Origin of the sequence: Streptomyces sp. NPDC032472 (assembly GCF_040636955.1) — a bacterium.
Taxonomy (GTDB): domain Bacteria; phylum Actinomycetota; class Actinomycetes; order Streptomycetales; family Streptomycetaceae; genus Streptomyces.
The window spans coordinates 1-57671 of the sequence record NZ_JBEZVK010000006.1; the positions used below are offsets into that span (position 1 = coordinate 1).

44 protein-coding genes and 1 rRNA gene (1 of these 45 running past the window's edge) are annotated in these 57671 nt (G+C 73.4%); 22 read left to right on the forward strand and 23 right to left on the reverse strand.

The features are described 5' to 3' along the window. Positions 1–138 precede the first annotated feature (138 nt). The 3 genes from rrf (at position 139) to AB0F11_RS05185 (ending at position 993) form a co-directional block, all read left to right on the forward strand. A 5S ribosomal RNA gene (gene rrf / locus AB0F11_RS05175) occupies positions 139–255 on the forward strand. 91 nt (positions 256–346) lie between these two features. Then, complete coding sequence (locus AB0F11_RS05180; RefSeq protein ID WP_362168624.1) at positions 347–610, forward strand: hypothetical protein; 264 nt, start codon at positions 347–349, stop codon at positions 608–610. After that, the gene (locus AB0F11_RS05185) at positions 607–993 is read left to right on the forward strand and encodes a hypothetical protein (protein WP_362168626.1); all 387 of its coding nucleotides are present in this window, start codon (positions 607–609) and stop codon (positions 991–993) included. Before AB0F11_RS05180 ends, AB0F11_RS05185 begins: the two co-directional genes overlap by 4 nt. Before the next feature lie 15 nt (positions 994–1008). Here the strand turns inward: AB0F11_RS05185 and AB0F11_RS05190 are convergent, their stop codons facing one another. The 5 genes from AB0F11_RS05190 to AB0F11_RS05210 all read right to left on the reverse strand — a co-directional run bounded on the left by AB0F11_RS05190 (position 1009) and on the right by AB0F11_RS05210 (position 6634). Beyond that, positions 1009–2319: a DUF58 domain-containing protein gene (locus AB0F11_RS05190; RefSeq protein WP_362168628.1), complete on the reverse strand. Its 1311-nt coding sequence runs from the start codon at positions 2317–2319 to the stop codon at positions 1009–1011. Next, on the reverse strand, positions 2319–3281 hold the full coding sequence (locus AB0F11_RS05195; protein ID WP_362168629.1) for a MoxR family ATPase: 963 nt from the start codon (positions 3279–3281) through the stop codon (positions 2319–2321). The genes AB0F11_RS05190 and AB0F11_RS05195 overlap by 1 nt, the downstream gene beginning before the upstream one ends. Then, the gene (locus tag AB0F11_RS05200) at positions 3278–4441 is read right to left on the reverse strand and encodes a DUF4350 domain-containing protein (protein WP_362168897.1); all 1164 of its coding nucleotides are present in this window, start codon (positions 4439–4441) and stop codon (positions 3278–3280) included. Before AB0F11_RS05200 ends, AB0F11_RS05195 begins: the two co-directional genes overlap by 4 nt. 203 nt (positions 4442–4644) lie before the next feature. After that, positions 4645–5325 (reverse strand): DUF4129 domain-containing protein, encoded by a 681-nt coding sequence (locus tag AB0F11_RS05205; protein WP_362168631.1) that lies wholly within the window; start codon positions 5323–5325, stop codon positions 4645–4647. Positions 5326–5332: 7 nt separating this feature from the next. Continuing rightward, the gene (locus AB0F11_RS05210) at positions 5333–6634 is read right to left on the reverse strand and encodes a hypothetical protein (RefSeq protein WP_362168633.1); all 1302 of its coding nucleotides are present in this window, start codon (positions 6632–6634) and stop codon (positions 5333–5335) included. A 234-nt stretch (positions 6635–6868) separates the two neighbouring features. Here AB0F11_RS05210 and mtrA point away from each other — a divergent pair, with 234 nt between their 5' ends. From mtrA to AB0F11_RS05240, 6 genes are all read left to right on the forward strand, one after another. Beyond that, on the forward strand, positions 6869–7558 hold the full coding sequence (gene mtrA, locus AB0F11_RS05215; RefSeq protein ID WP_361918457.1) for a two-component system response regulator MtrA: 690 nt from the start codon (positions 6869–6871) through the stop codon (positions 7556–7558). A gap of 1 nt (position 7559) precedes the next feature. Next, positions 7560–9533 carry an MtrAB system histidine kinase MtrB gene (gene mtrB / locus AB0F11_RS05220; RefSeq protein ID WP_362168635.1) on the forward strand — a complete coding sequence of 658 codons (1974 nt, stop codon included), beginning with the start codon at positions 7560–7562 and terminating at the stop codon, positions 9531–9533. Further along, a complete protein-coding gene (locus tag AB0F11_RS05225) occupies positions 9523–11433 on the forward strand; it encodes an LpqB family beta-propeller domain-containing protein (protein WP_362168637.1) in 1911 nt (636 codons plus the stop codon). The genes mtrB and AB0F11_RS05225 overlap by 11 nt, the downstream gene beginning before the upstream one ends. Positions 11434–11508: 75 nt before the next feature. Further along, positions 11509–12252, forward strand: coding sequence for a phosphoribosyltransferase family protein (locus AB0F11_RS05230; protein ID WP_362168638.1), 744 nt, complete (start codon positions 11509–11511; stop codon positions 12250–12252). A 293-nt stretch (positions 12253–12545) separates the two neighbouring features. Next, a complete protein-coding gene (gene raiA, locus AB0F11_RS05235) occupies positions 12546–13301 on the forward strand; it encodes a ribosome-associated translation inhibitor RaiA (RefSeq protein WP_362168640.1) in 756 nt (251 codons plus the stop codon). A 200-nt stretch (positions 13302–13501) separates the two neighbouring features. Further along, the gene (locus tag AB0F11_RS05240; protein ID WP_361918442.1) at positions 13502–14203 is read left to right on the forward strand and encodes a response regulator transcription factor; all 702 of its coding nucleotides are present in this window, start codon (positions 13502–13504) and stop codon (positions 14201–14203) included. Positions 14204–14215: 12 nt separating this feature from the next. On the opposite strand, the gene AB0F11_RS05245 is transcribed toward AB0F11_RS05240, so the two are convergent. Both AB0F11_RS05245 and AB0F11_RS05250 read right to left on the reverse strand, forming a co-directional pair. Next, positions 14216–15388 carry a crosslink repair DNA glycosylase YcaQ family protein gene (locus AB0F11_RS05245; protein WP_362168643.1) on the reverse strand — a complete coding sequence of 391 codons (1173 nt, stop codon included), beginning with the start codon at positions 15386–15388 and terminating at the stop codon, positions 14216–14218. Between the two features lie 10 nt (positions 15389–15398). Continuing rightward, the gene (locus AB0F11_RS05250; protein ID WP_362168645.1) at positions 15399–16019 is read right to left on the reverse strand and encodes a GNAT family N-acetyltransferase; all 621 of its coding nucleotides are present in this window, start codon (positions 16017–16019) and stop codon (positions 15399–15401) included. Between the two features lie 227 nt (positions 16020–16246). Here AB0F11_RS05250 and secA point away from each other — a divergent pair, with 227 nt between their 5' ends. Continuing rightward, positions 16247–19039, forward strand: a complete 2793-nt coding sequence (secA, locus tag AB0F11_RS05255; RefSeq protein ID WP_362168646.1) for a preprotein translocase subunit SecA — start codon at positions 16247–16249, stop codon at positions 19037–19039. Positions 19040–19146: 107 nt separating this feature from the next. Here secA and AB0F11_RS05260 read toward each other — a convergent pair whose 3' ends face one another. Continuing rightward, positions 19147–19557 (reverse strand): Rv3235 family protein, encoded by a 411-nt coding sequence (locus AB0F11_RS05260; RefSeq protein ID WP_362168648.1) that lies wholly within the window; start codon positions 19555–19557, stop codon positions 19147–19149. A 473-nt stretch (positions 19558–20030) separates the two neighbouring features. Between AB0F11_RS05260 and AB0F11_RS05265 the strand changes: the two genes are divergently transcribed. The 4 genes from AB0F11_RS05265 to AB0F11_RS05280 all read left to right on the forward strand — a co-directional run bounded on the left by AB0F11_RS05265 (position 20031) and on the right by AB0F11_RS05280 (position 28573). Continuing rightward, on the forward strand, positions 20031–20531 hold the full coding sequence (locus tag AB0F11_RS05265) for a hypothetical protein (protein WP_362168650.1): 501 nt from the start codon (positions 20031–20033) through the stop codon (positions 20529–20531). Further along, positions 20528–21208 carry an HAD family hydrolase gene (locus tag AB0F11_RS05270; protein ID WP_362168652.1) on the forward strand — a complete coding sequence of 227 codons (681 nt, stop codon included), beginning with the start codon at positions 20528–20530 and terminating at the stop codon, positions 21206–21208. Before AB0F11_RS05265 ends, AB0F11_RS05270 begins: the two co-directional genes overlap by 4 nt. Before the next feature lie 359 nt (positions 21209–21567). Further along, complete coding sequence (locus tag AB0F11_RS05275) at positions 21568–26532, forward strand: NAD-glutamate dehydrogenase (RefSeq protein ID WP_362168654.1); 4965 nt, start codon at positions 21568–21570, stop codon at positions 26530–26532. Between the two features lie 187 nt (positions 26533–26719). Further along, positions 26720–28573: a protein kinase gene (locus tag AB0F11_RS05280; protein ID WP_362168656.1), complete on the forward strand. Its 1854-nt coding sequence runs from the start codon at positions 26720–26722 to the stop codon at positions 28571–28573. A gap of 94 nt (positions 28574–28667) precedes the next feature. Here AB0F11_RS05280 and AB0F11_RS05285 read toward each other — a convergent pair whose 3' ends face one another. Together AB0F11_RS05285 and AB0F11_RS05290 are read right to left on the reverse strand one after the other, a co-directional pair. Further along, entirely contained in the window at positions 28668–29450 is a 783-nt protein-coding gene (locus AB0F11_RS05285; protein ID WP_362168658.1) for an ABC transporter ATP-binding protein, read from the reverse strand. Continuing rightward, positions 29443–30351, reverse strand: coding sequence for an ABC transporter permease (locus AB0F11_RS05290; RefSeq protein WP_362168660.1), 909 nt, complete (start codon positions 30349–30351; stop codon positions 29443–29445). Before AB0F11_RS05290 ends, AB0F11_RS05285 begins: the two co-directional genes overlap by 8 nt. A gap of 145 nt (positions 30352–30496) precedes the next feature. Here AB0F11_RS05290 and AB0F11_RS05295 point away from each other — a divergent pair, with 145 nt between their 5' ends. Continuing rightward, on the forward strand, positions 30497–31150 hold the full coding sequence (locus tag AB0F11_RS05295) for a TetR/AcrR family transcriptional regulator (RefSeq protein WP_362168662.1): 654 nt from the start codon (positions 30497–30499) through the stop codon (positions 31148–31150). An 83-nt stretch (positions 31151–31233) separates the two neighbouring features. On the opposite strand, the gene AB0F11_RS05300 is transcribed toward AB0F11_RS05295, so the two are convergent. The 11 genes from AB0F11_RS05300 to AB0F11_RS05350 form a co-directional block, all read right to left on the reverse strand. Next, the gene (locus AB0F11_RS05300; RefSeq protein WP_362168664.1) at positions 31234–33078 is read right to left on the reverse strand and encodes an SUMF1/EgtB/PvdO family nonheme iron enzyme; all 1845 of its coding nucleotides are present in this window, start codon (positions 33076–33078) and stop codon (positions 31234–31236) included. Then, positions 33078–34058 (reverse strand): hypothetical protein, encoded by a 981-nt coding sequence (locus AB0F11_RS05305; RefSeq protein WP_362168666.1) that lies wholly within the window; start codon positions 34056–34058, stop codon positions 33078–33080. Before AB0F11_RS05305 ends, AB0F11_RS05300 begins: the two co-directional genes overlap by 1 nt. An 11-nt stretch (positions 34059–34069) precedes the next feature. Further along, positions 34070–34600, reverse strand: coding sequence for a hypothetical protein (locus AB0F11_RS05310; protein ID WP_362168668.1), 531 nt, complete (start codon positions 34598–34600; stop codon positions 34070–34072). Between the two features lie 60 nt (positions 34601–34660). Beyond that, entirely contained in the window at positions 34661–35815 is a 1155-nt protein-coding gene (locus AB0F11_RS05315; RefSeq protein ID WP_362168669.1) for an FAD-dependent oxidoreductase, read from the reverse strand. A gap of 2 nt (positions 35816–35817) precedes the next feature. Then, a complete protein-coding gene (locus AB0F11_RS05320; protein WP_362168671.1) occupies positions 35818–36795 on the reverse strand; it encodes a 2-hydroxyacid dehydrogenase in 978 nt (325 codons plus the stop codon). A 92-nt stretch (positions 36796–36887) separates the two neighbouring features. Continuing rightward, positions 36888–37655, reverse strand: coding sequence for an iron-containing redox enzyme family protein (locus AB0F11_RS05325; RefSeq protein ID WP_362168673.1), 768 nt, complete (start codon positions 37653–37655; stop codon positions 36888–36890). Between the two features lie 120 nt (positions 37656–37775). Next, positions 37776–40091, reverse strand: a complete 2316-nt coding sequence (locus tag AB0F11_RS05330; RefSeq protein ID WP_362168675.1) for a bifunctional glycosyltransferase family 2 protein/CDP-glycerol:glycerophosphate glycerophosphotransferase — start codon at positions 40089–40091, stop codon at positions 37776–37778. Positions 40092–40188: 97 nt separating this feature from the next. After that, a complete protein-coding gene (locus AB0F11_RS05335; protein ID WP_362168677.1) occupies positions 40189–41037 on the reverse strand; it encodes a carbohydrate ABC transporter permease in 849 nt (282 codons plus the stop codon). Then, positions 41034–42362, reverse strand: a complete 1329-nt coding sequence (locus AB0F11_RS05340; RefSeq protein ID WP_362168679.1) for a sugar ABC transporter permease — start codon at positions 42360–42362, stop codon at positions 41034–41036. Before AB0F11_RS05340 ends, AB0F11_RS05335 begins: the two co-directional genes overlap by 4 nt. A gap of 69 nt (positions 42363–42431) precedes the next feature. Then, positions 42432–43853 carry an ABC transporter substrate-binding protein gene (locus AB0F11_RS05345; RefSeq protein WP_362168681.1) on the reverse strand — a complete coding sequence of 474 codons (1422 nt, stop codon included), beginning with the start codon at positions 43851–43853 and terminating at the stop codon, positions 42432–42434. A gap of 135 nt (positions 43854–43988) precedes the next feature. Beyond that, the gene (locus tag AB0F11_RS05350; RefSeq protein ID WP_362168683.1) at positions 43989–47699 is read right to left on the reverse strand and encodes an FtsK/SpoIIIE domain-containing protein; all 3711 of its coding nucleotides are present in this window, start codon (positions 47697–47699) and stop codon (positions 43989–43991) included. A 497-nt stretch (positions 47700–48196) separates the two neighbouring features. On the opposite strand from AB0F11_RS05350, the gene AB0F11_RS05355 reads away from it, so the two are divergent. After that, the gene (locus tag AB0F11_RS05355) at positions 48197–49969 is read left to right on the forward strand and encodes a protein kinase (protein WP_362168685.1); all 1773 of its coding nucleotides are present in this window, start codon (positions 48197–48199) and stop codon (positions 49967–49969) included. Between the two features lie 151 nt (positions 49970–50120). Further along, positions 50121–51398 carry a serine/threonine-protein kinase gene (locus AB0F11_RS05360; protein ID WP_362168687.1) on the forward strand — a complete coding sequence of 426 codons (1278 nt, stop codon included), beginning with the start codon at positions 50121–50123 and terminating at the stop codon, positions 51396–51398. A gap of 255 nt (positions 51399–51653) precedes the next feature. Here AB0F11_RS05360 and AB0F11_RS05365 read toward each other — a convergent pair whose 3' ends face one another. After that, positions 51654–52655, reverse strand: a complete 1002-nt coding sequence (locus AB0F11_RS05365; protein ID WP_362168688.1) for a 2-oxoglutarate and iron-dependent oxygenase domain-containing protein — start codon at positions 52653–52655, stop codon at positions 51654–51656. Between the two features lie 315 nt (positions 52656–52970). Between AB0F11_RS05365 and prfB the strand changes: the two genes are divergently transcribed. Next, entirely contained in the window at positions 52971–54089 is a 1119-nt protein-coding gene (gene prfB / locus AB0F11_RS05370) for a peptide chain release factor 2 (RefSeq protein ID WP_362168690.1), read from the forward strand. A gap of 163 nt (positions 54090–54252) precedes the next feature. On the opposite strand, the gene AB0F11_RS05375 is transcribed toward prfB, so the two are convergent. Beyond that, entirely contained in the window at positions 54253–54444 is a 192-nt protein-coding gene (locus tag AB0F11_RS05375; RefSeq protein ID WP_361920040.1) for a hypothetical protein, read from the reverse strand. Between the two features lie 225 nt (positions 54445–54669). Here AB0F11_RS05375 and ftsE point away from each other — a divergent pair, with 225 nt between their 5' ends. The 4 genes from ftsE to smpB form a co-directional block, all read left to right on the forward strand. Then, positions 54670–55359 carry a cell division ATP-binding protein FtsE gene (gene ftsE / locus AB0F11_RS05380; RefSeq protein ID WP_361920038.1) on the forward strand — a complete coding sequence of 230 codons (690 nt, stop codon included), beginning with the start codon at positions 54670–54672 and terminating at the stop codon, positions 55357–55359. A gap of 18 nt (positions 55360–55377) precedes the next feature. After that, entirely contained in the window at positions 55378–56310 is a 933-nt protein-coding gene (gene ftsX / locus AB0F11_RS05385) for a permease-like cell division protein FtsX (protein ID WP_362168692.1), read from the forward strand. A 67-nt stretch (positions 56311–56377) separates the two neighbouring features. After that, the gene (locus AB0F11_RS05390) at positions 56378–57586 is read left to right on the forward strand and encodes a S41 family peptidase (RefSeq protein WP_362168694.1); all 1209 of its coding nucleotides are present in this window, start codon (positions 56378–56380) and stop codon (positions 57584–57586) included. 18 nt (positions 57587–57604) lie between these two features. Further along, positions 57605–57671, forward strand: the beginning of a protein-coding gene (smpB, locus tag AB0F11_RS05395; RefSeq protein WP_362168696.1) for an SsrA-binding protein SmpB. 419 nt of this gene lie beyond the right edge of the window; 67 of the gene's 486 nt are visible here — the first part of the coding sequence; the start codon lies at positions 57605–57607; its stop codon lies beyond the right edge, outside the window.

The window sequence follows — 57671 nt, forward strand, 5'->3', positions numbered from 1 at the left end:
AAGCCCGGTAACGGGTGGAGCTGACTGGTACTAATAGGCCGAGGGCTTGTCCTCAGTTGCTCGCGTCCACTGTGTTAGTTCTGAAGCAACGAACACGCCCCCCTACGGGTGGTGCGGCGGTTCGTAACTTCATAGTGTTTCGGTGGTCATAGCGTTAGGGAAACGCCCGGTTACATTCCGAACCCGGAAGCTAAGCCTTTCAGCGCCGATGGTACTGCAGGGGGGACCCTGTGGGAGAGTAGGACGCCGCCGAACAATCATTGTGGGAAAGCCCCGCACCAGCTCTGGTGCGGGGCTTTTCTGCGTTTACCGGACGGGCGTGTATACGCCGCTGTAGACTCAAAGCATGTCCGATGCCATGATCCGAGTGCCGGCTGAGGTGCGCGATCGCCTTGCGGTCATCGCCGAGTCCCGCGGCACGTCCATCCGAGCCCTGGTCCAAGAGTTTGCGGAGTCCACGCTGACCCCCGAGGAGCGGCGTGAGCGGGCCGAACGGGCGCGTGAGTACATGGCGCAGCACTTCGGGGTGCGCGTGACGGACGAGGAGAGCGAGGAGATGGGGCGCAAGATTCGCCAGGCCTTCGCCCGTCGGCAGGAGAATGCGGCGTGATCCAGCGCCACCTCGTCCTGGACAGCCCTTCCCTCCTCGCCTTATCGGGCAACCGGCAGATGTCCGCCCTCATCCACCGGGCTTTCCTCGACGGCGATACGCGTTTGTGGGCGCCTGTCCTGGCGATCCTTGAGGCGGATCGGGAGCACGCGGGAATCGCCGAGCACGTCGGCCAGCTTGATGTCATCCACGCCGTCGATCTTGACTATGCGGCGGTGTTGGCAGTGGCGCAGCTGTGCCGGAACGGTGTCCCTCCGGGGGTTGCCGCAGCGGTCCAAGCCGTACGAAATCTCCCGGACTGGGGTGCCGACGCACTGGTGGCGACAATTGAGCCCAAGATGTACGAGCACCTCGAGGTGGGCGTGCTTGACCTCAATCGTTGACTTGAACCGCCGGTCTTACAGGCGGCCGGCGGCTTTCAGGGCGAGGTAGGCGTCGGCCAGGGCGGGGGCCAGGGTGTCCGGGGTGGCGTCCACGACGTGGACTCCGTGGCGGGCCAACTGGTCTGCGGTGCGGCGGCGTTGGGCCTGGGACTGGGCGGCGGCTGCGGCCTCGTAGACCGCGTCCAGGGTGCCGCGGGACTTCGCCATCTCGGAGATGTACGGGTCGGCCACCGAGGCCAGCAGGACCGTGTGGCGCTGGGTCAGGCGGGGGAGGAGCGGGAGCAGGCCCTCTTCCACGGGGGCCGCGTCCAGGCTCGTCAGCAGGACCACCAGGGAGCGGCGCGGGGCGTTGCGCAGGACGGTCGAGACGAGGGTGCGGGCGTCGGTCTCGACGAGCTCGGGCTCCAGGGTGGCCATGGCGTTGACGAAGGCCGGGAGCGTGTCCGCGGCCGAGCGGCCCTGGACCTGGGCGCGGGGGCGGCGGTCGTGGGCCAGCAGGTCCACGCGGTCGCTGGCCCGGGTCGCCAGGGCGGCGAGGAGGAGGGCCGCGTCCATGGCGGCGTCCAGGCGGGGCGCGTCGCCGACGCGGCCGGCGGAGGTGCGGCCGGTGTCCAGGCAGATCAGGATGTGCCGGTCCCGCTCGGGGCGCCAGGTGCGTACGGCGACCTTGTCCTGGCGGGCGGTGGCCCGCCAGTCGATGGAGCGGGTGTCGTCGCCCGGGACGTAGTCGCGCAGGCTGTCGAACTCGGTGCCCTCACCGCGGGTCAGGAGACTGGTGCGGCCGTCGAGTTCGCGCAGGCGGGCCAGGCGGGACGGCAGGTGCTTGCGGCTGGTGAAGGGCGGCAGGACGCGGACGGTCCAGGGCACGGTGTGGGTGCCCTGGCGGGCGAGCAGGCCGAGGGGCCCGTAGGAGCGGATCGTCACGCGGTCGGCGTGGCGGTCGCCGCGGCGGGTCGGCAGCAGACGGGTGGTCAGGCGGCGGCGTTCCCCGGCCGGGATGTCGAGCGTGTGGCGGGAGGACTGCTGTTCGGTGCCGGGGAGCCAGCTGCTCGGCGGCCAGGCGTCGCGCAGGCGGGCGCGCAGCCGGCGGGGGCCGGGGTTGGTGACGGTGAGGTGGACCTCCGCCGGCTCGCCGAGGCGCACGGAGGTGTCGCCCGAGCGGGACAGGGTCAGCCGGCGGACCGGGGCCGCGAGGGCGTAGTCGACCGCGCAGGCCACGGCGAGCGGGCCGTTGACCGCGAGGAGCCCCGTCCAGCTGGGTTCGAGGATGCCGACGGGGAGGCTGCCGAGGGCCGCCAGCAGGGCGGCGCGTCCGGTGAAGGCCATCAGCGGGGGACGGGGACGTGGGACAGGATCGCGGTCAGGACGGCGTCGGCGGTGACCCCTTCCATCTCGGCCTCCGGGCGCAGCTGGATCCGGTGGCGGAGGGTGGGCAGGGCGAGGGCCTTGACGTCGTCGGGGGTGACGTAGTCGCGGCCGGTCAGCCAGGCCCAGGCGCGGGAGGTGGCCAGCAGGGCGGTCGCGCCGCGCGGGGAGACGCCGAGGGTGAGGGACGGCGACTCGCGGGTGGCGCGGCAGATGTCGACGACGTAGCCGGCGATCTCGGGGGAGACGGCCACTGCGGCGACCGCCTCGCGGGCCGCTTCGAGCTGGGCGGCGCCGGCGACCGGGCGGATGCCGGCGGCCTGCAGGTCGCGCGGGTTGAAGCCGGCGGCGTGCCGGGTCAGTACGCCGATCTCGTCCTCGCGGGAGGGCAGGGGCACGTTCAGCTTCAGCAGGAAACGGTCCAGCTGGGCCTCGGGGAGGGGGTAGGTGCCCTCGTACTCCAGGGGGTTCATGGTGGCCGCGACGAGGAAGGGGTCGGGCAGGCGGCGCGGGGTGCCGTCGACGGTGACCTGGCGCTCCTCCATGGCCTCCAGGAGGGAGGACTGGGTCTTGGGCGGGGTGCGGTTGATTTCGTCGGCGAGGAGGAGGTTGGTGAAGACCGGGCCGTTCTGGAAGGAGAACTCGGCGGTGCGGGCGTCGTAGACGAGGGAGCCGGTGACGTCGCTGGGCATCAGGTCGGGGGTGAACTGGACGCGCTTGGTGTCGAGGTCGAGGGAGGCGGCCAGAGCCCGTACGAGGAGGGTCTTGGCGACGCCGGGGACGCCTTCGAGGAGGACGTGGCCGCGGCACAGGAGGGCGACGACGAGACCGGTGACGGCCGAGTCCTGGCCGACGACGGCCTTGCCGATCTCGGTGCGGATCGCTTCCAGGGAGGAGCGGGCGCTGTCCGTGGTGGCCGTCATGAGGTGCGGACCTCTCTTTCGAGGGCGTCGAGGTGGTCGGCGAGCGCGACGAGTGCCGCGTCGTCGGCGGGCGGGGTGCCGAAGAGCAGGGCGGTGAGGTCCCGGCCGGGCGGGTCGGTGAGGCGGGCGGACACGGCGGGGAGCAGGACCGCGGGGTCGTGGGTGTGCGCGGACGGTACGCCGACCAGCGCGGCGAGGCGTTCGCGGGTGGCGGCGCGCAGCACGGTGGCGGCGCGGTCGCGGGCGTCGGCGCGGCGGTAGAGGCGGGCGCGGCCCTCGGTGGCCTCGGAGGCGCGGATGGCGACGGGGAGCCGCTCGGCGACGAGGGGGCCGAGGCGGCGGGCGCGCCACAGGGCGGCGAGGGCGGCAGCGAGGAACAGCTGCAGGAGGGCCCAGGACCAGCCGGCGGGGACGAGGTCGAGGAAGGACTTGTCGGCGGTGTCCGCGTCGGCGTCCTGCTGGTCGGCGGGGGACGGCAGGTACCAGACGAGGTCGGGGCGGGTGCCGAGGAGCTGGAGGGCGAGGGAGGCGTTGCCCTCGGTGGCGAGCGTCCTGTTGAGCAGGACGGTTTCCGAGCCGAGGACGACGGTGTCGCCGCCGGCGGTGGCCGAGGGCAGGACCAGGAGGGTGGGGCGGCCGCCGCTGGGGTAGCAGGACTGGGCGCCGTGGGCGGTGGTGGTGTAGCGGTGGCCGGAGCCGGTGTCGGCGCGGCCGGCGGTGGCTGCGGCGGGCAGGGTGCAGGCGGGGGCGAGGGCGGGCTCGTGGGCGTCGCCCGCGGTGTGCACGGCGGGGGCCAGGGAGTCCAGGGCGGTGCTGTCGGGGCCGAGGAGGACGGTGCGGCCGCCGGAGAGGTCGATGGCGGAGCGCAGGGCGCGCTGCTGAGCGGGGCCGAGCCGGTCGGGGTGGGCGACGAGCACGGTGGTGCGGGGGCCGGCGGCTTCGGCGGCCTCGCGGGCGGTGGTGACGACGCGGGTGTCGACGCCGCGGGCGCGCAGCAGCTCGGCGACGGCCCGGCTGCCCTCGGGGTCGGCGGAGCGGGGGTCGAGCCGGCCGTGGCGGCTGTCGGAGCCGAGCGCGGCCAGGGCGACGGCCGCCACGAGGAGGATGCCGAGCGCGGCGAGGAACCCGCGCGCCCGGCGCCACAGCAGGCCGGGCGTCATCCCGCTGCCCGCCGTGGCGGCGGCTGTGCCCGCGCCTGCGGCAGCGCCGGCCGCGCCCGCGGTGCCCGTGCCTCCGCCGGCAGGGGCACCGCCAGCGGCGACCGCAGCGGCGGCGGCCGCCGCAGCGGCGACCGCCGGCCCCGAGCCGGAGCCCGGGGCGGTGCTCGGAGCCGGGCTCGTGCCGGGGGGCGTGGCCGGGGGCGTCATGACGGGGCTCCCGTCAGGAGGGGCTTCGTGCGGGTCAGGGTGTGGTCGAGGGTGCGCAGGCGGGCGTAGGTGTCGGCATCGGCGGTGCGGCCGCCGTAGGTGACGTCGTCGAAGGCGCGGGCGGCTGCCCGTAGGTCGGCGGCGTGGCCGGGGAGGGCCGGCGCGGCTTCGGCGGCGGCCTCGTCGGCGGTGCGGCCGGGCCGCGGGTCGAGGAGGGTGCGCTCCTCCAGGGAGCGCACGAGGGCCCGCATGCGCTCCTGGACGGCTTCGTTCCAGCGGCCGGCGGCGGCGTGGGCCTCGGCGGCGGTGCGGTGGTCGTCGGCGCTGCGCGGGCCGTCCTCGAAGAGGGCGGCGGTGGTGGCGGCGGTGCGGCGGGGGGCGCCCAGCCGCCACCACAGGGCGGCCGCGGCGAGGGCCACCAGGACGGCTATGGCGACCAGGCCGAGCGTGCCGCCGGGGGTGGCGGTGCCGGCCCGGTCGAAGAGTTCGCCGACCCAGGCCCAGAACTTGTTCAGGGCGCGCTGGACGAGCCCCGGGTCGTTCTGGTGGTAGAGCGGTTTGGACAGCTCGCGCCGGGCCGCCTCGCGGGCGGGGTCGCGCGGTGTCGTCACCGGTGGTGTCTCCGCGGCCGGCAGGTGGGCCGCGGCCCGTGTGATGAGGCCCCCCGTACTCATCATCGGTGCATCAGCCTCCGGTGGGCGGGGCCGCCGGGTCCGCGCCGTAGTTCTCCAGGCCGGCGGCCCGGGCGAGCTCCAGGTCGAGGGCTTCGCGGCGGATGCGCTGGTCGACGTAGAGCAGGACGGTGACGCCGGACTGGATGGGCATGGTGATGGTCTGGGCGATGATCGCGCCGATCCCGGAGAGGATGAGCGCGCCCCAGGCGGTGGTGGCGGTGCCGTCCTCCAGGCCGCTGATGCCGCCGCCGAAGGCGATCAGGCCGACGATGGTCAGCGGCCAGACGATGATCGCCGAGACGAAGCCGGTGATGAGCCCGGTCAGCAGGGTGATGCCGAAGATCCGCCACCAGGAGCCCTGGACGAGCTTGGAGGAGCGGCGCAGCGAGGTGATGACGCCGGACCTCTCCAGCATCAGCGCGGGCGAGGCCAGGCTGAACTTGATCCCGAGCCAGACGGCGAGGACCAGGCCGGCCAGGCCGCCGAGGACGGCGAGGCCGATGCTGCCGGCGAGGGCGGCGGGGACGATCAGGACGGCGAAGAGCAGGGCGATGCCGGCGGCCACGAGCAGGGTCAGGCCGATCAGGCGCAGCAGGCTCGGGCGGGCCTCTCGCCAGGCCTCGCCGATGGAGGAGCTGCGGCCGAGGACGGCGCGGCTGAAGATCATCGTGAGCATGGCGGTGGCCGCGATGGTGGCGACGACCTGGACGAACGTGTCGATGCCCGTCACGAGGAGGCTGCTGCCGAGGTTCTTGAACGCCTCGGCCGGGTCGCTCTGCGGGTCCGCCGCGACCTGCAGGTCGGGGACGGTGTACTTCTGCACGAGGACGCCGAGGACCCCGATGACCGTGGAGACGACCAGGGTGATCGGCAGGACGGAGCGCCAGTGGCCGCGCATGGTGGCGACGGCGCCGTCGAGGATCTCGCCGAGGTCGAGGGGGCGCAGCGGGATGACTCCGGGCTTGGCGGCCGGGGGCTTGCCCCAGGGGCCGGCCTGGTGGCCGTACGGGGCCGGTCCGCCCGGCTGGCCGGGTCCGCCCGGGCCGCTGCCGTACGAGCCCCAGCCGCCCGGTGCGGGCTGCTGCGGGGCGGCGGACGGGGGGCCGGGCGGTGCGGGCTGTGCGGGCGGCTGGGCTGCGCCGGGGCTCTGCCACTGCGCGGGGGGCGGCTGCTCGGCGGACCACTTCTGCGTACCGGCGGGGCGGGCCGCGCCGGCGGTCCCGTCGGGGTTCTGGCCTTCGGACCCTGCGCTCGGCCGCTCGCCGTCGGACGGGGAGGGTCCGGGCGCCGGTCGGCCCGGAGAGTCGTTCATCGTCGCTCCTTCACGTGACACCTGATCGGCGGGGGCGCAGGTCGGCTGCCATCGTGCCACGCGGGAACGGTGAGCGGACCGGCCGTCCCCCCGATCCGCGGCCGTCCGCGCCTTCAATTGTCACCCGGATCCGGGGCAGACTGGTCGATGTGATCTCCAGGCAGGTCCGAGGGACGATTTCCAGCCTTTTTGGCTGTGGGACAGCTCACCGCCGGGTAACGATTGGCTAATGGGATGATGTCAACCATGAAGGGACGCGTCCTTGTCGTCGACGACGACACCGCACTGGCCGAGATGCTCGGCATCGTGTTGCGTGGAGAAGGTTTTGAGCCGTCGTTCGTAGCGGACGGCGACAAGGCACTGGCTGCCTTCCGGGAGGCGAAGCCGGATCTGGTGCTGCTCGACCTCATGCTGCCCGGACGGGACGGCATAGAGGTCTGCAGGCTGATCCGGGCCGAGTCCGGGGTGCCGATCGTGATGCTCACTGCGAAGAGCGACACGGTCGACGTCGTCGTGGGTCTGGAGTCCGGGGCGGACGACTACATCGTCAAGCCGTTCAAGCCGAAGGAGCTGGTGGCCCGCATCCGGGCCCGCCTGCGCCGCTCGGAGGAGCCCGCGCCGGAGCAGCTGGCCATCGGTGACCTGGTCATCGACGTGGCCGGGCACTCGGTCAAGCGCGACGGCAACTCCATCGCGCTGACCCCGCTGGAGTTCGACCTGCTGGTCGCCCTCGCCCGCAAGCCCTGGCAGGTCTTCACCCGCGAGGTGCTGCTGGAGCAGGTCTGGGGCTACCGGCACGCGGCGGACACCCGCCTGGTCAACGTGCACGTACAGCGCCTGCGCTCCAAGGTCGAGAAGGACCCGGAGCGCCCCGAGATCGTCGTGACGGTGCGCGGTGTCGGCTACAAGGCAGGACCGAGCTGACGTGAAGCCCGGCAGGCCGCGGGTCGGCTCCCGCTGGGGAGCCCTGCGGGCCGGCCGGCTGCTCCAGGACGGAGCGCCCGGCGGTCCTGTGCTGCGGTTGTTCGTACGACTGGTGCGGCGCCCGCTGCTTCCGGCTGTCCGGCTGTGGCGGCGCAACATCCAGTTGCGGGTGGTCGCCGCCACCATGCTGATGTCGCTGGCCGTGGTGCTGGCGCTCGGCTTCGTGGTCATCGCGCAGGTGAGCAAGGGCCTCCTCGACGCCAAGGAGGAGGCCGCGCAGAGCCAGGCCGCCGGCGGGTTCGCGGTGGCGCAGGAGAAGGCCAACACGCCCGCGACCGTTGACGGGCCCGACGCCACCGACAACAAACTCGGCCGCGACGCCAGCACCTGGATGAACTCGCTGGTCAAGCAGCTCGCCAGCGGCGGCCAGACCGCCTTCGAGGTGGTCGCCCTCGGTGCCGGGACCGGCACCGGCGGTGCGGCGGACGCCGCACCCGGCGGTGCGGGCGCCTCCGGCGTCAAGGGCGCCCGGGCCTCCGGCAACGTGGACCCCACCGCGAGCGTCCCGCCGAAGCTGCGCCGGGCCGTCAACCACGCCACCGGCACCTTCAAGACGTTCTCGCAGATCAAGTACACCGCCGGGGCCGGCGACAAGGCGCCCGAGCCGGCGCTCGTCGTCGGCAAGCGGCTCACCGACATCAACGGCGACCCGTACGACCTGTACTACCTCTTCCCGCTGACGCAGGAGGAGGAGTCGCTGAACCTGGTGAAGTCGACCATCGCGACGGCCGGGCTGTTCGTGGTCGCCCTGCTCAGCGCCATCGTCTGGCTCGTCGTACGGCAGATCGTGACCCCGGTGCGGATGGCCGCGGGCATCGCCGAGCGGCTGTCGGCCGGGCGGCTGCAGGAGCGGATGAAGGTCACCGGCGAGGACGACATCGCCCGCCTCGGCGAGGCCTTCAACAAGATGGCGCAGAACCTCCAGGTCAAGATCCAGCAGCTGGAGGACCTGTCGCGGATGCAGCGCCGGTTCGTCTCGGACGTCTCGCACGAGCTGCGCACGCCGCTGACGACCGTGCGGATGGCCGCCGACGTCATCCACGACGCCCGCGTCGACTTCGACCCGGTCACCGCGCGCTCCGCCGAGCTGCTCGCCGGGCAGCTCGACCGCTTCGAGTCGCTGCTGGCGGACCTGCTGGAGATCAGCCGGTTCGACGCGGGGGCCGCGGCGCTGGAGGCCGAGCCCATCGACCTGCGGGACGTGGTGCGCCGGGTGATCGACGGGGCCGAGCCGCTGGCCGAGCACAAGGGCACCCGGATCCGGGTGCTCGGCGACACCCAGCCGGTGATCGCCGAGGCCGACGCCCGGCGCGTGGAGCGCGTCCTGCGCAACCTCGTCGTCAACGCGGTGGAGCACGGTGAGGGCCGCGACGTGGTGGTCCGGCTCGCGTCCGCGGGCGGGGCCGTCGCCGTCGCCGTACGGGACTACGGCGTCGGGCTCAAGCCCGGCGAGGCCACCCGCGTCTTCAACCGCTTCTGGCGGGCCGACCCGGCGCGCGCCCGCACCACCGGCGGCACGGGCCTCGGTCTGTCCATCGCGGTCGAGGACGCCCGGCTGCACGGCGGCTGGCTCCAGGCCTGGGGCGAGCCGGGCGGCGGCTCGCAGTTCCGGCTGACCCTGCCGCGCACCGCGGACGAGCCGCTGCGGGGTTCCCCGATCCCGCTGGAGCCCGAGGACTCGCGGGGCAACCGGGCCCGGGCGGCGGCCGAGGCCGCGGGGTCCGGATCCGGGCCGAAGGGGCCGCGGGCCCAGGCCCCGGTCCGCCCCGAGCGCTCGGCGATACCGCCCCGGTCGGCGGTCGCCGGCGCGCTGCCGGTGCCCGCGGACCCGACGGCCCTGCCCGGCAACGGTGCCCGCGTCGTGGCCCGGCCGGCCGACCAGGCAGCACAGGAGGATGGAGCAGGTGGGCGCTGAGGTGGACGCCGGACCCGTGCAGCACGCAGACGACGACGGCCGCCGCGCACGGCGGCAGCCGGGCCGGCAGGAGCAGCAGGGGCAGCCGCGGCGGGCGGCCGCTCGCGCCTACGCGGCCGCCGCGGGCGCCGGGGCGCTGCTGCTGGCCGGCTGCGCCTCCATGCCCTCCAGCGGGGAGATCCGGGAGGTCCGGGCCTCGCAGGGGGTGGACTCGCAGGTCCGGGTCTTCGGCGTGCCGCCGGCCGACAAGGCGGGCCCCACCGATATCGTCGACGGCTTCCTCGAAGCCATGACCAGCGACGATCCGCAGCTGCAGACCGCCCGGAAGTACCTCACCGAGGAGGCCGCCAAGAGCTGGCGGCCCGGTTCGGTCACCGTGCTCTCCGGGGGCATCGACCGGTTCTCCGTCCAGGCCGAGAAGGAGCCCTCGGGCCCCAAGTTCAAGATGGCGGGCAAGAAGCTCGCGACGGTGGACGAGCGCAGCGCGTACCAGCCCGAGCCGCCGAACGAGCGCTACGAGGAGTTCCTCCAGCTCGTCCAGGAGAACAAGCAGTGGCGGATCTCGACGCCGCCGAAGAACCTGGTGCTCAGCGAGTCCGACTTCCAGCGCATCTACATGCCGGTGAACAAGTACTACTTCGCGGGCGGCACGCTCGTCGCCGACCCCGTGTACGTGCGCCAGCGCAGCGATCCGGACTCGCGGATGGACCCGACGACGCAGACGGTGCAGTCGCTGCTGGCCGGGCCCTCCAAGTGGCTGGGACCCGTGGTCACTTCGAGCTTCCCCACCGGAACGGAGCTGCGGGAGGGCACCAAGTCCCTCTCGTACGACGGGCAGAACACCCTGCGCGTGCCGCTGAACGACAAGGCGGACAACGTCGCGCAGCCGCAGTGCCAGAAGATGGCCACGCAACTGCTGTCGACGGTCAAGGATCTGACGGCGTCCCGGCTGGACCGGGTGGAGCTGCTGCGCGCCGACAAGTCCTCGCTGTGCTCGGTGACCGACGCGACCGCGGCGGCGATCGCGCACCGGGTCCCGTCCCCCGACTACCAGTACTACGTCGACGCCGAGGGCCGGCTCGTACGGATGAAGCTCGACGTCAACAGCGAGGACCAGCAGTACCGGCCCGAACCGGTGCCCGGACCGCTGTCCGCGCCGAACGCCCCGTTCAAGGTCTCCTCGGCGGCCGTCGCGTACGACGAGAAGCGCGCCGCGGTGGTCTCCGAGGACGGGCACAGCCTGTACCAGGTGAACCTGACGACCGCCGGGCCGATGCCGCAGCCGGTGCTCACCGCCAAGGGCGCCAAGCCGAACGGGCTGAGCGCGCCGAGCTTCGACGCGGCCGGGAACCTGTGGGTCGCGGACCAGGACCTGCAGAGCCCCGCTTTGTACTGGGTGCCGGCCGGCTCCGCGGCCCCGCAGAAGGTCGACGTGTCCGGGCTCGACGGCGGGCGGATCACCGCGCTGAAGGCCTCCCCGGACGGGGCCCGGCTCGCGCTGCTGGTGCAGAAGGACAACCACAAGCGCCTGTACATCGGGCGGATCGAGCGGCCCGACGGCGGCAAGGGCGACCGCTCGGTGGTCGCGGTGCGCGAGCTGCGCCAGGCGGCCCCGCAGATGGCGGACGTGACGGCGCTGAGCTGGGCGCCGCACGGGCGGCTGCTGGTGGTGGGCCGGGAGAGCGGCGGGGTCGTGCAGGCCCGGTACATGCTGGCGGACGGGTCGATGGTCGCGGCGAGCCTGCCCGGTGCGACGGGGCTGGTCGCGGTCGCGGCGACGGAGGACGAGAAGAAGCCGGTGGTGGCGTCCTCGGACGAGGACGGCATCGTGTGGCTGCCGCCGGGCGCGCAGTGGCGCACCGTGGCGGCGGGCGGCCGGGCGCCGGTGTACCCGGGCTGACGCGCCGCTGACCTGCGGATCCGACCGTCGTCCACAGGGGTGGCGGGCGGTCGCGCATCCCGGCACAGTGGTGGGGTGCGCGGGTGGTGGCAGGAGCTGGCCGGGCTGGTGCTGCCGGAGGACTGCGCGGGCTGCGGGGCGGCCCGCGTCGTGCTGTGCCCTGGCTGCGCGCGGGCGCTGGACGGGAGCCGGGCCGGGCCGGTGCGGCCCTCGCCCTGCCCGCCGGGGCTGCCGCCGGTGCGTGCGGCCGCCGTGTACGAGGGCGCCGTACGGGCCGTCGTCCTCGCGCACAAGGAGCGCGGGGGGCTCGCGCTGGCCGGCCCGCTCGGCGTGGCCTTGGCGGCGGCCGTCCGCGCGGGCGGGTCCGCCGGCGCGGCGGAGCCGCAGCGGGAACTGGTGCTGGTCCCGGTGCCCTCGGCGCGCCGGCAGGTGCGGGCGCGCGGGCACGATCCGGTGCGCAGGATCGCGCTGGCGGCCGCGGCGCGGTTGCGGCGGGCCGGTGTTCCTGCGCGGGTGGCGCCCGTACTGCACCAGGTGCGGCCGGTGGCCGACCAGGCGGGCCTGGCGGCCCGGGAGCGGCGGGCGAACCTGGACGGCGCGCTGGGGGTGCGCCGCGGCGGGCGGCGGCTGGCGGCCGGGGCGCGGATCGTGCTGGTCGACGACGTGGCCACCACCGGGGCGACCCTCGCGGAGGCGGCCCGGGCGGTGCGCGCAGAAGGCCTCGGACCGGTGGAGGGAGCGGCCGTTGTGGCTGCTCCGGACCGGTCTTTCGTACGAATCCGGTCTACTACCCGGACAGAGCAACCTTCCTGTGAATAGATTTGGAACTGGAGGGGAAGGCGCATCGTTGCAGGTAGTAAGAGGGAATGGCCACCTGAACGGAGGTACGTTCCGGTAGCGGGTGCCGACAACCGGCAGGGAGAGATATGTTCGGTTGTAAGGAACTGGCGACCCTGGACCCCGCGCATCGGATCGCACGTTTCGTCGTTGTCTGAATCTTCGTGTCAGAGGCTGTCTCTCGACTCCGAAGTCGGTGGGGTGTAGATCTTGCCGATGGGGGAGGAGGAGGTGAAAGTCGCCAAGTCCGTGGCTCCGGTGCTCACCGGAGCCTGGTGCGAAAGGGAGACGCTTCGCCCCAGGGGCGGAGCTATCCGGGAACGGAGTTCTGCGTGGACATCGTCGTCAAGGGCCGCAAGACCGAGGTGCCCGAGCGGTTCCGCAAGCACGTGGCCGAGAAGCTGAATCCGGAGCGGATCCAGAAGCTCGACGCCAAGGTGATCAGCTTGGACGTCGAGGTGTCCAAGGAGCACAACCCGCGCCAGGCCGACCGTTCCGACCGCGTGGAGATCACCCTGCGTTCGCGGGGCCCGGTGATCCGTGCCGAGGCCGCCGCCACCGACCCGTACGCGGCGCTCGACCTGGCACAGGAGAAGCTGGAGGCCCGGCTGCGCAAGCAGCACGACAAGCGTTTCACCCGTCGCGGCGCCGGGCGGCTCTCGGCGGCCGAGGTCGCCGATGTGGTCCCGGGCGTGGCGACCCTCAACGGCAACGGCCAGCCGTACACGGAGGACAAGGCGGACGCCGTCCCGACCACCCGGATCGGGTCGCTCGAGGTACAGGGCGAAGGCCCGCTCATCGTCCGCGAGAAGACGCACTCGGCCGCGCCCATGTCGCTCGACCAGGCTCTGTACGAGATGGAGCTGGTCGGCCACGACTTCTATCTGTTCGTCGACTCCGAGACCAAGATGCCGAGCGTCGTCTACCGGCGCCACGGCTACGACTACGGCGTGATCCACCTCAACGCCGACCAGGCCTCCAGCTCGGTCGAGCCCGGCGCGGGCGGCGCGGGCGGCGCGCTCGGCGGCTGACGCCGCGTCCGCATTCCGTACGGTGCCCCCGTGCGACGCCACGGCGTCGCACGGGGGCACCCGTGTGCGATGCGTATGCGCCAACGTGCGCGCCGCAGGACCGCGCCGGGCGGTCCGGGCATGGAATCATGGCGCTCAGTCAACGGGTGGGCACTTCCGCCCGGTTGGCCGGAATCTCGGCACCTGCAGGGGGAGGAACGATGGCGGACGGTTTCGGGCCGGTGCGCGGTGACGACGGCGGGGAGCCGATCCGGGTGCTCGTCGTCGACGACCACGCCCTGTTCCGGCGCGGGCTGGAGATCGTCCTCGCGCAGGAGGAGGACATCCAGGTCGTCGGCGAGGCCGGGGACGGCGCGGAGGCGGTGGACAAGGCGGCGGACCTGCTGCCGGACATCGTGCTGATGGACGTGCGGATGCCCAAGCGCGGCGGGATCGAGGCCTGCACTTCGATCAAGGAGGTGGCCCCCTCCGCGAAGATCATCATGCTGACGATCAGCGACGAGGAGGCGGACCTCTACGACGCGATCAAGGCGGGCGCCACCGGATACCTGCTGAAGGAGATCTCCACGGACGAGGTGGCCACGGCGATTCGCGCGGTGGCCGACGGGCAGTCGCAGATCAGCCCCTCGATGGCGTCGAAACTGCTGACCGAGTTCAAGTCGATGATCCAGCGGACGGACGAGCGGCGGCTCGTTCCCGCGCCACGGCTGACCGACCGCGAACTGGAAGTCCTCAAGCTGGTCGCGACCGGAATGAACAACCGGGACATCGCCAAGGAGTTGTTCATCTCCGAGAACACCGTGAAGAACCACGTCCGCAACATCCTGGAGAAACTGCAGCTGCACTCCAGGATGGAAGCGGTGGTGTACGCGATGCGGGAGAAGATCCTCGAGATCCGCTGACCGGGGCGGTGCTCAGAGCGCGGCCAGTTCCGCCGTGACGGCGGCGGCCTCCTCGGGGGAGCCGGCCCGCTCGATGCGGACGCTGTCGCAGCCGACCCACTCGGCCGCCTCGCGCAGGGCCTCGGCCATGGGGCGCGCTGCCTTCGGCGTGGTCAGCGACAGCTGCCGGGCGACCAGGGTGCGGCCCTCGCGGGCCGGGTCGACGCGGCCCTGGAGCCGGCCGCCCGCCAGCAGCGGCATCGCGAAGTAGCCGTGTATCCGCTGCGGCTTGGGCACGTACGCCTCCAGCCGGTGCGTGAAGCCGAAGATCCGCTCCGTGCGCGGCCGGTCCCACACCAGCGAGTCGAAGGGCGAGAGCAGCGTCGTGCGGTGGCGGCCGCGCGGGGCGACGGCCAGCGCCTGCGGATCGGCCCAGGCGGGCTTGGCCCAGCCCTCGACCTCGACGGGGACCAGCCCCGAGTCGGCGATCACCGCATCGACCTGCTCGCCCTTGAGGCGGTGGTAGTCGGCGATGTCGGCGCGGGTGCCGACCCCGAGGCTCTTGCCGGCCAGCGCCACCAGGCGGCGCAGGCACTCGCGGTCGTCGAGGTCGTCGTGGAGCAGTGCGTCCGGGACGGCCCGCTCGGCCAGGTCGTAGACGCGCTTCCAGCCGCGGCGCTCGGTGCAGACCACTTCGCCGGTGTCCAGCAGCCACTCCACCGCGATCTTGGTCTCGGACCACTCGAACCATTCGCCGCCGTTCTTGGCGCCGCCCAGCTCGCTCGAGGTCAGCGGGCCGTCCGCCGCGAGCCGGTCCAGGACCGCCTTCGTCGAGCGGTCCTTGTCCTGCAGGACGTGCCAGCGGTGGCCGCGGGCCCGGCGGGCGCGCCGGCGGAACGCGAAGTGCGGCCACTCCTCGATGGGCAGGATGCAGGCCGCGTGGGACCAGTACTCGAACGCGTGCTGCTCGCTCCAGTACGCCCGCTCCACCGCCTCCCGGCCGACCGCGCCGAGGCGTGCGTACGGGATGAGCTCGTGCGAGCGGGCCAGCACGGAGATGGTGTCGAGCTGCACCGCCCCCAGGTGGCGCAGTATCCCGCGCACGCCGCCCCGGCGGTCGGGCGCCCCGAGGAACCCCTGCGCGCGCAGGGCGAGGCGGCGCGCATCGTCGGCGGAGAGGGACACGGCGGCGGTGGCGGTGGTCATGCGCCGCAGCCTAGGCGCCACCACTGACAATGGGCACCCGGTCCGGCGCCGGCAGGTACGGCAGGCGGGAGGGCAGGCCGAGGTCGGAGGGGAGCAGGGCGCCGACCCAGCAGTCGCGCAGGGTCCCGCGGTGCTCCATGCCGGCCCGCTGCACGCCTTCGATGCGGAAGCCGGCCTTCTCGGCGACGGCCCGGGAGCCGGCGTTGCCGACGCCGGCCCGCCAGACCAGCCGTACGCAGCCGGCCTCGGTGAACGCCCAGCGGGCCGCGGCCAGCACCGCTTCCGTCATGAGGCCGCGGCCGCGGTGGCCGGGGGCGGCCCAGTAGCCGATCTCGTGGGCGTGCGGGCCGCGCGGGACCACGGCCACGCTCGCGACCAGCGGGCCCGGGCCGTCGGCGCCGTCGGGGTGCTCGGTGAGGCGGGCGGCGAAGTTGAACTCGGTCCCCTCGCGCCAGCCGCCGGGCACGGTGCCCAGCACGTACGCCTCGGCCTCGGCCCGCCCGTACGGCAGGGGGACGGGGATCCACCGCTGGATCTCCGGGTCCTGGCAGGCGGCCAGCACCTCCTCGACGTCCTCGGGGCGGTGTGGGCGCAGGGTCAGCCGTGCGGTGGCCAGGGCGGTCGGTTCCATGACCGAATTGTGCTGCGGGCCCGCACGCCCGGCGAACACTTTTCGGCGGGGGCGGCACCTTCCGTGCCCCCCGTACGTTCTCATTCCGGGCGCATGCCGTCCTGCGGCCATGGCGGACCTCCCGACGCGACCGTGTCCTCGCTTACGATGGCCGGTGCGGCGGGGCCCACCCTCCGTGCCCGCGTACGAACCAGTGCCAGGCCCGACCGGCGAGGAGACAAACCCCGGTGTCCGTCTTCAACAAGCTCATGCGTGCAGGCGAAGGCAAGATCCTGCGCAAACTGCACCGCATCGCGGACCAGGTCAACTCCATCGAAGAGGACTTCGTCAACCTCTCCGACGCCGAGTTGCGGGCGCTCACGGACGAGTACAAGCAGCGGTACCAGGACGGCGAGAGCCTCGACGACCTGCTGCCCGAGGCCTTCGCGACGGTCCGCGAGGCGGCCAAGCGCGTCCTGGGCCAGCGGCACTACGACGTGCAGATCATGGGCGGCGCGGCGCTGCACCTCGGGTACGTGGCCGAGATGAAGACGGGCGAGGGCAAGACCCTCGTCGGCACGCTGCCCGCGTACCTGAACGCGCTGTCCGGCAAGGGCGTGCACCTGATCACGGTCAACGACTACCTGGCCGAGCGCGACTCCGAGATGATGGGCCGCGTCCACAAGTTCCTCGGTCTGACCGTCGGCTGCATCCTGGCGAACATGTCGCCCGCGCAGCGCCGCGAGCAGTACGCCTGCGACATCACGTACGGCACGAACAACGAGTTCGGCTTCGACTACCTGCGCGACAACATGGCGTGGTCGCAGGACGAGCTGGTGCAGCGCGGCCACAACTTCGCCGTGGTCGACGAGGTCGACTCGATCCTCGTCGACGAGGCCCGCACGCCGCTGATCATCTCCGGCCCGGCCGACCAGGCCACGAAGTGGTACGCCGACTTCGCCAAGCTGGTCACCCGCCTGACCAAGGGCGAGCCCGGCAACCCGCTCAAGGGCATCGAGGAGACCGGCGACTACGAGGTCGACGAGAAGAAGCGCACCGTCGGCATCCACGAGGCCGGTGTCGCCAAGGTCGAGGACTGGCTCGGCATCGACAACCTCTACGAGTCGGTGAACACCCCGCTCGTCGGCTACCTGAACAACGCCATCAAGGCGAAGGAACTGTTCAAGAAGGACAAGGACTACGTCGTCATCGACGGCGAGGTCATGATCGTCGACGAGCACACCGGCCGTATCCTCGCCGGCCGCCGCTACAACGAGGGCATGCACCAGGCGATCGAGGCGAAGGAAGGGGTGGACATCAAGGACGAGAACCAGACCCTCGCCACGATCACCCTGCAGAACTTCTTCCGCCTCTACACCAAGCTGTCCGGCATGACCGGTACGGCCATGACCGAGGCCGCCGAGTTCCACCAGATCTACAAGCTCGGCGTCGTCCCGATCCCGACGAACCGGCCGATGCAGCGCGTGGACCAGGCCGACCTGATCTACCGCACCGAGGTCGCGAAGTTCGCCGCCGTCGTCGACGACATCGCGGAGAAGCACGAGAAGGGCCAGCCGATCCTGGTCGGCACCACCTCGGTCGAGAAGTCCGAGTACCTCTCGCGCCAGCTGTCCAAGCGCGGCATCCCGCACGAGGTCCTCAACGCCAAGCAGCACGAGCGCGAGGCCTCGATCGTCGCCCAGGCCGGCCGCCGCGGCGCCGTCACGGTCGCCACGAACATGGCCGGCCGCGGTACCGACATCAAGCTCGGCGGCAACCCGGACGACCTCGCCGAGGCCGAGCTGCGCCAGCAGGGCCTGGACCCGGAGGAGCACATCGAGGAGTGGGCGCACGCGCTGCCCGCCGCGCTCCAGCGGGCCGAGGCGGCCGTCAAGGCCGAGTTCGAAGAGGTCAAGTCCCTCGGCGGCCTGTACGTGCTGGGCACCGAGCGGCACGAGTCACGCCGTATCGACAACCAGCTGCGCGGCCGCTCCGGCCGCCAGGGCGACCCGGGCGAGTCCCGCTTCTACCTGTCGCTGGGCGACGACCTGATGCGCCTGTTCAAGGCGCAGATGGTCGAGCGCGTCATGGCGATGGCGAACGTGCCGGACGACGTGCCGATCGAGAACAAGATGGTGACGCGCGCGATCGCGTCCGCCCAGTCGCAGGTCGAGACCCAGAACTTCGAGACCCGCAAGAACGTCCTGAAGTACGACGAGGTCCTCAACAGCCAGCGCGAGGTCATCTACGGCGAGCGCCGCCGCGTCCTGGAGGGCGAGGACCTGCACGAGCAGGTGCGCTTCTTCATGGACGACACGATCGACGCGTACATCGCGGCGGAGACGGTCGAGGGCTTCGCCGAGGAGTGGGACCTGGACCGGCTGTGGGGCGCCTTCCGGCAGCTCTACCCGATCAAGGTGACGGTGGAGGAGCTGGAGGACGCCGCGGGCGACCGTGCCGGCATCACCGCCGAGTTCATCGCGGAGTCCGTCAAGGACGACATCCACGAGCAGTACGAGGCGCGCGAGAAGGCGCTCGGCTCCGACATCATGCGCGAGCTGGAGCGGCGCGTGGTGCTGTCGGTGCTGGACCGCAAGTGGCGCGAGCACCTCTACGAGATGGACTACCTCCAGGAGGGCATCGGCCTGCGCGCGATGGCCCAGAAGGACCCGCTGGTCGAGTACCAGCGCGAGGGCTTCGACATGTTCAACGCCATGATGGAGGGCATCAAGGAGGAGTCCGTCGGCTACCTGTTCAACCTGGAGGTCCAGGTCGAGCAGCAGGTCGAGGAGGTCCCGGTGCAGGACGCCGCGCCGTCGCTGGAGAAGGAGCCGGCGGGTGTGCGGCCGGAGATCCGCGCGAAGGGGCTGGACGCTCCGCAGCGGCGCGACCGGCTGCACTTCTCGGCGCCGACCGTTGACGGTGAGGGCGGAGTCATCGAGGGCGACTTCGACTCGGACGGTGCCGCGGGTGACGGCATGACGCGGGCCGAGCGCCGCAAGGCCCAGAAGGCCGCGGGCGGCCGCCGCCGCAAGAAGTAACCCCCCGCCCCGAGGGGCGGCCCCGCCGGGCCCGGCCACGCAGCTGCGACGCACTGCGTGACCGGGCCCGGCGGCGTTGGGGCGAGGGTGCGGGCAGGCGCAGCAGGTCACGGGCGGGGGCCCCGGATTTCGACGGCTGCGCAGCGCCAGCGCTGGTCGGGGCCCTGTTCCAGGCGGAAGGCCATCGCCGAGACGCGGTCTCCCGTCGCGATGCGGGCGAAGGCCTCGATCACCCCGGGGCCGGGGTGGAAGCGGCCGCAGTGGCGCAGTACGGGGCGTAAGCGGACCGGGAGGGGGCCCGTCGGGGCCAGGTCGACGAGCTGGTCGTAGGCCGGGCCGACCGTGAGGCCGAGCAGCGAGTGCACCGGGCGCTGGCCGCTGACCACCGCGAGGAGGCGCTCCGCGAACCAGTCGTGGGGGCCGCGGGGGCGGCGGGGCCGGAGCGGGCGGCGGCGGTCGTCGCGGCCCGGCGGGCGCGTGTGGCCGGTCGGCGTCCCGGGTCCCCTGGTTCCGGTCATGGCGATCCCCCGAAAGTCCGGGCCCGGCGCGGTACCGGGCGGTAACTTGGTTGAGGATCTTCTACGGCCGCCGCCCACCCTCCGCAACGGATCCGCGGCCCGGCCGGCCGCCGGGGCCCGGTTCACCTATCCGGGTGTCCGTGCCCCCGGTCACCTGCGGCGCGGCGGCATACCGGCAAACCCGGGCGGACGCCGGCCCCCCGGCTCCCGACACCCCAAAAGGGGACCCCGGCCGTCACCCCACGCAGTCCCGGACCGCCCCGTACGGGTGCCGGCGGGAGTGTCCGGCGGAGCCGGCTCTCTTGGGGCGCCGCCCCAGACCCCGCGCCTCAAGCGCCGGCGGGGCTGGAATGGTGCACCCCCCGCTGCGCAAAGGGGCAGGGCTGAACTTGCCGGAGTGGTGGTGGGGTGGGGCGTGACGGGGGGTCGGATCGTATGCTGGGTGGGTTTCCGACTACCGAAAGCAGCCGGCCATGCGCGTGTACGTCCCCCTGACCCTCCCCGGCCTCGCCGAGGCGCACAAGGCGGGTGAGCTGGGCGGCGCCCCGCTGCGGGCGTACGCCGTCACCCCCGCCCTGCGGGAGTGGTACGTGTCGGACGACATCGAGGAGCTGGAGTACGCCGCCCTCGGCCGGGCCGCGGCGGCCTCGCTGCGGCTGCTCGCCGAGGACGCCGGCGCCCCCCGCAAGCGCGTCGTCGTCGCGGTCGACGTCGCCGACAAGGCCGTCGGCGCCGTCCCGGGCCTCGACGAGTCCACCCTCGGGCAGGTCACCCTCGACGGGCCCGTACGCCTCACCACGGCCGCCGCCGTGCACGTCGACGCCGATGACGCCGTGGCGGACGTCCAGGCCGCCGCGGCCGCGCTGGCCGCCGCCGACGCCGGTGACGAGGACGCCGCGTTCACCGTCGACGGCGCCGAGGACCACGAACTGCTGTGGTTCGGCGTCCAGGAGATCCCGGGGCTGCTGGCATGACCACCGGCCGTCTTCCCCGCGCCGTCCACATAGTCTGGGACTGGAACGGCACCCTGCTCCACGACATCGACGCCGTCATCGCGGCGACGAACGCCTCCTTCGCCGAGTTCGGCTTCGCGCCGATCACCCTGGAGCGCTACCGCGAGCTCTACGTCGTACCCGTGCCCAGGTTCTACGAGCGGCTCATGGGCCGGCTGCCCACCGAGGCCGAGTGGGAGGTCATGGACGCCGCCTTCCACCGGCACTACTGGGAGGCCGCGGAGGACACCGGCCTCACCCCGGGGGCCAAGGAGCTGCTGCGCGACTGGGAGGCCGAGGGGCTCACCCAGTCCCTGCTGTCGCTGGCGCCCCACGACAGGCTCGTACCGCTCGTCCGGGAGCACCGCATCGACCGGTACTTCCTGCGCGTCGACGGCCGCACCGGCCCCTCGCACACCTCCAAGGCAGGCCACCTCGTCCGGCACATGGAGGCCCTGGCGCACTCCGGCGTGACCCCGGAGGCGACCGTCCTCATCGGGGACGCCGTCGACGACGCCCTCGCCGCGGCCCACGTGGGCGCGCGGGCCGTCCTCTACACGGGTGGTTCGCACAGCCGCACCAGTCTGGAATCGGCCGGTGTACCCGTCGTGGACACCCTGGCAGAGGCCGTCCGCACTGCTCGCGAGCTGGCCGAATAGCGACTGGCACGCCCGGCCCTTCGCGTCACTGCGCACATCGTCAAACTTCCGGACTTGCTTTTGTACAGATCCGGACCGTGACGCAATGGGGGTCGGGCGAGATAGCCTGGTACCCGTGATCAGCGCGATAGTCATCGGGGGCGCCGAAGCCCCCGGCCTGCGCCCGGCGCACAACCGTGCCCGGGCCTTCGCTGGTCCCCGCCTCCGGGACACCGCGCCGATCTTGGCCGAATCCCTCCCGGACGGCTCTCACGACGACATAGCGTCGGCTCCGGACGGACACCACCCCGCCTCGCGGCGCTACGTCATTCCTTCCTTCACCTACGTCACGCAATGGCGCGCGACAGGAGCCAGAGGACATGCAGACCAAGCTGGACGAAGCAAAGGCCGAGCTGCTCGCGCGGGCGGCCCGGGTAGCTGAGCACAGCCCGGCCGGGGGGGTACTTCCGACTGGGGCCGAGCAGGGAGAGCGGCCCGACCGGGACACGACTCTTTCCTATCTCCAGCGCTACTACCTGCACACCGCGCCCGAGGACCTCCTGGACCGGGACCCGGTCGACGTCTTCGGGGCGGCGCTCTCGCACTACCGGCTCGCCGAGAACCGCCCGCAGGGCACCGCGAACGTCCGCGTGCACACGCCGACCGTCGAGGAGAACGGCTGGACCTCCAGCCACTCCGTCGTCGAGGTGGTCACCGACGACATGCCGTTCCTCGTGGACTCCGTGACCAACGAGCTGTCCCGCCAGGGCCGCGGCATCCACGTCGTGATCCACCCGCAGGTCGTCGTCCGCCGCGACATCACCGGCAAGCTCATCGAGATCCTCGGCCCCGACTGCGACGCCCACGGCCCGCGGACCGCGCGCCCCCACGACTCCCTCGTCGAGTCCTGGATCCACGTCGAGATCGACCGCGAGACCGACCGCGCCGACCTCAAGCAGATCACCGGCGACCTCCAGCGCGTCCTGTCCGACGTCCGCGAGGCCGTCGAGGACTGGGAGAAGATGCGCGACGCCGCGCTGCGCATCGCCGACGAACTGCCGAACGAGCCCTGCGCGCCCGACCTGTACGAGTACGAGCTCGAAGAGGCCCGGGAGCTGCTGCGCTGGCTCTCCGACGACCACTTCACCTTCCTCGGCTACCGCGAGTACAACCTCGTCGACGGCGACGCCCTGGCCGCCGTGCCCGGCACCGGCCTCGGCATCCTGCGCTCCGACCCGGTCCACCACGGCCAGGAGGACGCCCACCCCGTCTCGCCGTCCTTCAACCGGCTCCCGGCCGACGCCCGCGCCAAGGCCCGCGAGCACCGCCTGCTGGTGCTGACCAAGGCCAACAGCCGCGCCACCGTGCACCGTCCCTCGTACCTCGACTACGTCGGCGTGAAGAAGTTCGACGCCGAGGGCAACGTCGTCGGCGAGCGCCGCTTCCTCGGCCTGTTCTCCTCCGCCGCGTACACCGAGTCCGTGCGCCGCGTCCCGGTCATCCGCCGCAAGGTCGCCGAGGTCCTGGAGGGCGCCGGCTTCTCGCCGTCCAGCCACGACGGCCGCGACCTGCTGCAGATCCTGGAGACCTACCCGCGCGACGAGCTGTTCCAGACCCCGGTCGACAAGCTGCGCGAGATCGCCACCTCCGTCCTGTACCTGCAGGAGCGCCGCCGGCTGCGGCTGTACCTGCGCCAGGACGAGTACGGCCGCTACTACTCGGCCCTCGTCTACCTGCCGCGCGACCGCTTCACCACCGGTGTCCGGCTGCGCCTGATGGACATCCTCAAGGAGGAGCTCGGCGGCACCAGCGTCGACTTCACCGCCTGGAACACCGAGTCGATCCTCTCCCGCATCCACTTCGTCGTCCGCGTCCCGCAGGGCACCCAGCTGCCCGCGCTGACCGACGCCGACGTCGAGCGCGTCGAGGCCCGCCTGGTCGAGGCCGCCCGCTCCTGGGCCGACGGCTTCGGCGAGGCCCTGACCGCCGAACTCGGCGAGGAGCGCGCCGCCGAGCTGCTGCGCAAGTACGGCGGCTCCTTCCCCGAGGGCTACAAGGCCGACCACACGCCGCGCGGCGCCGTGGCCGACCTCGTCCACCTCGAACGGCTCTCCGCCAGCGACCGCGACTTCGCCCTGTCGCTGTACGAGCCCGTCGGCGCCGGCCCCGGCGAGCGCCGCTTCAAGATCTACCGCACCGGTGAGCAGGTCTCGCTGTCCGCGGTCCTGCCCGTCCTGCAGCGCCTGGGCGTCGAGGTCACCGACGAGCGCCCGTACGAGCTGCGCTGCAGCGACCGCAGCAACGCGTGGATCTACGACTTCGGCCTGCGGATGCCCGTCCCGGCCAACGGCGACAACTACCTCGGCGACGACGCCCGCGAGCGCTTCCAGGACGCCTTCGCCGCCGTGTGGCGGGGCGACGCCGAGAACGACAACTTCAACACTCTGGTCCTCGGCGCCGGTCTCACCTGGCGGCAGGCCGTCGTCCTGCGCGCGTACGCCAAGTACCTGCGCCAGGCCGGCTCCACCTTCAGCCAGGACTACATGGAGGACACCCTCCGCAACAACGTCCACACCACCCGGCTGCTGGTCTCGCTCTTCGAGGCCCGGATGTCGCCCGGCCGCCAGTCCGCCGGCACCGAGCTCATCGACGCCATGCTGGAGGAGCTGGACGGGGCCCTGGACCAGGTCGCCTCGCTCGACGAGGACCGGATCCTGCGGTCCTTCCTCACGCTGATCAAGGCCACCCTGCGCACCAACTTCTTCCAGCTGGGCGCCGACGGCGAGCAGCACTCCTACGTGTCGATGAAGTTCGACCCGCAGGCCATCCCGGAGCTCCCGGCCCCGCGCCCGGCCTTCGAGATCTGGGTGTACTCCCCGCGCGTCGAGGGCGTCCACCTGCGCTTCGGCAAGGTCGCCCGAGGCGGCCTGCGCTGGTCCGACCGCCGCGAGGACTTCCGTACGGAGATCCTCGGCCTGGTCAAGGCGCAGATGGTCAAGAACACCGTCATCGTGCCGGTCGGTGCCAAGGGCGGCTTCGTCGCGAAGAACCTGCCGGACCCGTCGGTGGACCGCGACGCGTGGCTCGCCGAGGGCATCGCCTCGTACAAGATCTTCATCTCGGCGCTGCTCGACATCACCGACAACATGGTCGGCGGAGAGGTCGTCCCGCCCAAGGGCGTCGTCCGCCACGACGAGGACGACACCTACCTCGTCGTCGCCGCCGACAAGGGCACCGCGACCTTCTCCGACATCGCCAACGGTGTCGCCGAGTCCTACGGCTTCTGGCTGGGCGACGCCTTCGCCTCCGGCGGCTCGGCCGGCTACGACCACAAGGGCATGGGCATCACGGCCCGCGGCGCCTGGGAGTCCGTCAAGCGGCACTTCCGCGAGCTCGGCCACGACACCCAGACCCAGGACTTCACCGTCGTCGGCGTCGGCGACATGTCCGGTGACGTCTTCGGCAACGGCATGCTGCTCTCCGAGCACATCCGCCTGGTCGCCGCCTTCGACCACCGGCACATCTTCATCGACCCGAACCCGGACGCGGCCGTCTCCTACGCCGAGCGCCGGCGCCTGTTCGAGCTGCCGCGCTCCTCGTGGGCCGACTACGACACCGCGCTGCTCTCCGCGGGCGGCGGCATCCACCCGCGCTCCGCGAAGGCCATCCCGGTCAACGCCCAGATGCGCGAGGCCCTCGGCATCGAGGCGGGCGTCACCAAGATGACCCCGGCCGAGCTGATGCAGGCCGTCCTGCACGCTCCGGTGGACCTGCTGTGGAACGGCGGCATCGGCACCTACGTCAAGGCGACGGCCGAGACGCACGCCGAGGTCGGCGACAAGGCCAACGACGCCATCCGCGTCAACGGCGCCGACGTCCGCGCCAAGGTCATCGGCGAGGGCGGCAACCTGGGCCTGACCCAGCTCGGCCGCATCGAGTTCGCCCGCACCGGCGCCGGCGGCGAGGGCGGCAAGGTCAACACCGACGCCATCGACAACAGCGCGGGCGTGGACACCTCCGACCACGAGGTGAACATCAAGATCCTGCTCAACGCGGTCGTCGCCGACGGCGACATGACCGTCAAGCAGCGCAACTCGCTGCTGGCGGAGATGACCGACGAGGTCGGCCGGCTCGTGCTGCGCAACAACTACGCGCAGAACGTGGCCCTGGCCAACGGCGTGGCCCAGGCGTCGAGCCTGCTGCACGCGCAGCAGCGCTTCATGCGCCGCCTGGAGCAGGCCGGACTGCTGGACCGGAGCCTGGAGTTCCTGCCCACCGACCGGCAGGTCCGCGAGCTGCTCGGCAGCGGCAAGGGCCTGACCCAGCCGGAGCTGGCCGTCCTGCTGGCCTACACCAAGATCACGGTGGCGGACGAGCTCATCGCCACCGAGCTGCCGGACGACCCGTACCTGCGCCGCCTGCTGGACTCGTACTTCCCGGCCGCGCTGAAGGCGAAGTTCCCCGAGCAGGTCGGCGCCCACGCGCTGCGCCGGGAGATCATCACCACGATGCTGGTCAACGACACCGTCAACACCGGCGGTTCGACCTTCCTGCACCGCCTGCGCGAGGAGAGCGGAGCCTCCACGGAGGAGATCGTCCGGGCGCAGCTCGCGGCCCGCGAGATCTTCGGCCTGGCCGAGGTGTGGGACGCGGTCGAGGCTCTGGACAACAAGGTCGCGGCCGACGTCCAGACCCGGGTGCGGCTGCACTCGCGGCGCCTGGTCGAGCGGGGCACGCGCTGGCTGCTGAACAACCGGCCGCAGCCGCTGCAGATCACCGAGACCATCGAGCTGTTCGCCGACCGGGTCGCCCAGGTCTGGGGCGAGCTGCCGAAGCTGGTGCGCGGTGCGGACCTGGAGTGGTACCAGCTGGTGCTGGACGAGCTGGCGGCCGAGGGCGTGCCGGAGGAGCTGGCGGCGAAGGTCGCCGGGTTCTCGTCGGCGTTCCCGACGCTGGACATCGTCGCGATCTCCGACCGCACCGGTGTCGACCCGCTCGGTGTCGCCGAGGTGTACTACGACCTCGCCGACCGCCTCGACATCACCCAGCTGATGGACCGGATCATCGAGCTGCCGCGCGCCGACCGGTGGCAGTCCATGGCCCGTGCCTCCATCCGCGAGGACCTGTTCGCGGCGCACGCCGCGCTGACCGCCGACGTGCTGGCGGCCGGCAACGGGGAATCCACGCCGGAGGAGCGGTTCAAGTCCTGGGAGGACAAGAACGCGGCGATCATCAGTCGCGCGCGGACCACGCTGGACGAGATCCGGGGGTCGGACGACTTCGACCTGGCGAACCTGTCCGTGGCGATGCGGACGATGCGGTCGCTGCTGAGGGCCCACGCCTGATCCCCGCCCCCGCACGACCGAGGCCCCGGCCCCCGGATTCCGCTCCGGGGGCCGGGGCCTCCCCGTTTCCCCGGGTCTTGTCACGGGGGCGCATCAGGCGCGGGCAACTGCGCGGCGCCCCAAGTACCCTGTGCCCGGCTGCACTTGTACGGACCATTCGACCAGATGGCGCTGCGGGGGAACACGCATGTGGGGACGGGGCACGGTTCTGGGGGACCGGTACACGCTGACCGAGAGGATCGGCGGCGGCGGGATGGGCGAGGTGTGGCGGGCCGACGACGCCGTGCTGCGGCGGCAGGTGGCCGTCAAGGTCCTCCTCCCGGCGCTGCTCGACGACCCGGCGTTCGCGGCGCGGTTCCGCCGCGAGGCCACGGTCCTGGCCTCGCTCAGCCACCCCGGCATCGTGGACGTCCACGACTACGGCGAGAGCCCGATCGAGTCGGGTGAGGAGGTCGCCTACATCGTCATGGAGCTCGTCGAGGGGCGGCCCCTGAACGAGGTCCGCGCGCAGTCCGGTCCGCTGCCGCCCGAGCAGGCGCTCGACATCGCCGGGCAGGCCCTGGACGCGCTGCACGCGGCACACCTCCAGGGGGTGACGCACCGCGACATCAAGCCGTCGAACCTGATGCTCGGCGGCGACGGCCGGGTGACCGTCACCGACTTCGGCATCGCCAGGTCCAGCGCGGCCAGCACCGGCATCACCGACTCCCACGCGGTGCTCGGCACGGCCCTCTACATGGCTCCGGAGCAGGCCGAGGGGCTGGGGGCCATCGCGGCGTCCGACCTGTACTCCATGGGCGTGGTCGTCTACGAACTGCTGACCGGGGAGCCGCCGTTCACCGGCGAGTCGGTGGTCGAGATCGCGCTCAAGCACGTCCGGGAGCCCGCGCCCGCCCTCCCGGACGCGCTGCCCGAGCCGGTACGCGCGTTCGTCGCCCGAGCGCTGGCCAAGCGGCCCGAGGAGCGGTACGCCGACGCCTCGGTGATGGCGGCGGCGGCGCGCCGTGCGGCGGCGGGGCGGCCGCTCGGCGAGCTGGACGCACCGGCGGGGCCGGTCGTCGTACGGTCCGCCGAGTCCCCCGGGTCGGCCGGGTCGGACGGGTCCGCTGCGGCGGGCGGCTCCGGCAGGAGGAAGTGGTGGCAGCGGCTCGGCATCCCCGAGGGTGTCGCCGTGCCGGTCGCCGTCTCGGTGAGCGTGACCGTGACCGTCGCCGTCACCGTGCTGCAGATCGCCCCGTGGGGGAAGGAGGCCGACGCGCAGGGCGCCGGCCGGCAGCCGTCCGCGGCGGCGTCCGCACCCGCCGCGTCCGGCGGCGCGGGCCAGGGGCCCGGCGCCTCCGTCCCCCCGGGCAGCCCGCAGGGCGCCTCGCCCGGCCCCTCGGCCCCGGTCCCGGGCCAGGACCCGGCCGCGGCGCAGGGCGGCGCCGTGGGCGGGCCCGCCCCGGGCGGACCGGGTGGCGCAGCCGCCGGTGGCGCGGGCGGCGGCAGCCCCTCGGGCGGTGGCGCCGGCAGCCCCTCGGGCGGAGGCGGGAGCCCCTCGGGCGGTGGCCAGCAGCCGACCGGCAGCGGGACCCCGGGCGGCGCCGGTGCCGGCGCGGGCGGCGCGGGCGGTGGCTCCGGGGCCAATCCGCCCGCGGGGTGCGGCGCGGGTGTGTGGGGAGCGATCACCAACGTCGGCGACGGGCTGAAGGTCGGCCTGGGCTCCAACAGCACCGCGTCGGGCACCAAGGTGGTCATGGGCGGGACCACGGCCATGGGCTGGGTGTACGAGCGGAGCAACTACGAATCCTTCCGCGTCTGCTCCCCGAACGGCGCCTACCTCGGCCGGGCCCTGACGCAGTTCGGCGACACCGTGCGGGCAGAGCTCGGCGGCGGGGGAGGGGTGTGGTGGAACCTGGAGCGGGTGGCGGGGTCCAACGCGTACCTCATCAAGGACATCGCCTTCCAGGGCGGCTGCCTGACCGACAACGGCGCCGGGCAGCAGCTGACGGTGGTCCCCTGCGCCTCGGGGAGCAAGGCGCAGCAGTGGCGCGTGCCGTGAGGCTCCGCCGGGCTGCCGTCATGCGGGTGCGGCGCCGTTGCGGGGGCTCTGCCCCAGGGCTCCCGCGCCTCGAACGCCGGCGGGGCTGGATCTGTCAGGCGCCGCGGGTGTAGGCCTCGTAGGCGTCGCAGACTTCCTTGGACGGGCCGTCCATGCGGAGGGTGCCCGACTCCAGCCAGATGGCCCGGTCGCAGGTTTCGCGGACCGTGCCGATGCTGTGGCTGACCAGGAAGACCGTGCCCGCCCGTTCGCGGAGTTCCTCGATGCGGGCCTGGCTGCGGCGCTGGAAGGCCGCGTCGCCGGTGGCGAGGGCTTCGTCGATCATCAGGACCTCGTGGTCCTTCGCCGCCGCGATCGAGAAGCGCAGCCGGGCGCCCATGCCGGAGGAGTACGTGCGCATCGGCAGGGAGATGAAGTCGCCCTTCTCGTTGATGCCGGAGAAGTCCACGATGTCCTGGTAGCGCTCGTGGATCTGCTGCTTGCTCATGCCCATCGCCAGCCCCCCGAGGATCACGTTCCGCTCGCCGGTCAGGTCGTTCATCAGGGCGGCGTTGACGCCGAGCAGCGACGGCTGGCCCTGGGAGTAGATCGTGCCGCGGGCCACCGGCTGCAGGCCCGCGATGGCCGCCAGCAGGGTGGACTTGCCCGAGCCGTTGGTGCCGATGAGGCCGATGGCCTCGCCCTTGTACGCGGTGAAGGACACCCCGCGCACGGCGTGCACCTCCCGCACGCCGGGAGCCGGCTTGCGGGACAGGATCCGGCTGAGCGCGGCGGTGGCGCCGCCCTTGCGCCCGCCGGCGTTGACCTTGTAGATGACGTGCACGTCGTCGGCGATGACGGTCGGCACGCGGGTGGCGGTCGCGGTCGGGTCAGCCACGGCCGTACTCCTCTTCTGCCTTCCAGAACCAGACGAACCCGCCGACGCCGGCGAGCAGGGCCCAGCCGACGGCGATCGCCCACACGTGGTGCGGGAGGGCGTGCGCGTCGAAGCTGTCGATCAGGGCGTAGCGCATGAGGTCGATGTAGACGGCCGCCGGGTTGGTCTTCAGGGCGAGGGCCACCCAGTGCGGCAGCTGGTCCTGGCGCAGCATCTGGTCGATGGACCACATCACGCCGGAGGAGTACATCCAGGTGCGCAGGACGAACGGCATCAGCTGGCTGACGTCCGGGTTCTTGCTGCCGATGCGGGCCATGACCATGGCGCAACCCGCGCAGAAGACCGCCGTGAGGAAGAGGACGGGCAGTGCCAGCAGCCAGGACAGCGTGGGCGGTTGGCCGAAGGCCAGGAGGAGCAGGACCAGGGCGCCCATGGTGACCAGGAGCTGCTGGAAGAGCTGGACCACGGAGGCGAGGGGGAGGCTGGCGCGCGGGAAGTGCAGGGCGCGGACCAGGCCGAGGTTGCTGTGGACGGCCCGGGTGCCGGCGTTGATGGAGCTGCCGATGAAGTCCCAGACGAAGATGCCGGTGATCAGGAACGGCAGGTAGTCGGGCACGCCGTGGCTGGCGTGCATGACGATCCCGAAGATGAAGTAGTAGACGGCCGCGTTCAGCAGCGGGGTGACCAGGTGCCAGGCCTGGCCCAGCTTGGCCGTGCTGTACGTGGCCTGCATCCGGGCGGTGGCGTACGCGGTCACGAAGTGGCGGCGCTCCCACAGGCGGCGCACGTAGGCCGGCAGCGGGGGGCGGGCGCCGCTGACCGTCAGGCCGTGGGCGGCCGCCAGCTCCGCGGGGGTGCGGTGGGCGGGCGCCGTTGCGGGTGCCAGGGTCGGTGGAGTCACAAGGGGTCGCTTTCGACGGGTCGGGACGCCGGGGCGATGGAACGGAACCGTATCGTCGCTACGGCGAGGTTAGGGCGCGGTGCGACGGAACGCAACCGTATCGTCGTGACGAGGTGGGGTCGGCGTGCGCGGCTATGCTCTGTCCATGACCACGGATCCCGCCGCCTCCACCCCCGCCACCGCCCCCGCCGCCGACCCGGCCCCCGCCCGCCGCGCCCCCGCCGGGGCCGCCGTGCTGCGCGAGGACGTGACCGAGGCGATCCGGGCCGCGGTTCTGGAGGAGCTGGCCGCGGTCGGGTTCTCGCGGATGTCGATCGAGGGGATCGCCCGGCGCGCGGGCGTCGGCAAGACCGCCGTCTACCGGCGCTGGAAGTCCAAGCTGCACCTGGTCCTGGACCTGGTGCAGGCCTTCGCCGTGGACGGCCTGCCCGTGCCCGCGACCGGCTCGCTGTACGGCGACGTACGGGCCCTGCTGGAGGTCATGTCACACGTGCTGCGCCACCCGGTGGCCTCCGCGGTCATCCCCGACCTGCTCGTCGAGGCGGCCCGCAACCCCGAGATCGCGGACGCGGTGCGCGGCGCCCTCCTCGACGGCGAGCTGCGGATGGCGCAGGGCATCGTCGCGGACGCCGTGGCGCGCGGCGAGCTGCCGGCCGGCACCGACCCCGGCCGGGCGCTGGACCTGGCGATCGGGCCGTTGTACTGGCGCCAGGTGGTGGTGCGCGACGAGGTGCCGGCCGCCTACCTCGACGAGCTGGCCGGGTCGGTGGTGGCGGGGCTGACGGCCGCCCGCGACTGAGCGCGGCCCGCGGCTGAGCGCGGCCCGCGGCTGAGCGCGGCCCGCGGCTGAGCGCCGGGGTCCGGCCCGCCCCCGCCCGGCGGCTACCGCGTGTAGAACGCGACCCGGAAGCCGAGGTCCACGTACGCGTTCTGCGGCGGGTCGTAGGACCGGAACTGGATCCGCCGGGCCAGCGGCTCCCGCGAGAACCACGAGCCCCCGCGCACGATCCGGTCGCCCGCGGCCCGGATGTCCTCGCGGCCCGGCCCGGACCGCGTGTACGGCCAGGCCAGCGAGCGGGTCCACTCCCACACGTTGCCGATCATGTCCTGGGGCCGGCCCTCCCGCGCCGCCCACGGGAACAGCCCCACCGGCACCGAGCGCTGGGTCCAGCCCTGCTCGGCCCGTACGTGGGCCATGCCGTCCTGCCAGTCGGCGCCCCACGGGTAGGGCGCGGACTCCGGCCGGCCCAGGCAGGAGCACTCCCACTCGGCCTCGGTGGGGATGTCCGCGTAGCCGTCCCCGTCCAGCACCCCGCGCTCGCGCAGCCGCTTGGTCAGCCAGCGGCAGTACGCCACCGCCTCCCACCAGTTGACCCCGACGACGGGCTGGGTGGGCTGGTTGTAGCGGGGGTCCCACCAGTACAGCGGGACCTGCCGCAGCAGCAGCTGGTCCACGTACTCCTGGAGGGACTCCTCGTCGATGATGCCCTCGCGCATCTCCTTGCTCAGGTGGATCCGCTGGGTGTCGGTGGACCCGGCGCGCGGGCCGTCCGGCGCGTTGATGAACGCCTCGTCCTGGGTGACCCACAGCCGCGCCGGGCCCTCCGGCCAGCAGTCCGGGTCCCGGTAGCCGCCGGAGGCGACGAACTCCGCGTAGTCCCGGTTGGTGACCGGCAGGGCGGAGATCCGGAACTCCTCGATCGTCTCCGTGTGCTGCGGGTACCAGTCGATGTGCTGGTACTTGTCGTCCCGGGAGTTGAGCGGGGTCCGCGAGCCGATGGGGTACGAGCCCGCCGGGACCGGGCAGCTGAGGGCGAGGAGCTCCGGGCACCTCTCGTCCCAGGTCGACGGGTTGAGCTGGGCGTGCACGGTGGCCGCCCGGTCCCGGGTCTCCAGGTCGCGGCCGCGGTCCCCGCACGCCACGGCCACCGCCTCCGACACCGACCGCCGCAGCCTGCGGACCAGCCCGGACGGCTCGGCGCCCGGCCGCACCGCCGCCAGGATCACCAGCAGTTCACCGGCCAGCAGCCACAGCGGCAGCCCCTCCCCGCCGGCCTCCTCGGCGGCGCCCGCCAGCTCCGCCGCCGTGCCCGTGACCAGGCGGTGCCCCTCGGCGGTGGTCTGGGAGCTCGCCCAGTAGCGCAGCGGCGCGTGCCAGATGGGGTGGCGGCACAGCCCGACGATGGTCTCGGAGTCCCGTCGGGCCAGCGCGCAGCCGGCGAAGTAGTCGCGGAAGAGGTTCTCCCGGAACGACAGCCGGCTGGCCGCGTCGACGGCGAGGATCCCGTGTCCCTTGCGCAGGAACTGCACGTAGTCCACGACGGCCGGGAAGGCGTCGAGGAACTCCAGCTCCTCGCCCAGCGCCCGCAGGATCGGCTCCTGCACGGACGCGGCGGAGATGGAGTTGACCTCCGGCCCGGCCGAGCGCAGCGCGGTGATGGAGAAGCCGACCTCCTCGATGATCCGCTGGATCTCCGTGTCGTACGAGGGCCGCAGCAGGCAGGGCTCGGAGGAGGCCGAGGCCCGTCTGCGGGGCCGTTTGTGCAGGAACTCCTCCGCGGCCAGCCGGCAGAAGTGCCCGACGGAGGTGGGGACCTCGTGATTGCGCTCGGTGGAGACGACCAGGAGGTGCAGCAGGTACGGGACGCGCGCCGTCGACGCGAGGGCGCTGTCCCCGCGGATGGCGGCGATGAGCCGCTCGGAGAGCTTTCCTTCGTGGGGTGGCATCAGGTCGTGAACCATCCGGTGATGTAGTTCTCGAGGTCGCGCTGCTTGGGCGGCCGAAGGACGTAGGCGCTGGTGTCGCGCGACCGGGCGCACTCGGCGGAGAACCAGCTCGAGTCCGAGATCGTCACCAGCACGCGCAGGTTCCGGTAGTGCACGTGGAGCTGCGCCAGGGTCTGCAGGACCGTGCGCGGGGACCAGTTGTCGGAGCTGGCGTGGGAGTGCAGGGGCACGTCCTCCACCCCGTCGACGAAGAGGAACGCCCGGTCGAGGGAGTCCCGCAGCAGTGTCCGGGCGACGGGGCCGTACGCGCCGATCCCGGAGCGGGAGACCGCGGCGTCGGTGAGGGCGTCGGCCATCGCCGCGAAGTCGCCCTGCGCGGGCACGTCCAGGGCGTTGACCAGCAGCGGTACGGGCGCCTCGGCGTCGCCGGTCAGCGCCCGTTCCGCCAGCAGCGAGGCGTAGTGCGTGCACACCGAGGTGCGCCCGGAGCACGGCGGCCCGATCAGCACCAGCGAGCGGCCCGCGCCGTGCAGGACGACGCCGTCCAGCGGCAGGCCCGGGGAGTCCTCGTCGCCGGGCGGGGCGGTGCGGGTCAGGGCGTCGATCTCGCGGACCTCCCGCGGGATCCAGACCGCGTCCAGCGGACGGTCGGGGAAGGCCCCCGCGTCCGCGCCCTCCTGGCTGGTGGCCGACAGGGCCCGCAGCGCGCCGAGGTAGTGGACGAGCTCCACCGGCAGCTCCCGCGGCGGGAGCAGCTCCGGCCCGGGCGGACCCCCGGGCCCCGCCGGCCCGGCACCGGCCGCACCGGCACCGACCGCACCGGCCCCGCCCGCAGCGCCGCCGCCCCCGGCCCCCTGCCCCGGCGGACCCGGCTGGTCCGGTATGCGCTCGCCCGGCCCGCGCGGGGCCTGGGGATTGATGCGACGGGGCGCGGGGCGCGTGCCCTGCCGCCCGGAGCCGTCTTCGGGATCAGTGGTCATCTCACCTCACCTCAGGGGCCGACCGGGTGCCACGCCGCGGGCTCGGGCACGGCGGTGACGCGCCCCAGCTCCGACCGGCTCCAGAACCGCCCGTCACTGTCTGCGAACTCGAACTTCAGCGGCAGCGCCCGGCTCTGGTCCGGCTGCACCGCGAGCGGTACCTCGTAGTCGCTCCGCCCCGGCACGAGCGGCCCGAGCTCCTCGTGGCACAGGTGCACCGAGCCGTCGGGGCTGTCCGCGCGCCACCGGAAGACGGGCAGGGTGGTGGAGTTCTCCACCTGCACCGCCCAGTACGGCTGGTCGGCGTCCGACAGCACGGTCATCCAGGCGGCGGCGGCCGTGCGCTGCCTCCTGCGCTCCCGTTTCTCGGAGCGCAGGACCGTCCCGACGGCCGCGGTGACCGCACCGACCTGCCCCACCCCGCTGACCCAGTCGCCCCAGGTCCCGGCCGTGTCGTGGTCGAACACCCTCCCGTACGGCCGGAGCCCCCACAGCGGCAGGGACAGCAGCAGGACCACCGCCGCCAGGAGCCCCCACCGCATGCCCGCGCTACGCCATATGGTCCTCAGATCTGCTGACGCCAATCGGAACGCCCCTCACCCTCACAGGAATCTCCGCGGATCCATCACACGCAGGGCCTCCGCCTGCTCGGCGGACAGCCCGGACCCCGCCAGGACACTGCGCACCAGCGCCGCCGTGATCGGGGCCAGGGTGATCCCGACGCCGAAGTGCCCGGTCGCCATGACCACCCGCCCCTCGGGGTCGGCGTGCCCCACCAGCGGGTAGCCGTCGGCCGTGCCCGGGCGGATGCCGGCCCAGGCGCCGGTCAGCCGCCACTCCCGCGAGGAGGGGATCAGCAGCCGCAGCGCCCGGAGCAGCCGCTCGGTGGCCGCCTCCTCCGGCCCCTCGTCCCACCGGCCCTGGTCGTAGGTGACCCCGACCACCACCCGCCCGTCGTGGCGCGGCACGGCGTACGAGGACACGGTGGTGTCGTCCACGGCGACCTTGCAGTACACGTGGTGGCGCAGCGGATAGCCGCTGCTGCCCGGCACCACCAGCTCGGCGGCCTGCCCCCGTACGGGGAACTGCCCGCCGGGCCGGGTCGGCACCAGGTCCGGGCTCCACGCCCCGGCCGCCACCACGCACCGGTCGCCGTGCAGGACCCGGCCGCCCTCCAGGCGCACCTCCACCCCCTGCCCGCGCGCCGTGACACCCCGCACCCGGGCCCCGGCCAGCACCTCGATCCGCGGATCCCGGCGCACCACCGTCCCCAGGGCCGCCATCAGCACCCGCGGCTCCAGCGCACCCTCGCTCGGCAGCCGCACCGCCGACAGCACCCCGGGCGCGAGCAGCGGCTCGGTCACGCCCAGGACCCCCGCGTCCAGCTGCTCGACCCGGAAGCCCTGCTCCACCCACTGCGGCACCAGCTGCTCCTGGACGCGCCGCTGCTCCACCGGGTCCAGGGCCACCTGCAGCAGGCCGGAGTCCAGGAACGGCACCTCGATCCCGGACCCGGCCTCCAGCCCGGCCAGCCACTGCGGATACATCCGCCGGCTCGCCTCGGCGAACTGCCGCAGCGGGCCGCGGCAGAAGTCGTCGCTCTGCGGGGTGATCCCGCCGATGGCCGCCCAGCTCGCCGCCATGCCGGTGTCCGCGCGGGCGTCCAGGAGCACGACCTTGTCGAAGAGGTCGCTCGCCGCAGCGGCGACCGAGCAGCCTATGACGCCCGCTCCGACCACGACGAGTGCGGAGCCCATGCTCAGCTGCTCCCGTTGACGATGTAGGAGTCCTGTTCTCCCGTGACGACGTTGACGATGGACTGGATGCACTTGACGGCCATCGCGTCGCGGGCGTCGTGCGTGAGGGAGCCGATGTGCCCGGTGACCAGCAGCCTCGACGGCGGCAGCGCGAGCAGCTCGTCCCGCTCGGGGACGTCCGCGTCGTAGAAGCCGTCGAACGCGGCCGTGCGGATGCGGCCGCTGCCGAGGCCCTGGAGCAGCGCGGCCGGGCTGACCACCGAGGGGCGGGCCGTGTTGACCAGGGTGATCCCGGCGGCCGGCAGCAGGGCGACCTCGTCGGTGCCGATCATGCCGCGGGTCTCGGGGGTGTCCGGGACCATGACGACGAGGTTCTCGGCCCAGGACAGCAGGCTGTGCAGGTCCTTGTAGGCGATGCCGAGGCGCTCCTCCACCTCGGGCTTGCGGGTGCGCGAGTAGTACGCGGTCTCGGTCGCCAGGCCCAGCGCGCCGATCTCGGCGATCCGGGTGCCGATCGCGCCGAGGCCGATGATGCCGAGGCGGTGTCCGGCGAGGTCGTGCTGCTTCTCCTCGCCGCCCGCGTTCCCGGAGCGGTAGTCGGCCGCGTACGAGGGGATCTGCCGGCGCTGGGCCAGCAGCAGGCCGATGGTGAACTCGGCGACGCTGTTGGTCAGCGTGCCCGGTGTGTTGGTGACGGCGATGCCGAGTTCGGCGGCGGCGTCCGCGTCGACGAAGGACTGGTACCCCACTCCCAGGAAGCCGACGACCTTCAGCGATTTGGCCCGGGTGAGCGCCGCGCGCGAGGCGAACTCGTCACCGCCCAGCAGATAGGCGGTGCAGGACTCCAGTTCCGCGCCCAGCTCGTCCTCACTGAGCAGGCCCGGAACCACATGCACCCGGAAACCGGACTCGGACAGCCGGTCGAGGTGCTTCTGCGCCACGCTGCTGCCCGTTACGAGGATCTTTCCCAGATCGGCCACGCGATTACCCCAAACGTCGATTGGATCGTACGGAGAGAAAGGAGAGACGAGAGAGACGAGAGAGAGGAGAGACGAGAGAAACGAGGGAACGGTCAGGCGAACAGACCGGCCAGCCTGTCGTAGTACCGCATGCGTGCGGAAACAGAACTGCGGGCGGCCGTCAGGTAGTCCTGGGCCAGCGACGGATCGTGCGCGATCAGCTCGGACGCTATGTGTGCGATGAGAGCCGAATGCTCCGTGTCCTCATCGATGTTGGCGTTCAGGAAATCACCGTGCTCGACGTCGGGCGCCGCGTTTTCGAATGCCCTTTTCACGGCGCCGTATTCGGGGACCAGCATCTGCTCGTTGCCCACGCCCAGCGCCCCGAGGGCCGCCACCGGGGAGCCCATTGCGGACGCCAGGTCCCGCAGGAAGTCGTAGGTCGGTTCCGCGGGCGTCACGGAGTCGGGCGCGATCCCCATGCTGTGCGCCAGCCGGTGCAGCAGCCAGGGGTGGGAGGCCCGTGCGACGCCGTCCTTCACGCCTCCGTGCTCCCCCTGGAGGACCAGGTTGAAACGGGCCCGCTGGTGGACGTTCACCAGCGCGCTGCCGGTGAGGCTGAGCAGCTGCGCGAAGACCCCGGTGACGAACAGCTCCTGCGACACCCAGAACTCCAGCGCAGGCCGCGAGTCGGCCGCGAGCTCGAAGAACCGGTGCCGCTCCACCCCGCTCTCGGGGACCAGCCGGCTCGCCTCCTCCACCACCGGATGCAGGGGGACGGTCTCGGCGGGCAGGAAACGTGCACCGTACTGCCATTGGACGAAGTTCGATTCGACGAGCCTGCTGGCTAACTCCGCGTTCCACGGTGCGGTCAACGCCATGACGAAAACACCTCTTCCGTGTGGGGACGCCCGACGGTCGATCACAGGGCAAGGCGCTCCCATAGTGGCGTAGAAGCAGTCGCTCCGCTGGCGTATTACCGGAACGGCAGAAGACCCCCGCTACGGCCACAATCCTGGAGTGGTCAGCGGGGCCAGCGTGGGTCCGGTGGCCGCCGGAGAACCGCCCGCCGGTCCGCCCGCCGCCCCTGCCGAGGGGGCCGCCGGCGCCGGCCGCCGCTCGTGCAGCGGAACCACCGGCGGCACCAGTGAGGGCTGCCCCAGGAAGACGCGGCGCACCACCCGCTCCGCCGCGAGCCCGTCGTCGTGGGTGCAGAACCGCGCCCGGAACGCCGCCCGCAGCTGCGCCGAACGCGAGCCCCGCCAGTGGCCGGTGGCGAAGATGTCCACCAGCTCGTCCTCGGTCCGGGCGATCGCGCCCGGCGGACAGGACCGCAGGTCGAAATAGGTGCCGCGGGCCGCCTCGTAGGCCTCCCAGTCGTCCGCGTGGATCACCATCGGCCGGTCCAGCGCCGCGTAGTCGAACATCAGGGAGGAGTAGTCGGTCACCAACGCGTCCGAGGCCAGGCAGAGTTCCTCCACCGAGGGGTGCGCGGAGACGTCGATCAGCCGCGGGTGGCGGAGCTCCGGCGCCGCCGCGCCCGCGGTGTCCGGGCTCTCCGCGTACGTCAGGTGCCGGCGCACCAGCAGCGTGAACCGCGGGCCGAGGTCCCTCAGCACCCGCTCGAAGTCCAGGTGTTCGGGCCGGCTGCGCCGGTAGTCGCGGTGGGTGGGCGCGTACAGGATCGCCGTCGAGCCCGCCGGGATGCCGAGCCGCTCGCGCAGCTCCACCACCTCCTGCTGGGTGGCCCGGTGGAAGGCGTCGTTGCGCGGGTAGCCGTACTCCAGCGTCGTGTACGAGGACGGCACGGCCCGCTCCCACACCAGGGTGGAGTGCCGGTTCGCGGACAGCAGGTAGTCCCACTGGTCCGCGCCGCGCAGCAGCCCTGCGAAGTCCGTCGTCGGGGTGGCCGCCGGGCGGTCCTGGAGGTCCAGGCCGACCCGCTTGAGCGGGGTGCCGTGCTGGGTCTGGAGCAGGACCTGCCCCGGGCGCTTGACCAGCGACCGGTCGAAGTTGACGTTCGTCGTCAGGTACGTGGCCCGCGCCAGCGCCGTCCAGTACGCGGCCGAGCCGGGCCGCAGCAGGGCCGTCTGCGGCGGCAGGGTCGCCGCGTGGCGGGGGTCGCAGATCCACGCGGTCCGCATCCGGGGCGCGAGCTCGCGCAGCTTGGCCTCGATCGCCGCCGGGTTGCAGGCGTAGCCGCCGTGCCAGTACGCGGAGAAGACCGCCAGCTCCGGCCAGAGCGGCAGCAGCCGCTGGACGCGGTAGTGCAGGCGCAGCGCGCTCTCGCGCAGCCCCCGCCCCAGCGACCCCGCGGCGCCGCCCGCCGCCAGCGCGGCCGCGCGCAGCACCGACAGGGTGCGGTAGGTGCGGCGCACGCCCAGCCGCATCAGGGCGTGCCGGATCCGGTCCGTGCGCGACAGCGACCGCGGCGGGGAGCCGGCCGCCCGGTGCCGGCGCAGCAGCACCGAGGCCCGGGTGAAGAACTCGGCCCGGCTCGCGCGCGGGAGGCGGCGCGGGTCGGCGTACACGGCGCAGAAGTGCTGGGCCATCCGCCGGTGCAGGGCCGGCCGCCAGCGCTCCAGCTCCGGGCGGGTGGCGAGGAAGCCGAAGACCCGCTCGTACTGGTCGAAGACGTCCAGGTGGGCGCGGCTGGTGGTGCTCATGATCGAGCCGGTGCGCCGCTGCCGGTAGTACACGCACACCCGGTCCAGGACGGCGACGGACTCGGCGGCCAGCAGCGCCGGATAGGTCCAGGGCGTGTCCTCGTACAGGCCGGTCGGGAAGGACAGGCCCTCGCGCTCGACGTACTCGCGGCGGTACGCCTTGTTCCACACCACCATCAGCATGCCCAGCAGGGAGGGGCGGTCGGCGAGCCGGAAGCTGGCCGGGCCGTCCTCGCACAGGCGGTGCGCGAGCCGGTTGCGGACCACCTCGCCGGTCCAGAAGGTGCGCGCGTAGTCGTAGACGAGGATGTCGGGGGAGCCGGTGTCCTTCAGCCGGTCGGCGATGGCCTGCAGGGCGCCGGGGGCGAGGGTGTCGTCACCGTCGAGGAAGAGCAGGTAGTCGCCGGTGGCCCGGGCCAGGCCCGCGTTGCGGGCCGGGCCCAGGCCCAGGTTGTGCGCCAGGTGCACGGCCGTGACCCGGGGGTCGCGGGAGGCGTACTCGTCGATGATCGCCCCGCACCCGTCCGGCGAGGCGTCGTCGACGGCGATCAGCTCCAGGTCCGTGCAGGACTGCGTCAGGACCGAGTCCAGGCTCTCCTGGAGGTACGCCTGAACCTTGTACGCGGGCACGATGACGCTGAACCGGGGCACGGCACATCCAGGGGTCGGCGCGGGCAGTTTGCCCCCAGGAACCCCCGGCGTGGCGATCGGGTTACGCAGCGTGCGGCAAACGGGTGAGGAAAATGCGTCACTTCACGGCGCCGGCCATCACCCCCGTCGTGAACTGCCGCTGGAACGCGAAGAACACCACCAGCGGCACCACCATCGACAGGAACGCGCCGGGCGCGAGCACGTCGATGTTGTTGCCGAACTGCCGGACCTGCTGCTGCAGGGCCACCGTGATCGGCGGGTGCGCCGAGTCCGCGAAGACCAGCGCGACCAGCATGTCGTTCCACACCCACAGGAACTGGAAGATGCCCAGCGAGGCGATCGCCGGCGCGCCCAGCGGCAGCACCACCCGCCAGAACAGCCGCAGTTCCCCGGCCCCGTCGAGGCGGGCCGCCTCCAGCAGCTCCCGCGGGATCTGCGCGAAGAAGTTCCGCAGCAGGAACACCGCGAAGGGCAGCCCGAACGCGGTGTGGAACAGCACCACCCCGGCGGTCGTCTCGAACAGGCCGATCGCCCCGAACAGTTCGGAGACCGGGATCAGCGCCACCTGCACCGGCACCACCAGCAGCGCGACGACCGCCAGGAACAGCCAGTCCCGGCCGGGGAACTCCAGCCAGGCGAAGGCGTACCCGGCGAGCGCGCCGAGGACGAGCACGAGCAGCGTCGCCGGGACGGTGATCGCGACCGTGCTGAGCAGCGCACTTGTGATGGTGTCGTTGGCGAGCAGCCGCTCGTAGTTCCCGGCGTTCAGCCGGGCCGGCGCGGTCAGGGCCTGCCACCATCCGCCCCGGTTCAGGGCGTTCGCGTCGAGGAACGAGGAGACCAGCAGGCCGACCGTGGGCAGCAGCCAGAACAGGCCCGCGCAGACCAGGAAGACCCGCACGGCCCCGCCGGCCGCCTTCGCCGCAGCGGTGTGCACGAAGCTCATCGGCGGCCCTCCCGGCGCATCCGGCGGATGTTGTAGAGCATGACCGGCACCACCAGCACCAGCAGCAGCACCGCGATGGCGCTGCCCAGCCCCTGGTCGGCGTCCGTACCGAAGGAGGTCCGGTACAGCTGCAGGGCCAGCACGTTCGCGTCGTCCTGCACCGACCCCGGCGCGATCACGAAGACCAGGTCGAAGATCTTCATCACGTTGATGACGAGCGTGACCAGCACCACCGCCAGGACGGGCGCCAGCAGCGGCACCGTGACCCGGCGGAACACCTGCCACTCGTTCGCCCCGTCCACCCGCGCCGCCTCCAGCAGCTCCCGCGGCACGGCCGCCAGCCCCGCCCCGATCAGCACCATCGCGAACCCGGCCCACATCCACACGTACGCCCCGATGATCGACGGGGTCACCAGCGCCGGACCGAGCCACTCCACCCCCGCGTACGGCTCCTTGAAGTTCGACGCGGGCAGCCGCAGCAGCGCCCCGTCGGCCTTCGCGGACAGGGTGAACGTGCCGTCCGGGCGGGTCGTCGCCGCATCGACCACCCGGCCGTCCTTGACCGCCTCCACGCGCATCCCGGCGAAGCCCGACTCGGCCGGGTCGACCGCGTTCGTGCGGCCGCCGCCGCCCCGCGTGAAGTCCTGCCAGGCCGTGCCCGTGACCTTCCCCGGCTCGCCTTCGGCGGGTCTGGCCGTACGGGTGCCGTCGGGCAGGGCGTCGGGGGCGACCCCGACCAGCGGCAGCAGCACCGGCACCCCCGCCCGTACCGGCTCACGGGTCGTGAATCCGCCCGCGGCGGCGCCCTGCTCCGGAACCAGCGGCGAGTCCCGGCCCGGGCGGGCCTTGGGGAACGCCGAGGCCGGGGCGAAGGTGTCGTGGACACCGACCCAGATCGCGTTGGCGACGCCGCGGTCAGGGTCGTGGTCGTAGACGAGGCGGAAGATGATGCCGGCCGCCAGCATCGAGATCGCCATCGGCATGAAGACGAGCAGCTTGAACGCCGTCCCCCAGCGCACCCGTTCCGTCAGCACCGCGAAGACCAGGCCCAGCGCGGTGGCCGTGGCCGGCGCCACCACCACCCACACCGCCGTGTTCCGCACGGCCGTGCGGATGGCGTCGTCGCGCAGGATCTGCGCGTAGTTGTCCGCGCCGACGAAGGTGTCGCCGGAGCGGTCGAAGAGGCTGCGGTAGAGCGAGTACCCGATCGGGTGCACGACGAGCGCGCCCAGCAGCACCAGCGCCGGCAGGAGGAACGCCGCCGCGACGAGCCGGCGGCGCCGCTCCTGCCGGGAGCGCGGGGTCGGGCCGGCGGCCGGTCGCACGGCCGCCGCCTCACCGGTTCCCGCGCCCGAACCCGTACTCCTGCGTGTACCGGCCGAGGCTGCCACGGGTCAGTTCCCGTACGCCTTGGCCGCGTCCGCCTCCAGTCTGGCCTGGGTGCCCGCCACGTCCCCCGGGTTCGCCAGGAAGTCCTGCAGCGCCTTCCACTCGCCCGCGCCCGGGGTCCCGCCGAAGGCTGCCGGCGCCTGGTCCGACATGTCGAAGCGGAAGTCGTCCCCCGCCTTGATCAGGGCATCCGCGATGCGCCCCTGGATCTCGTTGGGGTAGGCGTCCGGGCCGACCGCCTTGTTGGGGGAGAGGAAGCCGCCCTCACGGGCCTGGATCCGCGCCGCGTCCGGCGAGGCCAGGAACGTCAGCAGCGCCTGCGCCCCCTTCGACGGCTTGAGCGCGACCGCCACGTCGCCGCCCGAGACCACCGGCGCCTTCGCGCCCACCGCCGGGAACGGGAACACCAGCGCGTCCTTGCCGATCTCCGCCTCGGTCTGTGCGATGTTCACCGCCACGAAGTCGCCCTCGAAGACCATCGCCGCCGCCGGCCGGTCCCCGCCGGTGAACGTCTGCGTCACCGACTTGGGGAACTCCGTGGCCAGCGCCCCGCTCGGGCCGCCCGCCAGGAAGTCCTTGCGGGACAGCAGCTCGCCGAAGGTGGTCAGCGCCTGGCGGACGCTGTCGTCCGTCCACTTGATCTGGTGCTTGGCCAACTGGTCGTACTTCTGCGGGCCGGCCTGCGAGAGGTAGATGTTCTCGAACCAGTCGGTGAGGGTCCAGCCGTCCGCACCGGCCACCGAGAAGGCCGGGGTGCCGGACGCGGACAGGGTGTCGGCCGCGGTCAGCAGCTCCTTCCAGGTCTTCGGGGGCTGGACGCCCGCCGCCTCGAAGGCCTTGGCGTTGTACCAGATCAGCGACTTGTTGGCCGCCTTGTAGTAGACCCCGTACTGGGTGCCGTCGACCGCGCCCAGCTTCTTCCAGCCGTCCGAGTAGTTCTTGTCGAGCTGTGCCCGGGCCTCCGGGCCCACCGGCTGCGCCCACTTGTTCTGCACCGCCGCGGTCAGCGCCCCGACCTGCGGCAGCAGCGCCACGTCCGGGGGCTGCCCGCCCGCGATCTTCGTACCGAGGAAGGTGACGATCGGGTCCTGCGCGGGGACGAAGGCGACGGTGGCGCCCGTCCGCTTCTCGAACTCCTTCAGTACCTTCGTGAAGTTCGCCTGCTCCGGCCCCGTCCAGACCGCCGCGACCTCCAGCTTCTCCCCGTCCAGCCGCGGTAACGCCACCGACTGCGCCTCGGAGGCGCCGGAGGTCGGCGGGCTGCCCTTCGTACTGTTGCCGCCGCCGTCCCCGCACGCGCTCAGCGCGAGGACGCCCGCGGCGGCCAGCGCCGCCCAGGCGGCGGGGCCCCTGCCTCTGGCCCTGCTCCTGCCCCTGCTCGTGTGCGTACGGTTCTTCGAACGGCTCGCTGCGGGCCTGCTGCGCATGGCTCTGCCCCCGATTCCCGTGGTGTGACCTGACCCACAGGTCTACGCCGAGCCGCGCACCCCCGCAATACCGCCTCGCGGGGGCGGGGCCCGTCGCGGCGGCCGGGCGGCGGCCGGGCGACGGGCCCGGCCGCGTCAGGGCGCCGCCGGGAACAGCACGGGTATCGCCGAGACCAGGTGCGAGGCCCGGTCCAGGGCGCTGGCCAGCAGGGCCAGGTCCGTCGGGCCGTTGCCGAGCTCGCGCACCGGGCGGCGGGCCGGCGGATCACCCATCCGGTCCCACTCCAACGGCACCACCGTCGGCCGCAGGGTCGCCGTCCGCGGGATCCGCCCGGTCACCCGGCCGCCCTGGAACGGAACCGTCCGCCCGTCGGCGAAGCGCAGCCGGCCGCGGCCCGGGCCCGGCCGGTCCGGGGCGTCCAGCTCGACGCGCAGCGGGCCCGAGCGGGCCAGCTCGGTGTCGGCCGTACGGTCCGGGCGGGCGCTCGCGGCCACCAGGTGCACCCCGAGCCGGGCCCCGTCGCGGGCCACCGCCTCCAGCGCGCGGACCACCGAGCCGGCGGCGGGGCGGCCCGCGCTGCCCAGCGCGGGCGCGACGAGGGCGTCGTAGTCGTCGACCAGCACCACCAGGCGCGGCAGCGGGGTCGGCCCGGCCGTGGGCTCGCTGCGCACGGCGGAGGCGCGCAGCCGCAGCGTGCCCGTGCGCGGCGGTTCGGGCTCGCCGCCGAGCTGTTCGCCGGAGGCAGGCGGGCGCGGCGCGACCATCCGGTCGGACAGCGCGCGCTGGGCGTGTTCCGCGTGCCAGTCGGCGAAGGCCGTCCCCTCCAGCAGCTCGGACCGCCGCTTGAGCTCGGCGCCGAGGGCCTGCGCGAACTCGCGCATGCGCACCGGGTCGGAGGCCACCAGGTGGGCGGCGACGTGCGGCAGCTCGGCGGCGGGCAGCAGCCCGTCGCCGCGCTCGCCGCCCGCGCCGTCGAGCAGCACCAGGCCCAGCCGGTCGGGCCGGGCCGCCGCCGCCAGCGAGGCGGCGATCGAACGCAGCAGCTCGGTGCGGCCGCTGCCCGCCGGGCCCTCGACGAGCAGGTGCGGGCCGTCCTGGACCAGCTCGGCCCCGACCGGGCCGCCCCGGCCGCTGCCGAGGACCAGCTCGACGAGCCCGCCGACGGCCTGGGCCTCGTCGGTGGCGGCCGCCCAGCGGGCCATCAGGGAGGCCGGGGTGGCCCGGGCCAGCCCCAGCTCGTCCAGGAGCCGGGCCGTGGCCGGCAGCGCGGCGGCCGAACGCTGCGGGCCGCCGCCCGCGGGCTCGGCCCGCAGCGGGGCCAGGGCCCGGGCGAACCGCTCGGCCCAGGCCGCGGAGACCGCGTCGGCGGTGGCGGTGGTGCCGGGCGTCACCGGGCGGCCGCCGGTCACGGCGAAGGTGCGTACGGTCGTGGCGACGTCGCCGCTCAGCAGGGCGGCCGCGCCGCAGTCCCGGAAGGCGGGCGTGGCCGCGCAGGCCGCCTCGTAGGTCTCGGTGAGCGGGGAGGCGGGCGTGGCCGCCGCCGTCTCGGCCAGGACCAGGACGTGGATCCCGGCCGCCGCACCGTGCGAGGCGAGCCGGCCGGTGAGGTCGCGCAGCACCGCCGTGCCCGGATCGCCGTCCACCACGAGGAGGGTGTACGGGCCCCGGTGCGCGGCGGCGGCCTCGCGGACGGCCTGCCGGTCGGCGGCCGCCCAGGTGGCGCCGAGGGGGCCCTCGTCGAGGCGGCGGGTGAGCTCGCCGGTGCGGGCGGCCGCCTGCTCGGTGTCGTACGCGAGGAGCAGCCGGCAGTCCTGGCCGTGCGCCGGCCGCACGTGCGGCAGCCAGCCGAGCCAGGCCCAGTCCTCGCGCCGCCGCTCGACGGGGCGGGCCCGGTCGCTGCTGATCAGGACGATCTCCAGCTGGGCGGGGGCGTGCAGGGCGGCGAGCTGGGCCACGAGGGAGCGGGCCACGCCGGCGAGGCGCGGCCGCGGGCCGGCGAGGCCGAGCCCGCCGATGTCCTGGAGCGCGACGCGGCTGCCGGCGCCGAGGCCGACCTCCAGCCGGCCCGGCTCGCGGGACCACAGCCGCCGGGTCGGCCCGAGCGCGGCCAGCAGCAGCGCCGCCGGATCGTCCACGTCGGGCACGGCGGCCACGGCCGTCGCGCCCGAGGCCTCGGCTCCACCCTCGGCCTCCCCCCGGACCCACCGCCGCGCCCAGGCCCCGAAACCACCGCGCCGCCAACCACCGCCGACGCGCTGCCCTTCGCCCCCGGCCCCGCGCCCGCGGTCCCCACCGACCGGCCCCTGCACCTGACCACCGTCAGCCGGCCACTGCCCCTGGCCACCGCCCACCGGACCCTGCCCCTGGCCACCCTCAGCCGGCCCCTGCCCCTGGCCACCGTCGACCCGGCCCGGCGCCTGAGCGCCGCCGGCCGCGGACCGCAGTGCCTGGCCACCGTGGGCCGCGGGCTCCTGCCCTTGGCCCGCGGCTGCGCCGCCGAGCCGACCGCCGACTTCCCGGCCGCCGGACGCCTGCGCTCCGCCACCGCCGGCCACGGCGGGGGAGCCCGCGCCGCCGGCTGCTCCGGCAGCGCCCTGGCCGCGTACGGCTGCCCCGGCCGAGCCGTGACCGCCCGCGGCCCCGGCCGGGCCGTGGGAGCCCGCCGCGCCGGCCACGCCGTGGCTCGCGCCGGCGCCGGGGCCGGGCACGGCCGCGCCGTACCCGCCGGTGGCGGCTCCGTCCGTGCCGGCCGTGCCGGGGGTGCCTGCTCCGGCTGCTCCGGCAGCGCCTGCGGCGGAGATGCCGGTTCCGGTGCGGCGGCCGAAGGCTGCTTCGGCTTCTGCCGGTACGCCGTCGTCCGCGGCTGCGGGCATGGCCTGGCGGGGTCCTGCGCCGTACGCCGCCGAGGCGCCCTGCGCTCCGGCGGGCCCGGCGGTGCCGGACCCCGCCGTCCGGGCAGCACCGGCCCAGCCCGCCTCCGCCGGGCCCGACGGACCCGCACCGAAGCCCGTCGGCCCTGCGGCGTCGGCCCGGTCCGGCTCCGCCGCGCCCGCGCCGCCGCGCCGCTCGGGGGTCCCGGCGTGGCCCGCCGGGCCGGCCAGGCCCGGGCGCAGGGCCGGGCCGACGGGGCCGGAGGGGCCCGTCGGGCGGGCGGGGGCCGGGACCGGGTGGGGCGGGGTGTCCGGCAGCGGGTGCGCCGGGAGGCAGAGGTGGCCCTCGTGGTCCGGGGCCGCGGGCAGGCGGTCCGTGCAGCCACCGGCCAGCCGCAGGGTGGTCTCGCCGACCCGCAGCAGCGCGCCCGGGGCCAGCGCCACGGGCCGGGTGCCCACCTCGGTGCCGTCCACCGTCGTGCCGTTCGTGGACTCCAGGTCGGCCACCGCGACCCGCCCGTCCTCCCGTACGGTCACCACGCAGTGCAGCCGGGACACGTCCGGGTCGTCCAGCGGGATGTCAGCGTCCGCGGAGCGGCCGATCCGGATCGCGCCCGGGTGCAGCAGGTGCACCCCGCCGGCGTCCGGCCCCGCGACCACGTGCAGCTGCGCCCCCGCGGCGGCGACCCCCTCGGCTCCGTCGGGCGCCACGTCCGGGACGGGCCCGTGCAGCCCCAGTACCGCCCCGTCGACGAGCGGCGGCTCCCCGAGCAGGGCCCGCTGCGGATCGAGCCGCTCGGCCCCCGCGTAGAGCACGACCGTGCCCCCGGTGTCCGGCCCGCCGGCGGTCGCCGCCAGCCCGGAGGCCACCGCGGCCAGCGCGGTCCCGGCGGGCGCGGTGACGAGCACGTCACACCCGGCGGGCACGGTCTGGTGGCCGCTGCGCGACCCGAGGACGGTCAGCCGGATCTGCATCGCCGTCAGCGGTCCCTTCTGCGCAGTGCGCAGGTGCGTGCGCCCGGGCCCGGCTGGGTACGGAGGGGCAGTGCCTGCCCGACCCCCCACCCGGCACGGCGCGTCGTCGTCCGGTCAGGTCTGCCCGGACGGCGGGGCTCCCGTCCCCGCCGTTCCGTACGTACGGGTGCATCCTCGCACCTGTCGCGGACAACACGCCCGGGACCCGCCAACAAATGATCTTGAATGGACGGCGCCCGCGCAACGGGCGGTCACACCCGGACACGCGCACGCGTGCGCGAAAACCCGGGAGGGGCAGCGGAAAAACGCCTGCGGCATACGCCTCGAACATCACTCTTCGGACAAATGTGCGGCAACCAACCTCCGGTAGCCCGCGTCTTCCGCAGGGACACCCCCTAGAGTGGGCCGGAAAACGAACCACGAACCACGGGCACGAACCCGGTGCGCGCACCCTGTGCACGCGCCACGTGCACAGACGACAGCAGGGAGCGCGAGACGTGCGGCCAGTCGGCAGCAAGTACCTGCTCGAGGAGCCGCTCGGGCGCGGCGCCACGGGCACCGTCTGGCGTGCCCGCCAGCGTGAGACCGCCGGCGCCGAGGCCGCCGTCGCAGGCCAGCCCGGCGAGACCGTGGCCATCAAGGTCCTCAAGGAGGAGCTGGCCCAGGACGCCGACATCGTCATGCGCTTCCTGCGCGAGCGCTCCGTCCTGCTGCGCCTGACGCACCCCAACATCGTCCGCACCCGCGACCTCGTCGTCGAGGGCGACCTCCTCGCCCTCGTCATGGACCTGATCGACGGCCCGGACCTGCACAAGTACATCCGGCAGAACGGCCCCTTCACCCCGGTCGCCGCGGCCCTGCTGACCGCCCAGATCGCGGACGCCCTCGCCGCCAGCCACGCCGACGGCGTGGTCCACCGCGACCTGAAGCCCGCGAACGTCCTGCTGGACGAGCGCGGCGGCCAGATGAAGCCGATGCTCACCGACTTCGGCATCGCCCGCCTCGCCGACTCCCCGGGCCTGACCCGCACCCACGAGTTCGTCGGCACCCCCGCCTACGTGGCACCCGAGTCCGCCGAGGGCCGCCCGCAGACCTCCGCCGTCGACATCTACGGCGCCGGCATCCTGCTGTACGAACTGGTCACCGGCCGCCCGCCGTTCGCCGGCGGCACCGCCCTCGAAGTGCTCCACCGCCACCTCAGCGAGGACCCGCAGCGCCCGCCGAACGTGCCGGAGCCGCTGTGGATCGTCATCGAGCGCTGCCTGCGCAAGGAGCCGACCGAGCGCCCCAGCGCCGAGAACCTGGCCCGCGGCCTGCGCGTGGTCGCCTCCGGCATCGGCGTGCACAGCGCCCCGTCCGAGGTCGAGGCCGCCCTCGGCGTCGGCGCGCTGCTCGCGCCCGACCCGTCCCCGGCGCCCGTCCCGCAGACCCCCGGCGCCGCCGACCAGACCCAGGCGCTGCCCGGCCGCGGGCCGGCCGCCGGGCCCGAGGGCGCGTACGACCCGAACGCCATGACCAGCGTGCTCCCGCCGGTCGGCGCCGCCGACGCCACCACCGTGCTGCCGAACACGGGCGCCCCGGGGGTCCCGGACGCGGCCCCGACCTCCGTCATGCCGCCCGTGGAGCGGCCGGACCAGCCGCACCCGTGGCAGACGCAGATGCGGGCCGCGCGCGACCGCAACGAGCAGACGCAGATGCACTACCTCGATCCGGCCGAGGACCCGCTGCGCCGCCGGCCGCAGCGCCAGGCGCCGCAGCAGCCGCAGCGGCCGCAGCAGCCCCCGCAGTACCGCCAGGGCCCGCCGCCGGCGTACCCGCCCCAGCAGCAGTACCAGCAGCAGCCCCAGCCGCCGTACTACCCGCAGCCGCAGCAGGCGCCCCCGCCGCAGCAGCCGCAGCAGTACCGCCAGCCCCCGGCTCCGCAGCAGCCGCAGCAGTACCAGCAGCAGCGGCCGGCCCCGCAGCAGCAGCCGCCGCAGGCCCCGCCGCCGCAGCAGCGTCCGCCCCGGGAGCCGCGCGAGCCGCGCCGCCGCAGCGCCAACCCGGTCCGGATCCCCGGCCTCGGCTGCCTCAAGGGCTGCCTGGTCATGATCGTGCTGTTCTTCATCGCGGGCTGGCTCATCTGGGAGTTCACCCCGCTCCAGGAGTGGGTCGGCACAGGCAAGAGCTGGTGGGACCAGGTGTGGACCTGGGGCAGCGGCATCGTCGACTGGGTCGGCTCGATCGGCGACGCCACCGGCGGCGGCAGCGGGAGCGGCACCACACCCTGAACCGGGCGCCCGTAACGCCGACTTCGTAGATTTGTCGACTTCCGGCACGTGATTTCGCCCGCAGAAGTGAAGGTCGCCGCGATCCGTGACGTCCAACACCCATCCGGCCGCGTAGCTTTGGCCCAGTACGCCAGCCGCTGAGGGAGCAGTCGTGGCACGGAAAATCGGCAGCCGGTACACCGCGCACCAGATCCTGGGGCGCGGCAGCGCGGGCACGGTGTGGCTCGGCGAGGGGCCGGACGGGCCCGTCGCCGTCAAACTGCTGCGCGAGGACCTCGCGTCCGACCAGGAGCTGGTCGGACGCTTCGTCCAGGAGCGCAGCGCGCTGCTCGGCCTGGACCACCCGCACATCGTGTCCGTCCGCGACCTCGTCGTCGACGGCAACGACCTGGCGCTGGTCATGGACCTGGTGCGCGGTACGGACCTGCGCACGCGCCTGGACCGGGAGCGGCGGCTCGCCCCCGAGGCGGCCGTCGCGATCGTCGCCGACGTCGCGGACGCGCTGGCCGCGGCGCATGCGGCCGGGGTCGTGCACCGCGACGTCAAGCCGGAGAACGTCCTGCTGGACATGCAGGGCCCGCTCGGGCCGGGCGGCTCCCACCCCGCCCTGCTGACCGACTTCGGCGTGGCCAAGCTGATCGACTCGCCGCGGCGGGCCGGGGCGGTGGCCGCGGGCGGTGCCGGCGGGGGCGCGGCCGGGCGGGCTCCGGCGCCCGCGACCCGGATCATCGGTACGCCGGACTACCTCGCGCCGGAGATCGTGGAGGGACTGCCGCCGCGGGCCGCCGTCGACATATACGCCCTGGCCACCGTGTTGTACGAGCTGCTGGCCGGGTTCACGCCGTTCGGCGGCGGGCACCCCGGGGCGGTGCTGCGGCGGCACGTGACGGAGACGGTGGTCCCGCTCCCCGGCATCCCCGACGAGCTGTGGCAGCTCATCGTGCAGTGCCTGGCGAAGGGGCCGGCCTCGCGGCTGCGGGCCTCCGAGCTGTCGTTCCGGCTGCGGGAGCTGCTGCCGCTGCTGGCCGGGATGCCGCCGCTGGACGTGGACGAGCCGGACGATGCGGAGCCGGAGCCGGTGGAGGCGCGGGAGGCGCCCGCGGCCCCGGTCCGCCGCCGCGGGGTCGTCCCCCTGGTGCCCGGCTCCTCCACCGACTCCAACCGGGACACCCACACCTCGATGCGGGTGCCGGCGCCGGACGAGCTGGCCGGGGGTGCGCTGGGCACCGCCCGGGTGCCGCGGCCGGCCGGCGGCCACCGGCCCGGCTCCGCCCGGCACCGGGCCGGCACCGTGCGTCGGCGGCGGCTGACCCTGTCCGTGGGGGCGGTGGCCCTGGCCGCGGCCCTGGGGGTGGGCGGCTGGCTGGCCGCCTCCGGCGACGAGCCCCCACACCGGCCCCCGGGCCACTCGGCCCCCCCGAAGCGCTAGCGGTCCCCCGCGGGGCCTTACCGCTGCGCGGAGCGGTCCCCTCCCCGCCCCTTCCCGAAACGCCTCAATCGCCGGCGCGGCTCAAGGATTTCGGGGGCTCCGCCCCCGGACCCCCGCGCCTCAAGCGCCGGCGAGGCTGAAATCAGCCCCGCCGGCGCTTGTAGCTGGGGAAGGGGCGGGGAGGGGAACAGTTCCGCGCAGCGGCGGCAGTCGGCGGTAGCCGGCGGGTCAGGCCCGGCCAGAGGCAGGCGGTGGCTACGCCGCGACCAGTTCCGGGTGCCAGCGGCGGGCCACGGCCGGGTGGGCGCGGACCCAGCCCTTCAGCTCGTTGCGGCCGTACTCCGCGTGCAGCGGGTTCGACGCGTCGTGGGCGACGCCCGGCGCCGACCGCAGGTACTCACCCGGCACCGTGTCCACCACCGCATCCAGCCGCGGGTTGTAGAAGAACGGCACGGAGAACCGCTCCACGGCCCCCGGCGGACTGACCACCCGGTGGTCGGTGGCCACCAGGTACCCCTCGGTGGCGATCTCCAGCAGCTCCCCGAGGTTCACCACGAACGCCCCCGGCATGGGCGGCACGTCCAGGTACCCGCCGTCCTTGACGACCTGCAGCCCGCCCACGGAGTCCTGCAGCAGCAGGGTCAGGAACCCGTAGTCCTTGTGCGCACCGACGCCCTGGTCGGCGCCGGACGGCGCGGACCCGGGGTAGCGGATCAGCTTGGTGTGCAGGTGCGGCCGCTCGGCGAAGGCCGCGTCGAAGAAGTCGTGCGGGGCGCCGATGGAGGTCAGAAGCTCCTGGAGCAGCCGGTGGGCCACCCGGGCCAGCCGGGACTGCCAGTCCAGCACGACGGTCCGCAGCTCGGGCAGCGCGGCGGGCCACTGGTTCGGGCCTTCGAGCCACAGGTACGGCGGATCGCCGGGCCCCACGGTCGGCGCGGGCCGCTCGGCGCCCACGTCCAGCTGGTCGCGCCAGTCGGAGGCCCCGCCGGTCAGCTCGTGGCCGATGCGGGTGTAACCGCGGAAGTGCGGTGAGTTCAGATTGCTGACGGCGAGCCTGTCGGCCTCCGGGAGGGCGAAGAAAGCCCTGGTCACGTCGAGTATGCGAGCGCTCTCCGCATCGGTGATGCCGTGCCCGGTGAGGTGCAGGAAGCCGGTGTCCCGGGCTGCGGCGTGCAGCTTCTTCAGGAAATCGGCCCGCTGGGTCGGGTCGTCGGCCTGGGAGAGATCGATGACAGGGAGGGAGTGCGCGGACGGCATGACGGCTCCGTTTCGGATGTCACGGGGTCCTGTTCCCCGGAAGGTGTCGGGGCAGCGGAAGGGGAGGGCCGGCCGGCAGGGGTGGCGCCGGGGCCGCGATAGCCGCGTACAGGACCAAGTCGGATCTGGGTGGATCAGGCTTGAGATCGGTCCGGCGGCAGACAGCTCGTCGTCGTGACACGCATGTGGTCCACATGGCGGCGCTTGACGAGGAGGAGAGTCATACCGTGAGCGTACGCCCGTATCGCCGTACATCAGAACGGGTGAACCGGCCTGGCCGGTCGGTGCCGCCCGCGGACCGGCTACGCTGGACCCGTGGCAGTCGTCGACGTTTCCGAAGAGCTGAAGTCCCTCTCCTCGACCATGGGGTCGATCGAGGCCGTCCTGGACCTCGAGAAGCTGAGGGCAGACATCGCCGTGCTCGAGGAGCAGGCCGCGGCCCCGTCCCTGTGGGACGACCCGGAGGCAGCCCAGAAGATCACGAGCCGGCTTTCCCACCTCCAGGCGGAGGTCCGCAAGACCGAGGCGCTGCGCGGCCGCATCGACGACCTCGCCGTCCTCTTCGAGCTGGCCGAGGAGATGGACGACCCGGAGACCCGCGCCGAGGCCGAGGCGGAGCTCGTCTCGGTCCGCAAGGCGCTGGACGAGATGGAGGTGCGCACCCTCCTGTCCGGCGAGTACGACGAGCGCGAGGCGCTGGTCAACATCCGGGCCGAGGCCGGCGGCGTGGACGCCTCCGACTTCGCGGAGCGCCTGCAGCGCATGTACCTGCGCTGGGCCGAGCGCCACGGGTACTCCACGGAGGTGTACGAGACCTCGTACGCGGAGGAGGCCGGCATCAAGTCGACGACCTTCGTCGTCAAGGCCCCGTACGCCTACGGCACCCTCTCGGTCGAGCAGGGCACGCACCGCCTGGTGCGCATCTCGCCCTTCGACAACCAGGGCCGCCGCCAGACCTCCTTCGCGGGTGTCGAGGTGCTCCCGGTCGTCGAGACCAGCGACCACGTCGAGATCGACGAGACCGAGCTGCGCGTCGACGTGTACCGGGCCTCCGGCCCCGGCGGCCAGGGCGTCAACACCACCGACTCGGCGGTGCGCATCACGCACATCCCGACCGGCATCGTGGTCTCCTGCCAGAACGAGCGCTCGCAGATCCAGAACAAGGCCAGCGCCATGAACGTCCTCCAGGCCAAGCTGCTCGAGCGGCGCCGCCAGGAGGAGCAGGCCAAGATGGACGCCCTCAAGGGTGACGGCGGCAACAGCTGGGGCAACCAGATGCGCTCCTACGTGCTGCACCCGTACCAGATGGTCAAGGACCTGCGCACCGAGTTCGAGGTCGGCAACCCGCAGTCCGTGCTGGACGGCGAGATCGACGGGTTCCTCGAGGCCGGCATCCGCTGGCGCAAGAAGTCGGAGCAGGAGGCGGCCGCCTGAGCGCGACCGTGAGATGACGTGGCGGGGCCCGGACACCTTCAGGTGCTCCGGGCCCCGGCTCTTTGTCCTCGTCGTCTCTTCTTCGTCTGTCTCCGTCTTGTCTTCGGCACATGATCGGGACGTGCGACGAGTCTGCGCCTGCTGCGCCCGGCGCCTGCGCCGCCTATGCCGCGTGCTGGGCCACCAGGGCCAGCGCCGCCACAAGGACCACCAGGAGCGCGATGAGCGCCATGGGGTTCAGGCCTGCGAAGGGGCCCTCCTGCTGGAGGCGCTCCCGGTTCGCCCGGCACACCGGGCAGCGGCCCTGACTGACGGGCGCGGCGCAGTTCGCGCACACGAGCCGGTCATATGTCATGCGCTCTCCTCCTCTCGTCCCCTTGTACAACGCGTGGGGGAACACTGCCGTTCCCCCTACCACTGTGCCAGCTCCGGCGACATTCGGCGCGGCCCGTCCGGGCAAACGCGGGCAGGCCCCTTCCCGGCCAGGGGATATACCGGACAACTGCGGACGGCGGGTCCCCACTCCGCGCCCGTTCGCGTATGGTCACGCACACCTACTCCCGGCGACCGTGGTGCACCCGTGATCCGATTCGACAACGTCTCCAAGTCCTACCCGAAGCAGAACCGCCCCGCGCTCAGAGATGTCTCCCTGGAGATCGCGAAGGGCGAGTTCGTCTTCCTGGTCGGCTCCTCCGGCTCCGGCAAGTCCACCTTCCTGCGGCTGGTGCTGCGCGAGGAGCGGGCCAGCCACGGCCAGGTCCACGTCCTGGGCAAGGACCTCGGCAAGCTCTCCAACTGGAAGGTCCCGCAGATGCGGCGCCAGCTCGGCACCGTCTTCCAGGACTTCCGCCTGCTGCCCAACAAGACGGTGGCGGAGAACGTCGCCTTCGCCCAGGAGGTCATCGGCAAGCCGCGCGGCGAGATCCGCAAGGCCGTCCCGCAGGTCCTGGAGCTGGTGGGCCTCGGCGGCAAGGAGGACCGCATGCCCGGCGAGCTCTCCGGCGGTGAGCAGCAGCGCGTGGCCATCGCCCGCGCCTTCGTCAACCGGCCGGCCCTGCTGATCGCGGACGAGCCCACCGGCAACCTCGACCCGCAGACCTCCGTCGGCATCATGAAGCTGCTGGACCGGATCAACCGGACCGGCACCACCGTGATCATGGCCACGCACGACCAGCAGATCGTGGACCAGATGCGCAAGCGCGTCATCGAACTCGAACAGGGCCGTCTCGTACGCGACCAGTCGCGCGGCGTCTACGGCTACCAGCACTGAAAGGCCCACCCAGACGTCATGCGCGCCCAGTTCGTCATGTCGGAGATCGGCGTCGGTCTCCGCCGCAATCTCACCATGACCTTCGCGGTCATCATCTCCGTGGCCCTCTCGCTGGCCCTGTTCGGCGGCTCCCTGCTCATGCGCGACCAGGTGAGCGCGATGAAGGGCTACTGGTACGACAAGGTCAACGTCTCGATCTACCTCTGCAACAAGAGCGACGCGGAGGACCAGAGCGAGACCGGCAGCAAGGCCTGCGCCAAGGGGGCGGTGACCCCCGAGCAGAAGCAGCAGATCGAGACCGACCTGAAGAAGATGGACCTGGTCCAGACGGTCCACTACGAGTCCTCCGACGAGGCCTACAAACACTACAAGGAGCGCTTCGGGCACACCGCGCTCGCCTCGGTGATCACCCCGGACCAGATGCCCGACTCCTTCCGGGTGAAGCTCAAGCAGCCCGAGAAGTACAAGGTCATCACCACGGCCTTCGCGGGCCGTGACGGCGTGCAGTCCGTGGCCGACCAGCACACCGAGCTGGACAACCTCTTCCAGATGCTCGGCTACCTCAACTGGGCGGCCCTGGGCATCATGATGATCATGCTGATCGTGGCGCTGCTGCTGATCGTCAACACGGTGCGCGTCTCCGCCTTCAGCCGTCGGCGGGAGACCGGGATCATGCGGCTGGTCGGCGCGTCCAGCTTCTACATCCAGGTGCCGTTCATCATGGAGGCCGCCTTCGCCGGGCTCATCGGCGCCGTCTTCGCCTGCATGATGCTCGGCGCCGGCCAGTACTTCGTCATCGACCACGGCGCCTCGCTGCGCGAGAAGATGGAGCTGATCAACTTCATTGGCTGGGACTCCGTGTTGACGAAGCTGCCGCTGGTCCTGGTCATCGGTGTGCTGATGCCGTCACTGGCGGCGTTCGTCGCTTTGCGCAAGTACCTGAAGGTGTGACGAGCGCCCCGTGTGAGCTCTGCCCAACCCCCCGTACCGCAACGGCGCTTGTCCTAGACTCGCAGCCATGCCGGGTCTTCCCGCCTTCTGTCTCCGGCCCCGCGACAAGCGTCGCGGGGCCGCTTTGACGTTGGTGTTCGTCACGGCCGTCACCGCCGCCGCGGGGCTCGGCTGCTGGGACCGCGCGGACGCCACGGGCACCGCGGCCGGTGCCGGCTTAACGTCCTCCGGATCCGGACCGGGGACCGGCCCCGAGGGGGCGTCCGGGACCGCCGACCGGGAGGCCGTCGCCCGGGCCGCCGCCGAGGCCGTCGCGGAGGGCAAGTCCGGCAAGAAGGCCGCCCAGGACGTCGTCAGCCGCAGCGGCGACCGCTGGGGCGTCGTCTACGACCAGGGCGAGTACGCCGCCTTCACCGACGACCTCGACGGCCGCTGGACCGGCGTCGGGCTCTGGCCCGAGCGCCGCCACGACGGCTCCGTCGCGATCACCAAGGTCCAGCCCGACAGCCCCGCGGCCCGCGCCGGCCTGCGCGCCGGGGACCGGCTCCTCGGCATCGACGGCCGCACCGTGACCGGCCTCGGCGTCACCGAGGTCGTCGGCCTGCTGCGCGGCGAGGCCGGCACCCCCGTCGTCCTGCAGCTGAGCCGGGACGGCGACCGGGGTCCCGAGGAGCTCACCGAGACCCTGCGCCGCGAGCAGCTGCACACCGACCCCGTGACCGTACGGGAGCTGCCCGGCGGGATCACCGTCATCAAGGTCGCCTCCTTCACCCGCGGCTCCGGCGAGCGGGTCCGGGCCGCCGTCCGGGCCGCCCCGCCGGGCGCCGGGGTCATGCTCGACCTGCGCGGCAACCCGGGCGGGCTGGTCACCGAGGCCGTGACGGCCGCCTCCGCCTTCCTCGACGGCGGGCTCGTGGGCACGTACGACGTCCACGGCGCCGAGCGCGCCCTGTACGCCGCCCGGGGCGGGGACACGGCCCGCCCCCTGGTCACCCTGGTCGACGGCGGCACCATGAGCGCCGCCGAGCTCGTCACGGGCGCCCTGCAGGACCGCGGCCGCGCCGTGGCGGTCGGTACGCGGACCTTCGGCAAGGGCTCGGTGCAGATGCCGACCGAGCTCCCGGACGGCTCGGTGGCCGAGCTGACGGTGGGCACGTACCGCACGCCGGCCGGCCGCAGCCTCGACGGCAGCGGCATCACCCCCGACCTCGCCGCGGCCGACGGCGCCGAGGAGCGGGCGCGCACGGTATTGGGTGGCCTCGGGGTGGGCCCGTAGTGCGAAAATGACCGCACTATGGCTAAGGAAAAAGGGCGCAAGCTGATCGCCCAGAACAAGAAGGCGCGGCACGACTACACGATCC

Excerpts from the sequence above, each read along its gene's own strand:
- AB0F11_RS05345 (WP_362168681.1), bottom strand. The coding sequence starts at position 43,853 with ATGCGCAGCAGGCCCGCAGCGAGCCGTTCGAAGAACCGTACGCACACG.
- AB0F11_RS05195 (WP_362168629.1), bottom strand. The coding sequence starts at position 3,281 with ATGACGGCCACCACGGACAGCGCCCGCTCCTCCCTGGAAGCGATCCGC.
- AB0F11_RS05335 (WP_362168677.1), bottom strand. The coding sequence starts at position 41,037 with ATGAGCTTCGTGCACACCGCTGCGGCGAAGGCGGCCGGCGGGGCCGTG.
- AB0F11_RS05245 (WP_362168643.1), bottom strand. The coding sequence starts at position 15,388 with ATGACCACCGCCACCGCCGCCGTGTCCCTCTCCGCCGACGATGCGCGC.
- AB0F11_RS05265 (WP_362168650.1), top strand. The coding sequence starts at position 20,031 with ATGCGCGTGTACGTCCCCCTGACCCTCCCCGGCCTCGCCGAGGCGCAC.
- AB0F11_RS05260 (WP_362168648.1), bottom strand. The coding sequence starts at position 19,557 with ATGACCGGAACCAGGGGACCCGGGACGCCGACCGGCCACACGCGCCCG.
- AB0F11_RS05240 (WP_361918442.1), top strand. The coding sequence starts at position 13,502 with ATGGCGGACGGTTTCGGGCCGGTGCGCGGTGACGACGGCGGGGAGCCG.
- AB0F11_RS05305 (WP_362168666.1), bottom strand. The coding sequence starts at position 34,058 with ATGACCACTGATCCCGAAGACGGCTCCGGGCGGCAGGGCACGCGCCCC.
- AB0F11_RS05210 (WP_362168633.1), bottom strand. The coding sequence starts at position 6,634 with ATGAACGACTCTCCGGGCCGACCGGCGCCCGGACCCTCCCCGTCCGAC.
- AB0F11_RS05365 (WP_362168688.1), bottom strand. The coding sequence starts at position 52,655 with ATGCCGTCCGCGCACTCCCTCCCTGTCATCGATCTCTCCCAGGCCGAC.
- AB0F11_RS05280 (WP_362168656.1), top strand. The coding sequence starts at position 26,720 with ATGTGGGGACGGGGCACGGTTCTGGGGGACCGGTACACGCTGACCGAG.
- AB0F11_RS05205 (WP_362168631.1), bottom strand. The coding sequence starts at position 5,325 with ATGATGAGTACGGGGGGCCTCATCACACGGGCCGCGGCCCACCTGCCG.
- mtrA (WP_361918457.1), top strand. The coding sequence starts at position 6,869 with ATGATGTCAACCATGAAGGGACGCGTCCTTGTCGTCGACGACGACACC.
- AB0F11_RS05250 (WP_362168645.1), bottom strand. The coding sequence starts at position 16,019 with ATGGAACCGACCGCCCTGGCCACCGCACGGCTGACCCTGCGCCCACAC.
- AB0F11_RS05350 (WP_362168683.1), bottom strand. The coding sequence starts at position 47,699 with ATGCAGATCCGGCTGACCGTCCTCGGGTCGCGCAGCGGCCACCAGACC.
- AB0F11_RS05270 (WP_362168652.1), top strand. The coding sequence starts at position 20,528 with ATGACCACCGGCCGTCTTCCCCGCGCCGTCCACATAGTCTGGGACTGG.
- AB0F11_RS05375 (WP_361920040.1), bottom strand. The coding sequence starts at position 54,444 with ATGACATATGACCGGCTCGTGTGCGCGAACTGCGCCGCGCCCGTCAGT.
- AB0F11_RS05315 (WP_362168669.1), bottom strand. The coding sequence starts at position 35,815 with ATGGGCTCCGCACTCGTCGTGGTCGGAGCGGGCGTCATAGGCTGCTCG.
- AB0F11_RS05295 (WP_362168662.1), top strand. The coding sequence starts at position 30,497 with ATGACCACGGATCCCGCCGCCTCCACCCCCGCCACCGCCCCCGCCGCC.
- AB0F11_RS05325 (WP_362168673.1), bottom strand. The coding sequence starts at position 37,655 with ATGGCGTTGACCGCACCGTGGAACGCGGAGTTAGCCAGCAGGCTCGTC.
- AB0F11_RS05200 (WP_362168897.1), bottom strand. The coding sequence starts at position 4,441 with ATGACGCCCGGCCTGCTGTGGCGCCGGGCGCGCGGGTTCCTCGCCGCG.
- AB0F11_RS05310 (WP_362168668.1), bottom strand. The coding sequence starts at position 34,600 with ATGCGGTGGGGGCTCCTGGCGGCGGTGGTCCTGCTGCTGTCCCTGCCG.
- AB0F11_RS05190 (WP_362168628.1), bottom strand. The coding sequence starts at position 2,319 with ATGGCCTTCACCGGACGCGCCGCCCTGCTGGCGGCCCTCGGCAGCCTC.
- AB0F11_RS05275 (WP_362168654.1), top strand. The coding sequence starts at position 21,568 with ATGCAGACCAAGCTGGACGAAGCAAAGGCCGAGCTGCTCGCGCGGGCG.
- AB0F11_RS05300 (WP_362168664.1), bottom strand. The coding sequence starts at position 33,078 with ATGCCACCCCACGAAGGAAAGCTCTCCGAGCGGCTCATCGCCGCCATC.
- AB0F11_RS05180 (WP_362168624.1), top strand. The coding sequence starts at position 347 with ATGTCCGATGCCATGATCCGAGTGCCGGCTGAGGTGCGCGATCGCCTT.
- ftsX (WP_362168692.1), top strand. The coding sequence starts at position 55,378 with ATGCGCGCCCAGTTCGTCATGTCGGAGATCGGCGTCGGTCTCCGCCGC.
- AB0F11_RS05390 (WP_362168694.1), top strand. The coding sequence starts at position 56,378 with ATGCCGGGTCTTCCCGCCTTCTGTCTCCGGCCCCGCGACAAGCGTCGC.